We start from the raw sequence: 57,671 nt of genomic DNA, 5'->3' as shown, positions 1-57,671 counted from the left end.
TTACTTCATCTCCATCTTCATCCACAGACCTATTATTTGCTTTTTCTTCTTCAACACTTACATTAAATTTAGTTTTAGATAATAACTCACTAAATTCATAATCTTTCATTTCTTCAATGTTTTTCATATATATCCCTACTTTTTACATACTAAAAATAATCTTGATTCACCATATTCAGAATTTCTTGCAGTATCAAATAATTTAAAACCTTCATTTTTTAAATTTTCTAATACTAAATCAGTATCAAAAATCATTTTATTATGAGTTTCTGAGTACTTTCTATATAAATCATTTTCTTCTTTAACAAATATTGTCATTTCAACTATATGTTTAAATTTTTTTATTTTTTCATGTCTCATAATACATAAATACTTATCTGTCTCATCTATAAATAAATCATTTTCAAACATTTCATCAAATATGCCTTCTTCAACTATATCAAAAATGAAAATACCATCATCTTTCAAACTATTTTTTACAATCTCTAAAAAAGATTGAAGGGATTTTAAATCATGAAAATAATTTACAGTATCAAAATTACACATAATTAGATCAAAATCATTTCCAAAAGATTCTTTTGTAATATCTCCAACTTTAAAATCAATATTTACATTATTAAATTTAGTATTTGCAATTTCTATCATGTCTTCAGATATATCAACAGCAACAACATCATGCCCATCCTTTGCAAAAAAATTAGCCATAGTTCCTGTTCCACATCCTAAATCTAACACTTTCATTTTTTTCTTTTTTGAAAAAGATTTTAAGAATTTAAACCATGAATTATAGTCAACAAAATTCATAAATTCATCATATATTTCTGCAAATTTTTTATGTCTCATTGTAATTCTTCCTTAACTTTCTTAACTATATCATTTAATACTCTTTCCATAGTTTCTTTTGTTTTTGCTTCAACCATTACTCTTATTAAATTCTCTGTACCAGACGGTCTAACCAGTACTCTACCTTCTCCTAATATTTCTTCTTCTTTTTCTATAATAAAGTTTACTAAGTTAGTATTTTTATCCCAATCTTTTTTCTTTTCTTTAGCTACTGGTACATTAATCATATCCTGTGGCCATAAAGTTATTTCTTTTCTTAACTCACTTAATTTTTTACCAGATTCAATAAATGCTTGCATTAATTGTATACTACTTAATACTCCATCCCCTGTAGTATTATGGTCAAGCATTACAACATGTCCAGATTGTTCTCCACCTAAATTAAGAGCTAATTCTCTCATTTTTTCAAGAACATATCTATCTCCAACGTTTGCTCTTATCATTCTAATTCCATGTTCTTCAAGATATTTTTCTACTCCCATATTTGATAATACAGTCATTACTACTTTATTTGAATTTAACATTTCTTTCTTTTGTAAATTTAAGGCTAGTATTGAAACAATAATATCTCCATCTAGTATTTCTCCTTCTTCATCAACAACTATTAGTCTATCTGCATCCCCATCATATGCTATTCCTATATTTGCATTGAATAATTTAACTGCTTCACATAATTTTTCAGGATGTGTTGAACCACATTCAACATTTATATTTTTACCTGTAGGTATATTATTTATAACTTGTACTTCTGCACCTAAATTTTGTAACACTTTTGCCGCAACTCTATATGCTGCACCATTGGCTGTATCTATTACTACTTTATATCCGTTAAAGTTAGTTTTTACAGTTGTTTGTAAGAATTTTCTATACATTCTTAAATAATCTTCAACAAATATAAATCTACCTAATTTTTCTCCATGTACTAAATGTTTCATCAATTCTTCTCTATTATCCATTAATGCTTCAATTTCTAATTCATCTTCATCATTTAATTTAAATCCAGAATTAGAAAATATTTTAATTCCATTATCTTTAATAGGATTATGAGATGCTGAAATCATTATACCAGCATCAGCATTTAATGTTCTAGTTAAAAAACTTACTCCAGGTGTAGGTAATACTCCAACAAAATCTACATTTACTCCCATGGCAGTTAATCCAGCTGATAAAGCTGATCTTATCATATATCCAGAGATTCTAGTATCAGTCCCTAAAATTATTTTTGTTTTTTCATTTGGTTGTTTATCTTTTCTTAAATAATATCCTAAAGCTAATCCTAAATTTGTAACTAAATCTATACTTAAATCTTTATTAGCTTCTCCTCTTATTCCATCTGTTCCAAAGTATTTTCTACTCATAGTCATCCCTCCACGGACTATATTTCCCAATAATAGTCCCGATAATATTTATTCTTTTATTATGTCTTAATATTTTTTTTGATTTTTCTTTATTTAAATAAGTTAACAATATTTTTTCATCTATAATTTCTATTTTACAAAAATCAATTTCTTCATCTATTTCCATTAAACAATATTTATTCAAATAATCTTTATATTCGAAATCAACTTTTTTTATGTATATATATTCATCTTTAGAAAAATATCTTAATTTATTTGTTAATACTTTTACTAAATATGTGTCTTTGTATTTCTCATCAAAATCTTCAAGAACCACTATACCTTCTTCAAGATTAATTTCATATCCAAAATCAGTGTATTGTGCCTGAATTTTGATAGGAATAGAATCTTTTTTTATTACACCCGTTTTTCTAAAAATTTCATACTTCATAATTAAATCAACATCAGTTTTTGAAATCTTTAAAAAACGTATAATCTTATCTAAAATATTTTTCGAAGCTGTTCTTTTATTATTAATTATTCCATTAACATATTGCGGTGTTACATCAATATTTTTAGCTAGAAATAACTGATTTATATTTTTATCTTTTAAATATTTAGTAATTACTTCACCAGTAGTTATCATAATTATCCTCTATTTTCCTTATTGTTTTCTTCTTCTTCCATTTCTAAGATCATATTTATTTCTTCTAATATTATATCTGCATCTAAACCATGTAATTCAATACCCTCACCTATAGTCTCTGCAGTTGAAATTACACACCCTGAACATCCTAATCCATAACGCATTAAAATATGTGCTACTATAGGGTATTTTTCAACTACTTCATCTATATTCATATCTTCATGAACTCTTATTTTCAAACTAATCACCTCATAGCTAAATTATACTATAAAAATGCTTTTTTTTCAATTTAAGATTTAATATAAAATTTGCTTTTAACTAAATCTTGTGTTATACTTTTAAAAAATAATTAAGGGTGATATTTATGAAGAAAATTGCTGCATTTTTTGATGTAGATGGTACTATCTTTAGAAATTCCTTGCTTATTGAACATTTTAAAATGTTAATTAAATTTGAATTCATCGATGAAGCAAGTTTTGTTGGTGATATTAAATATAAATTTAAAATGTGGGAAGAAAGAAAAGGAAGTTATGATGATTATCTTGAAGAACTTGTTGATATTTATGTTGATTGTATTAAAAATATAGATGAAAAAGATATCAACTATGTCGCACAAAGAGTTATAGAAAATAGAGCTGAAAAAATATATACTTATTCAAGAAATAAAATTAAAGAACATTTAGATAATGGACACCTCGTTATTATTATTTCAGGATCTCCATCTTTCTTAGTTGACAAAATGGCAACAAAGCTTAACGCTACTGATTTTATTGCCACTGAATATCTTTTAGATGAAAATAATAGATATAGTGGAAAGAATATTCCAATGTGGGATAGTAAAAGTAAAATTAAAGCAATAAATGACTTTGCTGAAAAATATGATATAGATCTAAGTAAATCATATGCATACGGAGATACAACAGGAGATTATGGAATGTTTGAAATGGTTGGTAATCCAATAGCAATAAACCCAGCCAAAAGATTATTTGAAAAAATATTAAATAATAAAGACATTAGAGAGAAAATAAAAATCATCGTTGAAAGAAAAGATATGGTTTATATTTTTAATCCAGATGTTGACTATTTATAGTTTGAAAGGAGCAATATGAAAAATATTAAAAAAATCTTAGGAATTACAACAGCTTTTGGTGCGCTTTTACCTTTATTAAAGGTTACAGTTAGCCCATCAGGATTTGAAGCTAAAGCTATTACTTTAGGTTTAGTAAACCTGGGGATAAAACCAACTATAGCAGCTTTTGTTATAATAGCATTATCACTGTATGTATTTTACTTATCTGATTTTTTACAAGAGAAATTATCTATTGTTTTTGCAACAGTTAACTTAATTCTAGTTTTAACTGTTTCAATAATATTTAGAATGGAAGTAAAACAAGTATTTAACCAAAATCTTACAGTTAAATTATTAAATGTAAATCATTCTTATTCATGGGGATGGATAGTACTATTCGTTGGTACTTTAGGGTTATTTGTGATTTCATTATTAGAATTCAAAAAATCTAGAATTCCAAAAGAAATTACACCTACACCAGAGAATAAAACTGAAATAAAGGAAGAAACAAAAGTTGAAACACCTGTTGATAATGAAATAGAATTATAAAAAAAATGTTCTCAAATTGAGAACATTTTTTATTATATTTGTGTTGGTGCTACTAAATATATACTCTCCTTATTGTTTTCTACATTTAATAATACCGGTGTTCTTTCATCAAACATCTTAACCTCTACAACAGGACTTTCAGAAATTGTTGATAAATAATCTAAAATATATTTAACATTTAAAGCAATCCTTAAATTCTCACCTTCATAAATACAGTTAATTTTCTCTTTTGAAATTGCTAAATCATTACTTCCTAAAACTTCTAGTTGATTATCTTCAAATTCAAAGATAGCTATATCTTTTTTATCATTGTTATCTTTAACAAAGACTGAAACTCTTTTTAGAATACTTATTAAATCTCTTGTATTTAACAATGCTTTTTTATTATTTCTAACTGAATTTAATAATGTTTTGTAATCAGGGTATTGAATTTCTACTAATTTAGTTAAAATCTCTACATCATTAAATTTAAATAATATTCTTGTACCTTCAGATTTAAAAGTTAAAGTTTCATCTTCAATAATTTTCATTATTTTTGTTAAACTATTTACAGATCTTAAAGGTATACTAATACTTAAAGTTTCTAAATTAGCTTTTTCAGCAAATTCTTTATTTAAGAATATTAATCTATGTGCATCAGAAGAAACAAGTTTAATTCCTGTATTATCTATTTCAAATCTAATGGAGTTTACAGCCAATCTATCTAAATTAACAGAAGCTGCAAATTTAACTCTTTCTAAATCTTCATATAATTCTTCTCTTTTAAATGTGAATTCTAATCCATTATTAATTGTTGGTTCATTTCTCTTTTCATATTCATAAATTGAAAATTCTGAACTACTTTTACCAGAAATTATGGAAATTTTCCCATTTATTTCTTTTATTTCAATAATTTCTTGATCTAGTTGTTTTAAAAATTCTTCCATTAATTTATGTTTAATTATAAATTCACCTTTTTCTATAACTTCACATGGCATTTCTGCTTTGATGTATAATCCTTCTCCCATTGCTTTTAGAAGTAATTTATCATCTTGTGTTTCAATGAAAATACCTGAATTTATCCCATTAGCTTTATCATCAACAATTGCATTATCAACAATTTGTATTTTCTTTAGAAATTCTTTTCTATTAAGTCTAATATTTAACATAAACTACTCTCCCTCTTAATACATATATTTATATTCTTCTAAATTCTTCTTTAATTTAGTTATTGCCTTTTTCTCTATTTGTCTAACTCTCTCTCTCGTGATATTTAATTTTTCACCTATTTCTTTTAGAGTATGAATTTTATTATTTGCTAACCCATATCTTAATTCAAGTATTTCTTTTTCTCTTGAATTAAGTGTCTCTTCAAGTAAATGATACATTTCAGATAATTGATCATTTCTAATTATATCATCTTCCACATTATCATTTTGTCCTATAACATCTTCTAAAAATATATTATCTCCAATTGCATCATTTAAAGATATTATTTCTTGGAATTCATTTTGTAACAGTACAACTTTAGAAGGTTTCATACCTAATACCTCAGCTATATATTCTGCAGAAGGTATATCACCAAATTCATTTTGATAACTTTCTATTACCTTATTTACTTTTGATAATTGTTCATATTTATATGAAGGAATTCTAATATCTCTTCCTAAATTAACTATGGCTTTTTTTATAGTTTGTTTAATCCACCAAACAGCATAAGTACTAAATCTTAATCCCTTTGTATAGTCAAATTTATCAATAGATTTAATTAACCCTAAATTTCCTTCACTTATTAGATCTATTAATGGTAATCCATTACCTAATAATTTCTTTGCTTCAGATACAACTAATCTTAAATTTGATAAGATAAGTAAATGTTTTGCCTGTTCATCATTCTCTTCTCTAACTCTTTTAAATAATTCAACCTCTTCTTCAGCAGTTAGTAATTCGTGACTTTGTAAGTCTGAAATATATAATGAAATTAGGTTAATATTATTTTCATTACTGTTAGTTACTTTATTTTCTTCCATCTCCACCTCATTAAAATTCCGATCTTAATTCTCTTTCCATAAATGTTTGTGTTAGAGTACTTATATCTTTATCTTCATATAATAACTCATATAAAGCTGTAAAAATCGGTGTTCTTATTTCATGTTCTTTTATTATTTCATAAAGTGCTTTAATTGTTGTAGCTCCTTCAGATACCATCTTCATTTCATGAACAATATCTGCCATTTTTCTACCTTTACCAATTTGTTCACCTAAATATCTATTTCTACTATGCTTACTTGTACATGTAACTATCATATCTCCAAGACCTGTTAATCCCATAAATGTAGTTGGATTTGCTCCTAGAGTTGTACCAATTAATACTATCTCATTCATACCTCTAGTTAATAAAGCCGCTTTAGTATTATCTCCATATCCTAATCCATCACAAATTCCAGCACAAATAGCAAGACAATTTTTTATAGCTCCTCCAAGTTCTGACCCTATTACATCAGTTCCTGTATAAACTCTTAAAGTATTCGTATTAAAAACATTTTGAACAACTTTCGCAGCCTCAACATTTTCTGAAACTGAAAGTATTACAGAAGGCATATTATTTACTACTTCTTCTGCATGTGTAGGTCCTGCAAGTAAAACATATTCATATTCTTTATCACTTAAAACTTCTTCACAAATTTTAGATATTGTAAGTCCTGTAGATATTTCTATTCCCTTTGCAACATTTACTAAAATATATTTTTTATTCATACTATGTTTTAATGTTAATAAAGTATTTCTTAAAAATTGCGTTGGTGTTGCAAGTAATATTATATCAATAGATTCCTTTTCTAAAATTTCATCATAGTCATCAATTATTTCTATGCTTTCACTTAATTTAAAACCTTTTAAAAAATTCTCATTTTCTCTTTTTTCTCTCATTTGTTTCCTATATTCTTCATTATATTCCCATAGAAAACATTTATGACCTTTTTTATCTAATAAGTAAGTTAAAGCTGTCCCCCAGCTTCCACCACCAATTATTAATATATTCATCTAACTCCTCACTTTTTATTAGCTTTATCAAAAAATTTTGCCTCTTGTTTATTTATTAAATTAATAATATTAGATTTATGTCTAATAATTACTATCATACCAATAAATATACCAAAAATTGTGTATACATAGTTATTATACAATATATAAGTTAAAATTGGAAGGAAAAATGCACAACTTATTGAACCAATTGAAACATATTGTGTAATAATTACAATAGCAAAGAATAAAATTAATAATAAAGCAATTACTTTAGGTACTAAAACTAAAAATACTCCTAATGATGTAGCAACAGCTTTACCACCTTTAAATCCTAAATATATACTATAACTATGTCCTAAAATTGCTGCCATTCCAATTAAAACTATTGAAATATCATCTAAATTCATTTTTTTAGCAACTAAGACAAATACTGCACCTTTAAAAACATCTAATATTAAAGTTAATACTCCTAATTTCCATCCAAGAACTCTTGCAGCATTTGTTGAACCAACATTACCACTACCATATTCTCTAACATCTATATTTTTAAATAATTTACCTATCCATAAAGCATTAGGTATAGAACCTACTAAATATGCTAAAACAACTAAAATTAATACCTTAAACATATTACTCCTTTTCCATTAAAACTAAAGTCTCAATATGATGTGTTTGTGGAAACATATCAAAACCTTTTATAAATTTTAAATTATATCCATACTCTTTTAAAATTGAAATATCACGCGCAAGTGTTGTTGGATCACATGAAATATATACCAATCTTTTAATTCCACTCTCGTTTACTTTTTCTAATACAAATTTATCTATTCCTTTTCTTGGAGGGTCAAAGACTATGTAGTCTATTTTGTTATTTTCTAATACTTTTGTAATAGTGTCTTCAACTTTTCCTATAATAAATTCTGTATTTTTAATATCATTTTCTAAACTTGTGTGTATAGCAGCTTTTACTGATTCAGGAACTAATTCTAAACCAATAACTTTATTTGCCTTTTGAGCCATAATCATAGCTATAGTACCCGTACCTGAAAAGGCATCTATTACATTTTTTTCTCTATAATCACCTAAAAATTTTAAAGCTTCACTGTATAATTTTTCTGTTTGCTTTTTGTTTATTTGGAAGAATGAGTTAGGAAATATTTTAAAATTAATTCCAAAAATATCTTCAATTATAAATGAAGCACCTATAACTTTTATGAATTCATCTCCAAATATTACATTATCTATTTTATTTTTTATAGATATATATATTGATTTTACTTCTTCATTTTCTTTATAGAAGTCAAATAATGTCTTTTTTAAATGATTTAATGCTGATTTACCATTTACAACAATAACCAACATTACTTCGCCTTTTTCGTTATTTCTTATTACACAAGTTTTTAGAAAACCAGAATTTGTAATATCACTAAAAACTTTAAATTCTTTTTTAGTTCTTTTAAAATAATTCAATTTAATTAATAGTTTATCTAAAACTTCTGTTGCAACTTTAGATCTTAAATTTACTTCTTCACTTGTAAATATTTCATGAGATTTTTTCCTATAAAATCCTGTCTTTATCTCTCCATTAATTTTTACAAATGGTTCAGCAACTTTATTTCTATAATTAAAAATATCTTCAGATTTTTCTACATAAATATCATCTTTAACATCTTCTTTTGCATTTTTTTTCATAATATCTTTTAAAATTTCTGATTTATATTTTATTTGCGCATCATAATTCATCATCGCAAAATCACAACCTGAATAGTCTTCAAAAGATAATTTATCAGTAGATATTCTATCTACCGAAGGTTTATTTATTTTTTCAATTAGACCTCTTGCATAAGTTTTTTTTACTGATATTATTTTTATACTTAATTCATCACCAGGGACAGACATAGGTACAAAGACTACTAGATTATCATATCTTGCCATTCCTTCCCCACCAAAAACTAATTTTTCTATTTTAACATTAATTATATCATTTACTTTCATTTAAATACTCCAACGCATTTTTTAATTGAACCATCATTCCAACTTTTATTGCACTTTCATCTACTTTAAATTTTGGATGATGCAAATCATAAATTGCACCAATCTTTTCATTTCTAATTCCAACTCTAAAATATGAGCCTTCTATTACATCTAAGAAATATCCTACATCTTCTGCATCCATTCTTGATTTTTCAATAATTTCACAATTATTTTCACCTAAAATATCTCTGACATTTTTTTCTAAAAATACAGTTTTTTCATCATTATTTATAACAGGGATATAGCTATCTTTAAAGTTAATATCTATAGTTGCACCCATACTTTCAACAAATTTAGGTAATTGTGTTTTTATTTCATTTACTATCCATTCTTTTAAGTCAAGTGTTAGTGTTCTTATAGTCCCCGTTAGTACTGCTTTATCTGCAACTATATTTTGCGCAGTTCCTGCATTAAATGTTCCAACCGTTATAACAGCACATTCCCTAGCATCTATTCTTCTACTTACAATAGATTGTAAAAATTCTATTACTTTTGATCCTATTACAATTGTATCTATTCCTAGATAAGCTAAAGCAGCATGAGATGATACACCATTGATTGTTATTACAAATGTTGATGAAGTTGCATGCAATTTTCCATATTTAATTCCAACTTTACCTACTTCTATTTCAGGTGCAACATGGAAACCATATATAGCATCTGCTTTAAAATCATCATTAACTCCAGCTTCTAGCATTCTTTTGGCTCCTCCTACAGTTTCCTCTGCAGGTTGAAAAAAGAATTTGACACTTCCTTTCCATTTATCTAAATTATTAGCTAATATTTTTGCTACACCTAATTGAACACTAGTATGCACATCATGTCCACATGCGTGCATTACTCCTTTATTTTTAGAGTGAACTTCAAAATCACTTTCTTCTAATATAGGTAAAGCATCTATATCTGCCCTAAATGCAAGTATTTTACCTTCACCATTTTTAATATATGCATATACTCCTGTATCTGCAACCCTTTTGTATTCTATATTATGTTTTTCTAAAAATTTAATTATATATTCTGATGTATTATACTCAAATTCACTTAATTCAGGATTTTCATGTAAATACCTTCTATGTGATACAATTTCATCATAAATAGACTCTACTGTTGTTTTTATAAAATTATTCATAAATTTTTCACTCCATTTTCTTTATATTTTAACATAAATACAAACGTTTATCAACTAAATACCGATAAATACTTGCTTTTAAGAATTTTATGAGATATAATTAATCTAGAAAGGAGTGTATGAGTAATATCATACAATTTAATATGTCTGTACAATCAATTGATAGAGCAATGAATTTACTAGAAATATTATCTCAAGGGACAAATATTTCTTTATCAGAATTATGTAAAAAAAGTAAGTTAAATAAAACTACTACATTCCGTATTCTACACTCATTAAAAGAAAATGGATATGTTAAGCAAAATAAAAAAGGGCAATACTCTTTAACATACAAAATGTTTAGAGTAGGAAATAGAGTTGTTCAAAATATTGATTTTGCACAACCAGCAAAAAGCTACATCACAAAACTTGCAGTTGAAACTAACCAAACTATACATTTAGTTATTAGAGATGGTAGTCAAATCTTATATATCGATAAGTTTGCTCCAGAAAATACTTCTAATACTATGGAATGGTCTAAAATCGGTAGACGTGCTCCTATGCACTGTACTTCTGCTGGTAAAGCTATACTTGCATATTGCAGTGAAGAAGATATCAAAAATATCTGGAATCAAACTGATATCATAAAATACACTGCAAGAACTATAGTTAATCTTGATACACTAATGGATAATTTAAAATTAGTTAAAAAGAATGGATATGCTGTAGAATATGAAGAATATGAATTAGGCTTATATTGTATTGGATGCCCAATATTTAATGCAAGAGCTGAAGTATGTGGTGCTATAAGTATTTCGATACCACTATCAGAAAAAGAAAATTCCAAAGCATTCTTCGTTGAAAAAATAAAAGAATGTTCTAAAAAAATATCAAAAAAATTAGGTTATGAAGTAATATAAAAAATAGCATTTTTGAAAATGCTATTTTTTTAATACTATATTTGCTATTGCTAATGTCTCTGTATGACTTAATGATAAATCTCCCTCAATTAATTTACCATCTACATATAAAAAAGGTTTGCCTTCTTCATCATTTATTACCTCAATTTTTTTTAAGTTAATATCCGTTATTCCACTTCCCACTGCTTTTAAATACGCTTCTTTTGCAGCATATCTTGCACTATAGGATTCATATTTATTTTTTTTACTCTCACAATATTCAATCTCTTTTTCACTAAAAATTTTTTTCAAAAAAAATTCACTTCTTAAAATAGCATTTTCTATTCTTTTTACCTCAACTATATCTACGCCTATTTTATACATACATTATACACCTTCATTGCATTTTCAGTTGTTTTTATTTTTACTTCCTCCACTTTCATTTCTTTTAATTCAGCAATTTTTTCAGCAACATAAGACACATATGTAGGATTATTTAATTTACCTCTAAATGGTACTGGTGTTAAATATGGAGAATCTGTTTCAAGAACAATTTTATCTATACTTATTTTTTTAACCAATTCATGTGTAATCTTATTATTTTTAAATGTTACTGTTCCACCTATACCAATATAAAATCTATCCAGAAGATGTTCTATCATTTCAAAAGTTCCTGGATAACAATGTAATATTCCTCTAACTTTCGGATATTCATTTATAATTCTTATTGTATCTTCTAAAGCATCTCTTGTATGAACTACAATAGGCTTATCTACTTCAATAGCTTTTTCAATTTGCAATCTAAAATATTTTTCTTGTTCTTCTTTAGGATCATTCATCCAATAATAATCTAAACCAATTTCTCCTATTGCAACTACTTTTGGGTGATTAACTGCAAAATCTAACATTTTATTCATGTCTGCTTCATTATATTTAGAAATATCACATGGATGATAACCTACAGTAGCATACATAAATTCATATTTTTCTGCAAATTCAATAGACTCTAAGGTACTCTCCATATCACAAGAGATATTTACTGCAAAATCTAATTTATCTTTCATATCATCTATTATTATTTGTCTATTTTCTTCATAAAGTTCACTATATAAATGTAAATGAGTATCAACTAAATTTTTCATATAAGCCTTCTTTCTTTTTTTTATTTATTATAACACATTTTATATTGACAATACAAAAAAAATATAGTATACTTATTAAGTCTAAAAGAGATATATCGTGTGGATAAGTGGTAGAGAGGCCGAATACACTTCCCTGCTAAGGAAGCATCCGGGCATAAACCTGGATCGTGGGTTCAAATCCCACCTTGTCCGCCATTTTTTTTATTTGTACCTATAGCTCAATTGGATAGAGCGTTTGACTACGGATCAAAAGGTTGCGGGTTCGACTCCTACTAGGTACGCCATTTAAACTATAAAAGTGTAGCATTTATAAGGGTTTGAGGGTTTTGAAAAAGTAAAAGCGTTCTAAAAGCGTACTAAAAAAATAAAAGGGCTGTTCTGAAATAGCTCAAAAAATAATGGAGAATTCTAGAAATTTTTAGAATCCTCCAATTTTTTTTATAATAATTTATTTTTTTATTAAAATTCATATTTTTATACAACACTAAATTGAGGGTTATACCCCCTTTATATTTCTAACGTTATTTTCATAAATTCCATTTGTTTTTTCCAAGCTATTATAAATACTACTATTGATACAATTCCTTTAAATACCATAGAAAAATGTATAGTCCACCATATTGCTAATAACCCGAAAATTGGTAAGGTTATCATTATTATTGGTATTCTTAAACTTGTACCAACTATACCTATTATATTAGGTTCTTTTGTTTTACCTACACCATTAAATGCTCCTGTAGTTATAATTTCAATTCCTTGAGGTATTTGTGCAAGTCCTATAATTGTAAGATATTTTACACCTTCTTCGATTAATTTTGTATCTGTGAAAAACATTGAATATAAAGGTCTTGCGAAGAATACAAAAATAGCTGTAAGTATTAAACAAAATCCTGAAATACTCATTATTGATACCTTATATATTTTAAGTATTCTATCATATTTCCCAGCTCCATAATTATGCCCAATAAATGTTGCAACTGCAGCAGCAAAACCTCCTGCTATATTCCATGAAAATGATTCAAATTGTATACCTAATCTTTGAACTCCTAAAATACTTTCATCAACATCTGCAATCATCTTAGCTATAATTATCGAAATAAACGTGAATAAGGCCTGACTAATACCACTAGGTAGTCCAAGTCTTATTATCTTCCTATAGTACTTCAAATCGTCTAATTTAAAGAATTTCATATTTCTAAATACCGAATTTCTTCTCTTTAAGTATAAAAATAAAAAGATTACTGATAATAATTGTGAAAATACAGTTGCAATCGCAGCACCTTTTATACCAAAGGGAAAAATTCCTAAAAATATATAATCTAAAAATATATTTAATATTACTCCTGAAGATAAAAATATAAATGGACCTAATGTATCTCCTTCTCCATTAATTATTGCTGATAAATTTTGTGATAAAAATAAAAACGTAAACCCAAATGAAGATATTCTTAAAAAATCTACTGCTGGATATAAATAATTTGGACTTTTTACTCCTACCATTCTAATTAAATACTCTGCAAAAATATATGTAAATAATCCATATATTAATGAAAATACAACCGATATTATTAAAGATACTCTAGCGTATCTTTTAGCTGAATTCTTTCTATTTGCACCTATAGATTGTGCTACATATATTTGTGCACTATTTTTTGTAATAAATAATAATGCATAGCTTAAACTAATATAAAAACTTGCTGCTGTAGCTGAACTTACAGAATCATCACCTAAATATGAGCTAATAAATTTTATATCTGTTAAGTTATACAATATTGACATTAAAGAAGTTAAGATTATTGGTAAAGCCAATCTAAATAGATTTACCCCTATACTTCCTTCTGTTAAACTTAATCCTCTTCTTCTCATTGTTACTCCATTATTTAAATTTAAAAAGGAACTTTACGTTCCTTTTTATTATTTTCTAATTCCTAATCTTTCGATTAATTCTCTATACTCATCTAAGTTTCTATTTTTGATGTAGTTTAATAATCTTCTTCTTTTTCCTACTAATTTTAATAACCCTGCTCTTGAGTGAACATCTTTAAAGTGAACTTTTAAGTGTTCAGTTAAGTGAGCTATTCTTTCTGATAATATTGCTACTTGTACGTTAGCTGATCCTGTGTCTTTTTCATCTTTTCCAAATTCTGCGATAATTTGTGATTTTGGTTTCATTGCCATTTTATTTCCTCCTAAATATATATTATTTAAACCAAGCATATATTTGGCAAAAATATATTCTTAGTATAAATTCAAAGTTATTATATCACACCTTCAAAATTATTGCAAGTATTAATTTATCTTGCATTTATTGCATCTGTTAATGGTGGAACTACTTGTTTCTTTCTTGATACTACTTGTTTTAAAACTATAGTGTTATCATTTACTTTTTCATTAAATGCTTTTTCTACTATTTCAGTATTATTACCAACTACTAATCCTAATGAATCATTAGTTAATATATTTGTAATTACAAATAAAACAAATGTTAAACTTTCTTTTTCTAATAAATTATTCATTTCTACTAATAATTTTTCTTTTCTTTCTAACATTTCTGCTTCATTTACTGTATTAACTTGTGCAATAGCCATTCTTACATCAGAAACTTCAAATATTTTCATATCCATATTTAATAATTCTACTTCTGTTTTAGAACCTAAATTAGTTCCAGCTTTTAACATTTCTAATCCATATTCATCTAAATTTACTTCAGCAAGTTCTGCCAATGCTTTTCCTGCTTCAACATCTTTTGGTGTACATGTTGGTGATTTAAATAATAAAGTGTCAGAAATTATAGCACTTAACATTAATCCAGCCATTTTTTTACATGGTTTAATATTATTTTCTTTATACATATCAAATAATATAGTTGCTGTACAACCAACTGGCTCAAGTCTCATGTATAATGGATCTGAAACGTTAAAATTAGCTACTCTATGGTGATCTATTACTTCTAAAACTTTTGCATCTTCAAATCCATCTGCAGTTTGAGTTCTTTCATTATGATCAACAAGTATTACTGATTTACCAGCAACATTATCAATTAATTCAGGTGCTTCAACACCAAAATAATTTAATACAAATTTTGTTTCTTCATTTAAATCTCCTAATCTTTTAGGTTCTGCATTCACTCCTAAATCCATTTTTAAATGTGAATAAACAATAGCTGAACAGATAGTATCTGTATCAGGATTTTTGTGTCCAAAAATAATCATCTTTCTCTCTCCTCTAATTTATTAATGTTCCAAATTTATATAATAATTCTAAAATTAAAAAACTAATTCCAAAACCTAAAATAGCCCCTACAACAACTTCTTCAACTGTATGTATTTTTGATTTTACTCTACTTTGTGCAACTAAAATTGCCATTAAAAATACCAATGTAATTATTCTAGGATTACTTGTTAAAAATAAGACTATTGCAAACATTGCAAAAGCAATAGAAGAATGTCCGCTTGGCATACCACCTTCAAGTGATGTTCCCTTCTTTAAATATGATTTTATTAAAATTACTGCTAACGAAACTAAAGTTAAAATTATCATAGTTACATTACCAATTCTTCCTACTAATTTAAAGAAATTATCTCCATTAAAGTATAAGGCAATTAGTCTATCATAAAATACTAAATATCCAACACATAAAGAACCAATTGCATTAACTAGTACAGCCCCTGCAGATACATCTTTTACAATTTTAGCTACTTCACTATATTCTGGTGAAACTAAATCTACTATTTTCTCTAAAGCTGTATTAATAAGTTCTGCAAAAATTACCAACGTAATCATTATTATTATAAGCATAATCTCAAATTTACTAATATCTATAATCAAACTTAATATTAATACCATTATTGCAAAGAAAATATGTATTTTCATATGAAATTCATTTTTTATTGCATGAAGTATACCATTAATTGCATTATTAAAACTTTCTATTTGTGATTGTTTTTTATTATTCATATTTCCCTCGTATAATTGAATTCAGATAAATAAAATTCTTCCTTTTCTCTCATAATTTTTTTATCTTCTTCTTCTATATGATCATAACCTAAAATATGTAATAATCCATGAACTAATACATAATAAAATTCACGTACTACACTATGGTTATATTCTTTACATTGTTCTTCCACTCTATCTAAAGAAATAACAATATCTCCTATTACTTCTACACCACCAAAATTTTCTGTTTCATTGTATGCAAATGAAATTACATCAGTTGGTGCATCTTTCTCTCTATATTCTTTATTAATCTCTTGAATATTATCATTGTTAGTTAGTAATAATGATACATATAAGTCTTTTTCAGAAAAATCTTCTCTTTCATGTATGATAACAAATTCAGCAAATTCAATTATTTTTTCTTCATTGATGTATTCCCTTTTTTCAACATCTTGATAACTAATATCTAAATCTAACATATTAATTTCCTTTCTTATACTGTATTCTTTCATGATAAATTCCACGAATTATATTTAAGAATGCTTTTGTAACTTTCTCTATTTCTTCCATAGTCATATCACATTGTGATAATTGTCCATCTTCAAATTTTGATTTAATTAAATATCTAACTACTTTTTCAATATTTTCAGTACTTTTATCTGCATTAGCCCTTACAGCTGCTTCTATTGTATCTGCCATCATTATTATACCTGATTCTTTTGTTGTAGGTTTTGGACCTTCATATCTAAAATCACTTTCTATAACTGCTTCTTTATTCTCTAAAGCCTTATAGTAAAAATATTGTACTAAAGTTGTACCATGATGAGATAAAATAATATCTAATATTTCATTTGGTAAATTGTATTGTTTTCCTAAAATATATCCATCTTTTGTATGAGAAGTAATTATTAAAGCACTAAGCGTAGCTTTTAAATTATTATGTGGATTTTCAATACCATATTGATTTTCAACGAAATATTCAGGTCTCTTCATTTTACCAATATCGTGATAATATGAAGCAACTCTACATAATATTGGATTTGCATTAATTGCTTCAGCCCCTGCTTCCGCTAAAGCTCCTACCATTAAACTATGATGGAAGGTTCCAGGCGCTGTTAATAATAAATTCTTTAATAAAGGATTAGAGAAATTAGATAACTCTAATAATTTAATGTCTGTTAGTATTTTAAATGTATTTTCAAAATACGGTAATAAACCTAATGAGAATATCCCCATTATTAATCCTGATATTAAAGTTATAATTACTGTAGGAATAATTTGAATAAGGTCAATATTTGAAATTAATCCTAAAGCAAATACAACAAAACTTTGTATCATTCCAATATAAATACTATTTTTAACTATTTCATTTCTACTAATTACTGATTTATTGATATAAATTGTTAATAGACTTAAAAATATAACTGCTATTGACCATTTAAGATCTTGTAATACAAATATGTAGTTAAACGTTATTAAAGAAATAGTAAATATCCAATTTTTAACTAGTACACTCCCTATAATTGCTGTTAAAAGGTATGGTACAAAATATTTAAGATTATTATTATTGTATAAGAATAAGTACATTGTATTACTAAAAATTAATGTTAATATCATAGGGTAAAATGACATAGACATAAAGTCATCTTTCAAATACTTTATCGCATAATTAAAGAAAATTCCTGCTAAAATAACAAAAAGTATTATTTCGCCTATTATTCTTGTTAACCCATCACTTTTATTAACATATCCTAAATTTTTAAGATTATCATAAATTGCATCGGTAATTAAATTACCTTCTTTTAGTATTACATCTCCCTTTTCAATAACAACAACGTTATTTCTAAGGTTTTCCATATTTTTCTCAATTTTTGCAAGTGTTTTAAATTTATTTATTTCTAAATTAGGTTCTATAAAGTTCATTAAAAGATTTTTTTCTTCATCTGTTAATACTATTTGTTTTTCTGCTAAAATCTTATTGAAATCCGATTTATGTGCTATACCACTTTGGTAAATTTCATCTAAAACATTAGATAAGAATAAATAGTATTTAACACTTTTACTTATACCAATTGTTCTTACTTCCTGTATACTTAAATTCAAGTTATTGCTTTTTATAAATTCTAAAATTTGTTTATCACTATTTAAATCAATCTGATTAACATTTTGTAAAAATTGATCTAATCTATCTAATTGATTCTTAGCAACATCTTCTATCTCATCATATTCAGGAGCTGTATTTTGTTTTATTTTTTGTTTTAGTTCATCATCAAGTATATCTTTTGTATAACTTATGCTTTTATGTGCAATAACATCGTTTTTAGCTATAGTTCCTATAGCATAGTTAGTTGAATTTTTATTAACTACCATAAAAACAAAGAAAATTGCAACAGTAAGAATATACATAAATACTCTTCTATTTACATTTTGTTTAAAAAGTTTTTTTATAAAATATTCATTATTTTCTTTTTTATTATCTGATATATTTATTTGTAATGTTTTACCTAAAAAGTTAATTTTCATTTCTGTACCTCAACTTCTATAATATTAATATATTATACCATAAAAATGATATAAAATCTATTTACTTAGTATATCTTCTAAATCTAATATTTCAATATTTGCATTAGGTAAAGATTTTAATATAGTCTTACCATATCCTTTTTGATGTATTCTTTTATCAAGAATAATTACATTACCTCTATCTTCTTTTGATCTAATTAGTCTACCAACACCTTGTTTCATTTTAAGTACTGCATATGGCAATTGATATTCTCTAAATGCACTATTTGGATTTATTGCATTTAATCTTTCACAAATACTACTAACTATTGGATCATCAGGAACTTGAAATGGTAGTTTAAATATTATAACATTACTTAGTGCTTCTCCTTGTACATCTACACCTTCCCAAAAACTATCTGTTCCAAGTAATATACTATTTTCATTTTCTTTGAATATTTTTAATAACTCCATCCTTTCAAATTCACCTTGTGTTAAAACATTTAATTTACTACTTTTCTTTTTCAAATATTCACTAACATATTTTAAATCTTTATATGATGTAAATAATACAAATGTTTGACCATTATTTTTTTCAACATACTCATGAATAAATTCAGCAGCCATTTCATTAAACTTAATTTCATTTGGTAATGGTAAATTATTAGGTAAAAAAATATTCATATTATTCTTATAATCAAATTCTGACGGAATATTTCCTTCTATAACTTCTTCTATACCAAGATTATTTTTAATATATTTAAAACTATTGCTTACACTTAATGTAGCTGAGACCATTATTACTTTTCTTATCTTTTCAATAAAATTCTCACCAAATGCTTTTGAAATTGTATATGGTGTTGCATTTAATATTGGAAATACGTTATCATTTTCCAAATTAATCCAATAAATATATTTTTCAAAATCTAAAGTAAATATTTCTTGTAACACATTTAAGTAAAAATCTAAATTTGTATATATATTATTTACTAATAATCTTAAATTATCTTTATCAAAGTCATCTCTTTCTTCTAAGAATTGAGTTAATCTTAAAATTTCTTTTTTTAAAATTAAATTTGAGCTGAAAACATTCTCTAAAATATCAGTAACATTTAAACTTCCAATATCTTTAGTAAGAATTCCACTTTGTGTTAAATTTTTATATTTACTTACTATACGTTTTCTTAATTCAACCAAATCATAATATATTTTATTGATGTTGTTATAGAAAAGGTCTTTAAGTTCATCTGCAACTAAATCACTAGTACCATTAGCAATATTATTTATTATCCTAGGTATTAAACCTGCATTTAAAATATCTTTCACATTATTAGAATATAATTGTCCTATAATTTTAAATACTTCTTTAAAACTAAAAGTTAATGAAAAATATTTTCTAACTATTGCTTCTAAATTATGTGCTTCATCTATTACTACTAAGTCATAATTAGGGATTAGACCTATATTACCTTCTTGTTTAATTATGAAATCTAATAATAAAATGTGGTGATTTACGATAAAAACATTACAGTTCTCATTCTTATTTCTAGACGAATAAAAATAGCATGACTTGTAAAATGGACATTTTGTTGAAAAAGTTGTATCTTTATCTGACTTTATTTCATTCCACAATTCAGCTGCTATCCTATATTTAATATCACTTTTATCTCCTGTTATTGAGTTTTTTATTGTATCTACAAGTTCTATATATTTATCATCTTCTGATTTCATAACTAATTCTTGTAATTTTCTCTTACATACATAATTATTTCTACCTTTAATTAAAGTATATTTTAAGTCTTCACCAAAAATATTCTTCAATAACGGTAATTCTTTATTAAGTATTTGATCTTGTAAATTTAAAGTATTAGTCGAAATAACAATATTTTTACCTTCTGTTAATGCAAAATCTATTGATGGTATTAAATAACCTAGAGTTTTACCAGAACCAGTTTCAGCTTCTAATAATACCGGTATATTATTATCAATACCCTCTTTTATTATTTTAGACATTTTAATTTGATTTTCTCTTTTTTCAAAAGAAAACTCAGAATAAAGTCTAGTATATATATTTTCTATCATATTTTCACCCAATAAAATTATATCAAATAAAAAATAATAAAAAAAGACTTGATTTTAACTGTTAAAAATGTTAAAATAACTTGTTAAATTGTGTATAAAGGAGGAAAACAGAATGGCACATACTAAATCATCTAAAAAAAGAATCGTGATTGGTGAAAGAAATAGATTAAGAAACCAAGCAGTTAAAAGTAGAGTAAAAACTTTTGTTAAAAAAGTATTAGCAGCAGTAGATTCTAAAAATATTGATGATGCTAAGGCAGCATTATCTGTAGCTTATAAAGAGCTTGATAAAGCAGTTTCAAAAGGTGTAATGAAAAAAAATACTGCATCAAGAACTAAATCAAGATTAGCTACTAAAGTTCAAGCTTTAAACGCATAAGCTACTCATTTGTATATTTATACACAAATATAAGTGTTAAAATATATTCATAAATTATATAAGTTTTATGAAAGGAGTCCGTAACATGAAAAAAGGTATACATCCAGAATACAGATTAGTTGTTTTTGAAGATACAAGTAATGGGGAAAGATTCTTAGGAAAATCTACTAAAGCATCTAAAGAAACTGTTGAATTTGAAGGACAAGAATATCCAGTTGTTAAAGTAGCAATAAGTTCTACTTCTCACCCGTTCTATACAGGTAAATCTAAATTTGTTGATGAAACTGGAAGAGTTGATAAGTTTAAGAAAAAATACAATTTATAATATAATACAGAATTACTCTTTCAGTAATTCTGTTTTTTTAAAATCAAAAAAACATATATAGGAGGAAAATTATGGCAATTTTTGAATACAAACACCCACTAATAAGCCACAAATTATCAATTTTAAGAAATGAAGAAACAGACACTAAATTATTTAGAGAAAGTTTAAATGAAATTGCATCATTAATGGTTTATGAAGCAACAAAAGATTTAAAATTAAAAAATATTACAGTAAAAACACCAATACAAGAAACAACTACACAAGTATTAGACGAACCTGTTACTATAGTACCAATTTTAAGAGCAGGATTAGGAATGGTAGATGCAATGTTAGCACATATACCAAATGCAAAAGTTGGACATTTAGGTGTTTATAGAAATGAAGAAACATTTGAACCTGTATATTATTACGCTAAAATGCCTTCTAACGTAACTGAAAGTAAAGTTTTAATTGTTGACCCTATGCTTGCAACAGGAGGATCAATAATATATACTATTGACTATTTAAAATCAATAGGGGTTAAAAACATATCTGTATTATCAATTATCGCAGCCCCTGAAGGAATACTTGCAATAAAAGATAAACATGATGATGTTGATTTATATATCGCTTCTATTGACAAAGGATTAAATGAACACAAATATATTTATCCAGGATTAGGAGATGCTGGAGATAGAATCTTCGGTACTAAATAATGGCATTGATATTTGACCATATTATTGAAGCTAACAAGATTTTGTTTGAATATGGATATAAATTATCACTAAAGGATGCATGTGGCGCTAGCTGCCTACAATTAAAGAATTTAGATGGTACAAGAATAACTACAAGTGTTGATCCTTTAATATATACATTAATAGATGATCATTTTAAAAAGTATAATTTAATTATTGAATATAGTCAAAGTAAAGAATATTTATTTGCAAAAAATATGTAGAGAGTATAAAAACTCTCTATTTTTTTACAAAAAAAAGAAGACATAATGTCTTCAATTTTTATTTAATAACTTTTTTCTTATTTGTTTGAGAATCCAGCAGCTAATAATGGATCAATTTTGATTCCAGGTCCCATAGTTAATGAGATAGCAACTGTTCTTAAATATTGCCCTTTTGAAGTTGCAGGTTTTAATTTAATTATTTGTCCTAATGCAACTTTAAAGTTTTCAACTATTTGTTCTTTTTCGAAATTTACTTTTCCAATTGGTAAGTGAATTGATCCTAATTTATCAACTTTGAATGCAACTTTACCTTTTTTGAATTCTTCAACTGTTTGAGAAATATTAGTAGTAACTGTTCCTGATTTAGGGTTAGGCATTAATCCTTTAGTTCCTAATACTCTTCCTAATTTTCCTAATTTAGGCATCATGTCTGGAGTCGCGATTACTAAATCAAAATCCATCCATCCTGCAGAAATTTTGTTAATGTATTCTTCATCTCCAGCAAAATCTGCTCCTGCAGCTAATGCTTTATCGATGTTTTCTCCTGAAGTTATTGCTAATATTCTAACTGTTTTACCAGTTCCGTGAGGTAAGATTACTGTACCTCTAACTTGTTGATCCGCATGTCTTGGATCTACTCCTAATCTAATTGCTAATTCAACTGTTTCTACAAATTTAGCACTCTTTGTATCAAATACTAATTCTAAAGCTTCTTCTGGTGTGTAGATTTTTAATTTATCTACTTTTTGAGAAATTTCATTATATCTTTTCCCTTTTTTTGACATTATTTTTTTCCTCCTTTGTGGTAATTGAAAATCTTATCTCCCACTTAATTTCTTGTTATTAGTCTTCTATTTTAATTCCCATACTTCTTGCTGTTCCAGCAATAACGTTCATAGCTGCTTCAACTGATGCTGCATTTAAGTCAGGCATTTTAGTTTCTGCAATTTCTTGTAATTGAGCTTTTGTAATTTTTCCAGCTACTTCTTTAACAGAGTTTTGTGCTCCTCTTTCAACTTTAGCTGCTTTTTTTAATAAATCTGATGCAGGTGGTGTTTTTAACACAAAGCTGAAGCTTCTGTCTGCATAGATTGAAATTTCTACTGGAATAATAAATCCAGGTTTATCTTGAGTTTGTGCATTAAATTGTTTACAGAATTCAGGAATGTTTATCCCTTTTGGTCCTAATGCTGACCCTACTGGTGGTGCAGGATTTGCTTTACCAGCGCTTAATTGTAATTTTACTTTATCCACGACTTCTTTATTGTTTTTAGCCATTTTCTATTTTCCTCCTTTGTGGTAACTGAATATTAAATCTCCCACTTTTATTACTATATAATTCTAAAATTTAGTAACTTCATTTAATCCTAAAGTTAATGTTGTAGGTCTACTTCCTACTTGAATTACTATTTTAACTTGTTTAGCGATATAATCTATAAATTCTACAGTACCTTCAACTCCATCTAAAGTTTTAACATAGTCTCCTACTTCATAATCAACTTTTTCTTGGAAGTCTTCATTACTCATTTTACTGAAAATATCCTCAACTTCTTTTTCATCCATTGGTAATGGATCTGATCCAACACCAACGAATCCTGTTACTCCATTTGTATTACGTATTATATACCATGCTCTACTATCTACTCTATAACTTACAGAATCTTCTGTTACATCTCTAAAAGTTAACATTTCAACTAGTACATAGCTTGGAAATATTTTTCTAAATACAGGTACCATTTTACCTTTTTTTTCTTCAAATACTTTTTCTTCAGGTACTAATATTCTAAAAACTTTATCAGTTAAATTTTCTGACATAATTCTTTTTTCTAAATCAGTTTTTACTTTCTTTTCGTATCCTGAATAAGTATGAATTATATACCATTTTTTAACATATTCTTTATTTTCTATTATCATCAGCCTTCAGCCCCCTAACTAAATAGTGATTTTACAATACTTGAAAATCTATCCATCAATGTTGTAAAGCCAAAATCAAATATTAATATCATCAAAGAAATAAATAAAGTTATTAATAATACTACTATAGTAACTTGAAACACTTCAGCCTTAGTTGGCCATTGTACTTGTTTATACTCAGCTATTATTTGATTAAATAAACTCATTTTCTCTTTTTTCATATATTAACTCCATATTCTTAAAATGGCAGGCCAGATAGGACTCGAACCTACAACATTCGGTTTTGGAGACCGACGCTCTACCATTGAACTACTGGCCTATTTTAAATAATTATTTTACTTCTCTGTAAAGAGAATATCTTTTTAACACTGGGTTGTATTTTCTTAACTCAATTCTTTCTGGATGAGTTTTTTTATTTTTAGTTGTAACATAATGTCTTAACTTTGTTTCAGTGCATTCTAAAATAACTTGTACTCTCATTTTTCATTCCTCCCAATATAAAAATTTGTATTGGTAATACAGATACTGATTTCTTATCAGCTTTCTAATTCTATCATAAGATGCTGTATTTGTCAACATTTTTTATTAGTTTTTTATTTAGCAAAGAAATCCTGTAAAGATTTAGGTAAATAAGTCTTATATTTTTCATAATCTCCTCTAACTTTTGTAGAGGAAACATTATATTCAAATCTATTTGGATCTGTTAAATGTATATCTAATTCTTTTGAAAATACACTTTCATCAACAAAATATTTTTCATAATTATTTTTATCTTCTATTTCATTTGTAAACACTGTATTAATTTTTATATTTTTTTCTCTTAATAGTTCTGCTACTCTATCAGTCCAATCTTTCCATCCATTAGGATAATAGGCTATACCTTCTTCTCTTAATACATGTACTTCTACATTAGGTAACATTTCTAATTCCTTTTTTAAATAATATAATCTATCATTTTCTGTCATCATTTTTGGCAATGTAGAATTCATAAGTAAATTAAAATCTCTATCTTTTTCTACACATAATAAAACATGCAACTTATCAACTTCAGTTGATGCATATTTAATAAAATTAACATGTCCAATATGTAATGGTATAAATTTTCCAAAAATAATACCAACTTTTTCTTTTTTTTGTAACTTTTTATTCATCATTAATATTGCCTCATTAAATTCATTGTATGAAACATTCATACAATTCAACATTGATAATAATGATTTAGAATTATAATATCCTATTTTAAGTATATCTCCTATTATTTCTCTTTTTAATTTAGAATCTTTCTCTCCAATTAAACCATGATCTAAAAGTTTATCTATACTATAAATATATTTTTCAGCATCATTATTTTCTTTTACTTTACTTGATAAATAATCATTGAATAGTTTATAAATATTTTCATTATTCATATTTTCAACACCAACATTATCGTTTTTTGTAGCTTCTTCTCTGCTTACAAAAAGATTAATAACATTGCCTTCAACATTTTTATTTATCTTTTCTCTTATTTTCTTCCCAGTAAAGTCTGGGTCAGTAAATAATAAGATATCTTTTTTCTTAGAAAGTTCATTAATATATGAAATCTTATCTTTACTTAAACCCACACTTCCATTTAACTGGATAATTGTTGCATCTATAACATCAGATAATCTCGTTACATCATCTTTACCTTCTACAACAACTATTTCATCTATTTTTAACTTTTTTTTCATGATTAATCAACTAAATCATATTCTTTTAAGATTTGTAATAAATAATCCCAAGTTAATGCAACACTTTCAATTTCTAATCTTTCATCAGGAGTATGTGCTCCAAATATATTTGGTCCAAATGATGTAACATCTAAATCATTTATTTTTTCAGTAAACATACCACATTCTAAACCTGCATGTATTGCTTTAACTTCAATTTCTTTTCCATATTTATTTTTAAATACTTTAGTGCATAATTCTCTTAAAGTAGAATCTTCTTTATACTCCCATGGATAGAATGAAGGAACTTTTTCTCCATAAGTTTCATATTTTTTACCTAATTCTATCAGGAATTCTTGTAATTCATCTAATTCTTTTAAATTAGAACTTCTTAATAAAGAATTTACTTTAAATGTTGTTTTATTTCCTTCAACAGTTGTTTTTAAAACTCCACAATTTAATGATGTTTGTACTAATCCTTCAATATTTTTACTCATAGTTCTAACACCATGTGGGAATTTATTATATAATGCAACAACCTTTCTTGTATCTCTATCAGATATTTTTCTTAGTCCAGTTTCAGTTACATCATTTAATTCATATCTTAAATTAGTTTCTTCTTCTTTAAATTCTTCAACCTTAACAGCAATAAATTTATCCATTAATTCAGATATTTCTTCTTTAGAAGCTTTAATTGCAATATATGCATGTGCTTCTCTAGGTATTGCATTATCTTTATTTCCACCATCAAATAAGATTAATTGATATTCATGTTTTAATTCTAAATGTTTTAATGCTTCCATTAATAATTTAATTGAATTTCCTAATTTTAAGTGAATTTCTGCTCCAGAATGTCCACCTTTTAATCCTAATATTTCTAATGAATATACTTTATCATCTTTATCTAATTCGAAATTTTCAACTTCAGTCATTAATTTAATAGTTGCTCCTCCAGCACTACTTACATAAATAGCTCCTACTTCTTCTGTATCTAAGTTGATCATTTTTTTACCACTTAATTTAGTTACATCAATATTTTCAGCACCAGTCATATTAACTTCTTCATCTGTTGTTAATAATATTTCTAATGCAGGATGCTCTATATCTTTTGCATCAAGTAAAGCAAGAGCCATTGCAACAGCAATACCATTATCTGCTCCTAATGTTGTCCCATCAGCTTTAATAAATCCATCTTCAACTTTTAGTTTAATCCCTTGTGTTTCAAAATCAAAATCTACATTTTTATTTTTTTCCCAAACCATATCGATATGACCTTGAATAATTAAAGTTAGATATTTTTCATACCCTGGAGTTGCTGGTTTTTTAATAATTACATTGAAATACTGATCTTGATATACATCAAAACCTCTTTCTTTCGCAAAATTTACTAACCAATCACTAATTTGTTTTTCTTTTCCAGATGCTCTTGGTATTTCTGATATTTTTTCAAAAAATCCAAAAACTGATTCAGGATAAATTCCTTTAGTAACTTTATTTTCCATAATAAAAACTCCCTTACAAAATATATTTTTACATCAAAATTATACCATAGTTTATGAAGATTTACAAATAAAAAAGAAGTCTATTTTACTAGACTTCCAAACTATTTTGTACTCTCACTAACTTTAATTGTTACATTATCTTTATTCTTATTTGCAATAGATCCAATAAGATTTCTTAAACTTGTAATAATTTTACCGTTTTTACCTATAATTTTACCAATTTCACTTTTATTAGCAAATATATCAATATAATAATTTTTTTCTTTAACTTGTACACTAATTTCGTAGTTTTCTCTTGAACCTGTTAAATTTTCAAGCCAGAAATTAACTAATTCTAAGTAATAATCTTGCACTACAATTCTCCTTCCCATATTCTTTCTTCAAGAACTTTTATTTCTATTCCATTTTTCTTAAATTTTTCAAGCAGCAAGTTAACATCATTTACAAAGAAAGTATTTGTTAGTATTTTTATTAAACCTTCTTTTCTATCTAGCGTTCTTACTATTGCTAGACCTTCATAAGCCTCAACAACTTTATTTATAAAATCAATATTATACTTATCTGTAATAATAATATATTCATAACTTTGCATAATTATTCCTTCTCAAACATTTTTATTATATTTATAAAATCTTCAATAGATAACTCTTCTGCTCTTGCATTTTTACTTTTACCTATAGATTCTAAAGCATTTTCTGTATTTTCTTTTGATATACCAATAACTTTTAAATTATTTGATATGCTCTTTCTTTTTGATACAAAACTTGCCTTAACATACTCTAAATATTTATCAAATGAAAATAATTTAGAATATTTCCCTTCTTTATCTATTTCAATTCTAATAAATGCTGAATCAACTTTAGGAACTGGATCAAAAAATTCTTTTTCTACAGTAAATAAATACTCTACTTTTGAATGGAAACCTACTACATGAGTGAATACCCCTCTATTACTTGTATTTTTTTCAAAATTCAATCTTTCTCCAACTTCCTTTTGTACCATTAAATATATATCTTTAATATTATCTTTAAATTCTAGTAGCCTATTAATAATTGGAGCAGTAATATAATAAGGAATATTTGCTATTACTCTATATTCTTTTCCTTCCTCCATTATTTGACTTAAATCAAATTCTAAAAAATCTACATGTATTAATTCAAAGTTTTCATAACTGCCAAATTTCTTTTTAAGTACAGGTATTAGATCATTATCTATTTCAAAAGATTTTAATTTTGCTCCACTCTCTAATATCATTGATGTTAAAAAACCAATTCCAGGTCCAATTTCAATTATATTATCTGTTACTTTAATTTGAGTAACTTCTCTTATTTTTTCAAGCAAAAAATTATCATCTAAAAAGTTTTGTCCAAACTTTTTTTTGTGTTTATGTTCTTCACTATTTTTTTTCTTTTTCATATTTCTCTAAATCCATTACTCCAATATATGGAATATTTCTATATTCTTGTATAAAGTCTAAACCATAACCTAAAACAAATTCATTTGGAATTTGGAATCCTGTATATTGAATATCTATATCTGCTTCCCTTTTTGTAACTTTATCAAGTAAAGTACATAATAATACATTTTTTGGACCTCTTTTTCCAATTAATTGTAATACTTTCTTTAAAGTTAACCCAGAATCTATAATATCCTCAACTATTAATACATTTTTTCCTCTTACTGAATAATCTAAGTCCTTAATTATCTTAATATCCTTAGTTGTTTCAAATCCATCTCCATAGCTTGAAACTTCCATAAAATCTATTTTTAAAGGTAATTTTATTTCTCTAATTAAATCTGCCATAAATAGTATTGAACCCTTTAATATACCAACAACTATAAATTCTGCATCATCATCTTTAAAATCTTTAGTGATTTGTTCCCCTAATTCTTTAACTCTAGCTTTTAGTTGTTCTTCTGTAACAATTTTTCTAACTATTCCTGCTTCCCAGTCTTTCATTTATCTTACCTCTCTCTTGTTATATTTTTTTTATTCTAACATATCAAAACTAATAAAATCAAGTATTAATTAAATTTATCTCTTAAAAATTCACTAACTATATTCCAATATTTTTCTTTATATAGAAAATGAGCTTGAACATGTTTTGCATCTTCAAAAATAAATATCTTTTTATCACTTTTTAATAAACTATATATCTCTTTTGCATTTTCTGATGGTACAAACCCATCATCACTACCATGTAATATTAATCCTGGTATTGATGTATTTTGTAAATCTGATGTAGCATCTACATCATCAATAGAATATCCAGCTCTTATTTTTACCATACTATTTGCAATATCTAAGATTGGAAATGATGGTAAAGAATAAAGTTTCTTAAGTTGATATGAAAAAATTCCTCTTAACTTTATATAACCACTATCTTCAATAAATCCAACTACATTTTCTTTATTTATTTCTCCAAGTGAATTTATAACTGTGGCAGCACCCATACTTCTTCCAAATAAGACAAATTTATTTTTAGGATACTTTTTCAACAAATATTCTACCCAATTTACTAAATCCTCACTGTCCTTTCCTCCCATTGAAATGAAAGTACCTTCACTTTCACCAAAAGAAATTAGATCGGGTGAAAATACATTGTAACCTAATTTATATATTTCTCTAATATGTGTAGAAAGCTCTCTTGAATTACTATTAAAACCATGAACCATAATAACCCAATTCATACTATTTTCATTAATAAATTCATATCCAACTAAATTAAACCCTGTTACAGATTTCATTTTTACTCTATTTTTATTATTTTCAAACCATTTAATATTATTTTCAAGTTCTAAATCAACTCTTCCATCATGATCTTGATTTGAAACCTTACTTTTATTTGAACTTGCATTGATTGATATATTATAAAAATAATTACCAATGCCAAAATACAATAAAACAAAAAACAATATACTTATTAAACCAATTTTTTTCTTCATAACTCTACCTCCAAAATAAGTATATTAAATTTTTATACAAGTGTCAATTATTAAATATAAAAAAATGCCCTAAGGCATTTTTCTATAAATTTAAATCTTCTGGACCAAATGAATAAGGTATCATTTCATCCATAGTCCATAACATATATTCATCAGATTTTGATGTTGCTAATACTATTAATGTATCTCTCTTAGAAAATTCTCTAATTACTTGTCTACACATTCCGCAAGGGCTTATAGGTTTTTCAGTATCTCCTGTAATAACTATTAAGTCAATATTTTTCATACCTTTAGTAACTGCGGCTGCTATAGTATTTCTTTCAGCACAAACAGTAAGACCATATGATGCATTTTCAACATTTACACCTTCATGTAAATTACCATCAGTATCTATCATTACTGCTGCAACCCTATATTTTGAATAAGGTGCATAAGCTCTATCTAATAAAACATTTGCTCTTGAAATATATTCTCTTATTTCTTTTTCACTATATCTATTCATATAACTCCTTAGAATGTTAATGCAGCATCTAATGCTAATGTAATCATATCATTAAATGTAGTTTGTCTTTCTTCAGCTGATGTTGCTTCTCCTGTTACTAATGAATCACTTATAGTTAATAAAGTTAATGCATTAACATTAAATTTAGCTGCAGTAGTATATAATTGTGCTGTTTCCATTTCAACACATAATACTCCAAATTTAGACCATTTTTTCCAACCTTCAAAATCGTCTCCATAGAATGTATCACTAGTTAATACATTCCCTGCTTTTAAATCCATTCCTTTTGCTTTTGCAGTTTCATAAACTTTAAATAATAGTTCAGCACTTGCAGTAGGTGCATAGTCTGCTCCATTAAATCTTAATTTGTTTATTGCAGAATCAGTTGATGCTGATAAAGCTACAACAACATCTCTTATTTTAATATCTGCATTAGTTGCTCCTGCAGTACCAACTCTTATTAAATTTTTTACTCCGTATTCATTGATTAATTCATGAGTATATATTCCTATTGAAGGAACTCCCATACCTGTTCCTTGCACAGATATTCTTTTTCCTTTATATGTTCCCGTAAATCCTAACATTCCTCTTACATTATTGTATTGCACTACATCTTCTAAGAATGTTTCAGCTATATATTTTGCTCTTAACGGATCTCCAGGTAATAATATAGTTTCTGCTATATCTCCTTTATTTGCTCCTATATGTGGTGTTGCCATAATATCACTCCTTTTATTTATTAATATTTTGTTGGGTCTACTTTAGCACCAGTTAAGATTTCAACTCCTGAACTAGTTCCTAAACGTGTAGCTCCTATTTCTATATATTTCTCTGCAGTTTCAAAGCTCTTAACTCCTCCACTTGCTTTAACTTCTGCTTTATCTCCTACCATTTTTTTCATTAATATTACATCTTCAAATGTTGCTCCAGCTGTACCAAATCCAGTAGATGTTTTAACAAAATCTGCATTTGCATTTAATGATAATTCACAAGCTAACATTTTTTGATCATCATTTAAGTAACAAGTTTCGATTATTACCTTTAAAACATTTGATCCTATTGCTTCTTTAATTGCACGTATTTCATCTTCAACATATTTTGAATCTCCTGCTAATAATTTACCAACATTAATTACCATATCAATTTCATTTGCTCCGTTTGCTATAGCTTCTTTAGCTTCAAAAACCTTAGCTTCTGTAGTCATAGCTCCTAAAGGGAATCCAACTACTGCAGCAACTTTAACGTCACTACCTTCTAAATGTTGTTTAGCTTCTTTTACATAACATCCGTTTACACAAACTGAATAGAATCCATATTCTTTGGCTTCATCACAAAGTTTTTTAATTTCACAAGGTTTAGTTGTAGCTTTTAATACTGTATGGTCAATATATTTTGCAATATTTAACATAATTATTCCTCCTATATTTTTATTCAACTATATCTAAAATTGGTGTTAATGTTTCTAACACTTCATTACCTATTACATAAGATTCAAGTACCATTTCTTTTGAAGTATTTACTTTACTATCATCATTATAATATATTTTTGCAATAACTTCATCTTTTTCAACTTTATCTCCAACTTTTTTAAGTATTTTAATACCAACTGCATGATCAATTATTGAGTCTTTAGTTTCTCTTCCAGCACCTATTACCATAGCTGCTTTTCCAATTTCTTCTGTTTTTATTTTACTTACTATTCCAGAAGATATTGATTTAACTTCTAAAATATTTTTTGCTGTAGGAAGTAAAGTATAATCATTAACAATTTCTGGATTTCCTCCACTTTCTTTAATAAAGTTTGCAAACATTTCTAAAGGTTTTCCTGTTTTAATTATATTATCAATAATTTCTTCTCCTTCAGATAATTCTTTTATTTCCCCTTTTGCTTTTAAAGCTAATGAAACTATTGTATATACTACTTTTCTTAAATCAGAAGAAATATTCCCTTTTAAAGCTTCTATACCTTCAATAATTTCTAATGCGTTTCCTATATTATATCCTAATGGTTCATCCATATTTGATAATACTACTTTTACTTGTCTGTTAGTACCTTTACCTATAGCAACCATTCTTTTAGCAAGTTCTCTAGCTATATCTAAAGTCTTCATGAATGCCCCATCTCCAACTTTAACATCTAAAATAATAACATCATTTTGTATAGCAAGTTTTTTACTCATTATACTACTTGCTATTAATGGAATTGATGGAACTGTTGCTGTTACATCTCTTAATGCATATATTTTTTTATCAAGTGGTACAATTTTATCACTCGAACCCATTAATCCTATACCAGTTTTCATTGCAATTTCTGATAATTCTTCCTTAGTTTTTGAAAATTCAAAACCTTCTATAGATTCAAATTTATCAATAGTTCCTCCAGTATGCCCTAATCCTTTTCCAGATAATTTTGCAGTAGCCATTCCAAGTGAAGCAAGTAATGGTGCTAATACAACCGTAACTTTATCTCCAACTCCTCCAGTACTATGTTTGTCTACTAAAAATTTGTCTAAATTTGGAAATTCAATTACATCACCAGAATCTCTCATTGTCATTGTAAAATCAACTAACTCTCTATCAGTCATTCCTTGAAAATATGTTGCCATTAAAAATGAGGCAATTTGATATTCAGGAACTCTTTCTTGCATGTACTCATCTAAAAGAAATTTAATTTCTTCAGTACTTAATTCAAATCCATCTCTTTTATTTTGAATAATATCAACAACTCTCATAGTTTTTTCCTTTCATATATTAATATTATACTATTAATTTACTTCTTTATCAATTAATCTGACAAAAAAACAGGAAATAAAATTCCTGTTTTTTTTGACTTAGGTTGAATTTATTGCAACTAAGTATATTAATAATATATATTTTTATAGTTTCAATATAATTTTACCTTTATTTTAATGATTTGTCAATATTTTTATTTCACTGTACCATTTGGATCTACAGTAATTTTACCACTCTTAATATCTTCAATTATAAAGTTAATTTTATCTATATTTTCTTGTCCAATCATATCTTTTGTAAATTCATTATCCATTACACCTAATCCATTATCTTTAACACCTAAAGTTTTACTCCACCTTTAAATTCGTTATTTAAAACCGCTTTTATACTTTCATATACCCCAGTATCAACTCTTTTAATCATTGAAGTTAAAATATGACCAGGTACTTCAGCATCTTGATTAGAATCTACACCTATACCGAAAACTTGTTTTTCTTCAACTGCTTTAAATACTCCAAAACCTGACGCTCCTACAACATGCATTACTACATCTGCGCCTTTTGCAATTAATGTTTCTATTAATTGTTTAGCTGCAACAGGATCATTAAATGAATCTGCACCATTAATATATGATATTAAAACATTAACATCTGGATTAATATATTTTGCCCCTTGGAAATATATCTAGTAGCAAATTTATATATTACAGGAGCTTCTACTCCACCTATAAAACCTATAGTGTTAGTTTTAGTCATCATTGCAGCTAATGCACCAGTTAAGAAAGTTCCTTCTTGTTCATCATAAACTATAGACAATACATTGTCTTTACCTTCTATAACATCATCTATCATAACAAATTTTTGATTTGGATATTCATCACCAACAGCAATTAAAGCTTCTGTCATTGAATCCAATACCAATTATTAATTCATACTCACCTGTTTGAGCATATTCATATAATACATTCTTCGCTTCTACTGAAGTATCTTTTGGTTCATATTCTGATACTTCTATACCAAAATCTTTTATAGTTTGTTGTATTCCCATGTATGCAGAATCATTAAAGCTTTTATCTCCTTTTCCACCTGTTGAGTAAACTATAGCAACCTTTTTAGCATTACTTACTTCAAATTTTACTTCTTCTTTCTTCTGCTATTGGCCGACCTATTCATAAATTCTATAACCCTAATGGCCTATTATTTAAACAGGTATTTTTGTATTACTCAAATTTACTTATTAATTTTATTTTTTATAAACTGTTGTTGTGTTTTATATTAATCAATAAAATTATATACATCTTATTAGAATTCTAATTTCCTATAGAAAAAAACAGGACTAAATTAGTCCTGTTTTATATATCCTTATTGTAAAGGACCGTTTTCATCAACTGTAATTTTACCTTCTTTGATTTCTCCATATAAAGCATTTAATTTATCGATGTTTTCTTGTCCAATTATATCTTTAGTGAATTCGAATTCAGTAACTCCAACTCCGTCTTCAGCTATACCGAAGTATTTAACTCCACCTTGGTAGTTTCCTTCTAATACTGCTTTGATAGTTTCAAATACTGCAACGTCAACATTTTTTAACATTGAAGTTAAGATTGATCCTGGAACTTCAGCATCTTGGTTAGAGTCAACTCCTATAGCAAATACACCTTTTTCTTGAGCAGCTTTGAATACTCCTGATCCAGAAGCTCCTGCAGCGTGCATTACTATATCAGCGTTTTGTGCGATAACACTTTCAGTTAATTGTTTAGCAGCAACTGGGTCGCTGAATGGGTTTGAACCATTTACATAAGCTGAAACGATTTTTACATCAGGGTTAACGTGTCTAGCACCTTGAATGAACCCTGTAGCAAATCTGTGGATAACTGGTGCTTCTACTGCTCCAATGAATCCTAATACGTTAGTTTTAGTCATCATAGCTGCTAAAGCTCCTGTTAAGAATGCTCCTTCTTGTTCTCTGAACATTAATGAAACAACATTGTCTTTTCCTTCAACTACATCATCTATTAAAGCGAATTTTTGGTCAGGATATTCTGCCGCAACTGCTTCTAAAGATTCTTTCATAGTGAATCCAACACCGATAATTAATTCATATTCTCCAGTTTGAGCATATTCAGTTAATTGGTTTTTAGCTTCAACTGAAGGATCTTTTGGTTCGTATTCTGAGAATTCAACACCTAATTCTGCTTTAGCTTTTTCCATTCCTCTGAAAGCTGAATCGTTGAATGATTTATCTCCTTTTCCACCTGTTGAATATACAATAGCTACTTTTTTAGCTGGTGCATCAGCAGCTGGTGCTTCTTCTGTTTTAGCTCCACAAGATAGAACAAAAACGAAAGTAAGTAAAATTGTTAAAATTCCAAATAATTTTTTCATTTTAAAATTCCTCCTAAATATTTGTTGTAACTTATTATACAATTTTTTTTTGTAAAAATCAATACTTTAATATTAAAAAAATCTTGTAAACATACAAGATTTTTTTATCATATACTTTATTTTTCGTAAGGTTTTCCACTTGCTTTAGGTGCTCTAGATTTACGTCCGAATGCAACTAATGCAATTAATGTCATTAAGTATGGTATCATCGCTAAGAATTCTTGAGGAATACTTCCACCACTTGTCTTAGTATAATCTGATACTGCTTGTCCAAAAGCAAATAATAAACTTGCAAGAATAGCACCTAATGGATTCCATCTACCAAATATCATTGCAGCTAAGGCCATAAATCCACGCCCAGCTGACATATTACTTGTGAAACTTGATAATATTACTGTAGTCATATATGCTCCTCCAAGACCTGCATATACTCCTGATAATAATACACCTATATATCTATATTTATACACGCTTATACCTACAGTATCTGCAGCTAATGGATGTTCTCCAACTGCTCTTAATCTTAAACCAAATACTGTTTTATATACTAAGAAATATGAAAGTATAGCTAATGTATAAATTGAACCTATAACTAATGCATTGCTTGGATGAGTTGATGCAGAAGGTGTAGATCCTGATGCATCAAATATCACTTTAATTAAGTATGAAGTAACAGCAACAGCAAATAAGTTGATTGCAACCCCACTTATTATTTGTTCACCTTTTAAATGTATACTTATTACAGCATGTATTAAAGACATTAATCCTCCAACTAACATACCACATAAAATTGCTAAATATGGATTACCTGTAAAATAATTTATAACAGCTGCTGTAAAAGCTCCTGTTAACATCATTCCTTCAAGTCCTATATTTGTAACTCCTGATAACTCTGATAAACATGCTCCAACTGCAGTAATTAATACTGGAGGGGCAACGGTAATTGTTTGTTTTAAAATTATTCTAAGTGCTTCCATTTATTTCCCCTTTCTCTTATTTAAGAAATATTTAAATAAGTTTTCTGCAGCAACTAGTATTATGATTAATGCTTGTATTATAAATACAATTTCTTTATCTATATTAAATTGTCTTTGTAAAGTTTGTCCTCCAATTTCTAATGATGCATAGAATATTGCAGCAAAGAATATACCAAAAGGATTATTTTTACCTAATAATGCAATTGCAAGTCCTGTAAATCCATAATCTCCCATAATTAAATCAGTATATCTATATTCAGCAGCCCCTCCAAGAACTCTTTCTGCTCCTCCAAGACCTGCTATAGCTCCTGCAAGTCCCATTGCAATAAATGCAATTAATTTAGGGTTAATTCCTGCATTTTCAGAAGAAGTTGGATTATATCCTACAGCTTTTATTTCATATCCTATTCTTGTTTTTTCAAAGAAGAAATATGATAAGATTATTATTACTATTATTAGTATAAATCCTAAATTTAAATTTTGTTTAGTTTGTTCATAAAAGAATAGAGGTAATCTTGAAGCCTCAAATACTTTTTCAGATATATTATTGTTAGTTGTTGGATCTTTTAACGGTCCATTAACTGGGTTAATTAAATATCTTTGTAAGTTTATCATAATATAATTTAACATAATAGTACTAATTACTTCATGTATATTGTATTTTGATTTTAAGAACCCTGCAAGTGATGCCCATAGGAATCCACATAATGCAGCAACAAATAAACAAATTAATATATTTAATATACCAAAACTATCTAAATAAGTTGTTATAAATGTACCAGCTAGTACTGCTCCAAGTCCTCCTGCAACTAATTGCCCTTGAACCCCTATATTAAATAATCCAGCTTTAAATGCTATCATAACTGCAATAGCTGAGAACATTAATGGAGTTGCATAAACTAGTGTTTTAGCAAGACCATTAAATGGAAATTTAGGTGATGACTGATACAATGCTGTTTTAAACATCGCTCCGTAAGCTTCAATTGGATTTACTCCTCTTGATGCCATTATCACTGCACCTGCAAGTAATGCAATAAATACTGCTAATAATGACGGTAAAATATTATAAAATGTTTTCTTAAATTTATTCATCTAATTTACCTCCTGCCATTAATATTCCAAGTTTTTCCATAGTTGCATCTTCTCTATTTAATAAACCAACTATTTTACCAGAATACATAACTGCTATTCTATCACTTAATGTCATAATTTCTGTTAATTCTGCTGATACAACAAGTATTGCTTTACCTTTAATTCTTTCATGTAAAATAGTATTGTGTATCATTTCTATCGCACCTATATCTACCCCTCTTGTAGGTTGAGATGCAATAATAAATTTATTTTCTTTTTCTAACTCTCTAGCTATAACAACTTTTTGTTGGTTACCTCCAGAAAGTCCACCATATATAACAGTACCATCTACTGGTCTGATATCATATTTTTCTATCATTTCTTTAGTATTTTTTTGAACTGTAGAGAAATTTATTATTCCTTTATTTACATATTTATCCATATCTCCTAAGATAAGGTTTTCATTTACTGTAAATTCATCTATAGTTGCTCTCTTATGTCTATCTTCAGGCACATGTGATAATCCTGAAAGTCTAATATTTCTAGGAGTACTATTTAAAAGTTCTACTCCATCTATACTATATGATCCTTTTTCTGCTTTTCTAAGTCCAGCTAATACTTCTATTAATTCAGTTTGTCCATTTCCTTCAACCCCAGCTATTCCTAGTATTTCTCCTTCTCTAATTTCAAAACTAATTCCTTTAACTTTTTCAGCACCTAAATCATTTAACGCAACAACATCTTCAACTTTTACTAAAGTTTTTCCAATCTCAGCTTTTTCTTTCTTAATATCAAATAATACTTCTCTTCCTACCATCATATTTGCAATTACTTCTTTAGTAGCTTCTGTTGTTTTTAAATTTCCAACATCTTTACCACGACGAATTACTGTAATATTGTCTGATAAGTCAAGAACCTCTTGCAATTTATGTGTAATGAAGATAATTGTTTTACCTTCTTTAATTAAGTTACGCATTATTCCATATAACTCTATTACTTCTTGTGGAGTAAGCACGGCACTTGGTTCATCAAAGATTAATAATTCTGCACCTTTAAATAAGATTTTTAAAATTTCTATTCTTTGTTGTATACCAACTGATAAATCTCCAACTTTAGCATCTGGATCTATATTTAACCCATATTTTTCAGAAACTTCCCTTACTTTTTGTCTTGCTGTTTCTAAATCAAAAAGTACTTTATTTTTAACAGGTTCAAATCCTAAAACCATGTTTTCAGCAACAGTTAATGTTTCAATTAACATGAAATGTTGATATACCATTCCAATTCCAAGTTTTGCAGCATCTGTTGGTGTATCTATTGTAACCTCTTTTCCTTTATAGAAAATTTTTCCAGATGTTGGATCATATAATCCATTTAAGATTTTCATTAACGTTGATTTTCCAGCTCCATTTTCACCGACGATAGCATGAATTTCTCCAGTTTTAATTTTTAAAGTAATATCATCATTAGCGACAATTTTACCACCGAAGAATTCTTTTCTTATATTATGCATTTCCAAAATATAGTTACTCATTGCTTCCTCCTATTTCTTTTTTCACTTGTCTGTTAATATTATACAACATAATATTTTAAAATGCAAAACAAGTTATGTATTTTTTATTTCTTTTACTACTGATAATGGTAGTATCTCTAAGAGCTCATTTTCACTAGCTTCAAATATATTTTTAACACTACCAAATTTCAATATAAGTTCTTTTTTTCTTTTTGGTCCTATACCTCTAATTTCATCTAAGCTCGATTTAATGTTTCTTTTTGATCTAAGTTTTCTATGATAAGTAATCGCAAATCTATGCACTTCATCTCTTGTTCTAATCAATATTTTTAAAGCTTCGTCATTTTTATCAAAAATATATGGCTCACTTTCTCCAGCCTTAAATATTTCTTCATTTCTCTCTGCTATACTTATTAAATCTACATATTCAAATTTTCCTAATTCTTTTAATACACTGACAGCCACTCCTAGTTGCCCTTTACCACCATCTATTAAAATCAAATCAGGTAATTCATCTATTTCTAGTTTAGAGTATCTTCTAGTTAATGTTTCTCTCATCATTAAAAAGTCATCAGGTGTATCTTTTACTGTAATTTTAAAGTGTCTATATTTTTTATTGTCAGCTCTTCCATTTACTGATACACTCATTGCAGAAACAGCATCCTTACCTTGAATATTAGAAATATCAAAACATTCAATAAGTTTAGGCAGTTTTTTTAGATTTAAAACATTTTTTAAATCTATTAGTCCTTTAGTTATAGCTTTCTCTGTTCTCATATATTCATCTACATTAAAGTTTAGATTTTTAATTCCTAATTCCAGTAAACTTAACCTTCTGCTTTTAATTATAGGACTATGTATCTTAACACTTTTATTCTTTTCAGTACTAAAGTATTTTTCTAACATTTCAATTTTATTTTTATATTCTTTTTCTATTATTATATTTTTTGGTATTTTCTTATTATCATAATATGAAATAAATAATGTTTCAAATACCTCATCTTCTTCATATTTATTTTCTAATTTAATATTATTTTTACCAATAATCTTACCATCTCTAATATTTAAAACACAAATAAATATTTTGTTACCTATATTAGTTAAAACAAAAACATCTTCATCTGTTTCTAAACTATGTTCAATTAATTGTGTCTTTATCAATGTATTTAATTTTTCAATTCTATTTCTAATTGTTAATGCTTTTTCATATTCTAAATTATCTGAATATTCTATCATTTGAGTATGTAATTTATCAATAATACTTAAATCTTTATTTTTCAAGAAATTAATCATTGCCTTTGAATTTTCAACATATTTATTCTCGTCTTCAATATTTTCAAAATATAGATCTCTATTTAAATTATTATGTCTTAAATTATTACCAACTATTTTTTTATTGTACATATCTATATTAAAATATTGCATATCAAAAGCAGATAATAGTAATTTTATCATTTCCTTCATATTAAATGGATATGGGCCAAAATAATATGCATCTCTATTTTCTTCTAAATACTTTCTACTTCTAACTACTGAAATTTGTGGAATTTTTTCATTAGTTATCTTTAAATATGGATATGTTTTATTATCTTTTAAAAGAATATTATACTTAGGCATATATTTTTTTATCAAATTATTTTCAAGTATTAAAGCTTCAAGTTCACTATTGCATAAAAAAAACTCTATATCATTAATATGCTTTACTAATTCAAAAGTCTTCATTGAAGATTTTGGATTATTAAAGTAAGAACTAACCCTATTTTTTAAGTTCTTTGCCTTACCTACATATATTACTTTATCATTAATATCTTTCATTAAATATACACCAGGATTTTGTGGTATATTTTTCAAATCTACCTTCATTTTATCTCCCTATGTAATTTATATACTTCATATTTATCTTTTAAATCTTCATATAACTTGTTAACTAGAGTAACAGATCTATGTCTACCTCCAGTACATCCAATAGCAATATGTATATTATTTTTTGTATTTTTAAAGTAAATAGGTAATACAAACTCAAAAAAATTATATATATTTTCATACATTTTTTTGCTCTCTTCAAAAGACATTACATAATCATATACTTCTTTATCGTCACCTGTTTTATCTCTTAACTTTTCTAAATAATATGGATTATCTAAAAACCTCACATCAAAAACATAATTCGAATCTTGTGGTAATCCATGTCTATATCCAAACGAAGAAATTAACACCCTTTTTTTCAAAATATATGTATTTTCTAAAATATCACATAACATTTTTGGTGTTAATCTAGTCGTATCAATATTGTTTATATCAAGTAATTTTAGACTTGATAAAAACTCTCTTTCTGCATTAATTGAATTATTCAAATTATCATCTTTCAAAAATGGATGAGTTTTTCTAAGTAATTCATATCTTTGAATTAATTCTTCATTACTTGCCTCTAAAAATACTACATTAAACTTATCTGTCTTAATTACCTCTTTTAAAATAGATAATTCATCTTTATTTTTAACATAAATTCCTATTGCAGTTTTAGTATTTTCTTTAACTTCTAATAAATGATTTATTGGATAATTTAAACTTACATTATATCCATTATCTTCTAAAAATTTTAAAGCTGTTGTTTTCCCTGATCCACTTAGTCCAAGTATTAATATATTTTTATCCATATATTCTCCTTAATATGCTCCAAAAGTAATAACTCTAAGTATTTTTTCAAACCAATTTAGTTTTCTATTAGCATTTTTAGCAAATATTGGTCTACTTGTTATAACTTCCCCATCAAGCATTATTTCTAATACTCCTATTTCATCATCTACATTTATATTATTACTAATTTCATTTAGTTTAATATTATGAACAAAATCTTGACCTAAGTTAATTAGCAACACATCATCTTTTATATATCCCTCAATTGTTTTCTCTTTATATCCTTTAATATCAAATAAATAATATGTATTTTCTTTATCTACTACTTTTTCTAATTTCTCGCTTAACTTTGTAAGAATCGCCTTATGTAGTCTATATCTTTGTTTTTCTGTTTCAGAATTTAATGAAATTGAAACTACTGTAGAATCTCCCATTTTTGATACTAGAATGATATTAAACCCTGATTCTTCGTGAAAACCTGTTTTCATACCAACTACACCAAAATCTCCTAACATATGGTTTCTATTATGATAAACTCTTGCAGGATCTTTACTGTTAGGGAAACTTATACTCTTTCTTCCACTATAATCTAAAATGTCTGTGTTTTCAACAACATATTTTGTTAAAATAAATAAATCTTTTGCTGTTGACATATCCATTCCAAAACCTTTATTTAATCTTGGCGGTAAACCTGCTGGAGAAGAAAAATATGTATTATTTAATCCAATCTCTCTTGCTTTTTCATTCATCATTTGAATAAATTTATTTATATCTCCCTTACCAATATGTTTTGCAGTTGCATAAGCAGCATTATTTGAAGAAAATATCATTTGTATCTTTAATAGATCTTCAAGTGAATAACTGTCATCTCCAGGCCATACAGAAATAGCCCCTCCATTAACAAAGGCAGTATATCTATCAAACATTACTTTATCTTTTAAATTAAAATTACCTTTTGCAATTTCATCTTTAGCAACCAATACATTCATAACTTTAGTTAATGAAGCAATAGGGAATAAAATATCAGAATTAACATTTACTACTTCAGTACCATCTGTTAATGCAGTATAAACTATAGGAATCCTTTCCTTTTTTTCTTCTTCTATACCATAAACATTAAAAGTAAATACACACATTATAAATATTATTATTTTTTTCATATCTATACCTTTTTTCTATTTTTTTCATTATATTTGCATAAATCTCTTATTTCACATTCCTGACATTTAGGACGTCTTGCAATGCATTTATCTCTACCATGTAAAATTAAAAAATGTGAATACTCATACCATGATTTTTTAGGAACTATCTTCATTAATTCTCTTTCAATAATCTCTACATTATCATTATCTACAAATCCAATTAGATTTGATAATCTTCTTACATGGGTATCTACTACTATTCCTCCTCTAATGCCCCATAAATCACCTAATAAGACATTAGCAGTTTTTCTCCCAACTCCTGGAAGTTCTGTTAATTCTTCCATTGTTCTTGGTAATACCCCATTGTATTTTTCCATTAACATTTTTGCATTAGCTTTTAAGTTTAATGCCTTATTTTTATAGAATCCTGTAGATTTTATATATTCTTCAACTTCCTCTAATGATAATTTTTCCATATCCTCTGGAGTTTTTAATACTTTAAAAAATTCTTTAGTAACTATATTCACTCTCTTATCTGTACATTGTGCAGATAAAATCACTGCAACCATTAATTGATATTCATTAGAATAGTCTAACGCTATCTTGGGTTCTTTAAATTTATTTCTTAATACGTTTAGTACTTCTCTTACTCTCTCTTTTTTAGTCATATATCACCTTTAAAAAAAAGCCTTTTACTTAAAAAAGGCTTTTCTTATCTATTATTTAACTATTTTTTCTGGGTAAACACTTACTCTTTTTTTACCTTTGAATGTTTCAAATTTAACGTAACCTTCAATTAAAGCAAATAAAGTGTAATCTTTTCCAAGTCCCATGTTGTTTCCTGGGTGGAATTTAGTTCCTCTTTGTCTAACAATTATGTTTCCAGCTTTTACAGCTTCACCATCATATCTTTTTACTCCTAAATATTTAGGGTTTGAGTCTCTACCATTTTTAGTTGACCCTTGTCCCTTTTTTGAGGCGAATAATTGTAAATTCAACTTTAATATCATTTTCCATACCTCCTAGCTCTAAATTGTACATTTTTTGGATAATCTTTTGAAATTTGTTTTAGCATTATTGCTAAAGATTTTAGCAGACTTTGAGACTTATTTAAATCTTCCGCGTCAACATTTCTCAGGTCACAAAAAATATATCCATCTTTCATTTCATAATTCAATTTCTTTACTTTCAACACTTCTATTAGGCCATTTAATGTCATTATAGATGTGGCAGAAATTGATGCACATACTATGTCTTCTCCATAGTTATATGCTTCTGTATGTCCCTTTATTAAAAAGGATACAATTTTATCTTCTTTTTCAGAAAATTCAACGTTTGTCATGACTATCCTTTAATATCTTTAACTTCAATTAAAGTATATTGTTGTCTATGACCTTGTTTTCTGTAGTATGTTTTTTTATTGTATTTAAAGTTGATAACTTTTTTACCTTTACCGTGTTCTTTAACTTCAGCTACTACTTTAGCTCCTTCTACTAATGGTGATCCTACTTTATCTCCTACCATTAATACTTCTTCAAATGAAACTTCAGTTCCTACTTCTACGGCTAATTTTTCAACTTTTAATAATGAACCTACTTCAACTTTGTATTGTTTTCCTCCAGTTTTAATTACTGCAAACATCTGTTCACCTCCGAAATTATCAAAATCGCTGCTTTAGGTATTAGCCACCTAACACATGCGTACATAGTATAATAACACATTTAGTGTACTCTGTCAATCAATTATTTGTATATATTTACATATATTTGATAAATATTTACATAAATATAATATAGTTGATTTTTTCCTATATATATTGTATCATAAAAAAATAACAAATTGGAGGTTTTTATGAAATATATTTTAGATTTAGATATGATACAAACTGTCGGACTAGCAGTTATTTTCTTAGTTATTGGTATTAGACTAAAGAAAAGATCTAAAGTCTTACAGAAATATTGCATGCCAAATGCAGTAATAGGAGGTTTCCTATTTTCAATATTAGCATTAATTCTTAAATATCTGAATATTATAGAATTTAATTTTGATACTACTTTACAAGATTTCTTTATGATAATGTTTTTTACTAGCGTTGGATTTAATGCAAGTTTTTCACTACTTAAAAAGGGTGGAATAAAATTAGTATTATTCTTATTTGTAGCTGTATTATTAATTTTCTTCCAAAACGCCGTAGCAATAGTAATTGGAAAATTACTTAATGTAAATCCTTTAATTTCTTTAATGACTGGATCTACTCCTATGACTGGAGGACATGGAACATCAAGTGCAATAGCTGAAAATATTAACATGGATGGTTTAAAAACAATTGCAATCGCAGCAGCTACATTTGGTACTATAGTTGGTTCTTTATTTGGTCCACCATTAGGGAAAAAACTAATTGAAAAATATAACTTAAAATCTCAAGATACTATTGAAGAATCAATAGAAGAAGATAATGAAATTCATGAATTAGATGAAGAAAGATTTGCAACTGCATTCTTTATACTTTTATTCACAATGAGTGTAGGTACAATTTTAAACATTTGGTTTAAACAAGCTGGTTTAAAATTACCAGTATATATAGGCCCAATGTTTGTCGCAGCAATAATTAGAAATATCTCAGATATTTTCTATAAAGAAATGCCTATGAAAGAAATACAAGTATTAGAAAGTATATCACTTAACTTATTCCTTTCAATAGCATTAATATCATTAAAATTATGGCAATTATTCGGACTTGCAGGTCCATTAACAATACTATTATTAGCTCAAGTAATTACAACTTACTTATTCATAAGATTTATTACATTTAATGTTATGGGAAGAAACTTTGATGCTGCTGTTATTGCTGCTGGACATATGGGATTTGGAATGGGAGCAACACCAAATGCCCTTGCTAATATGAAATCTATAAACGATGAATTTGGGTATTCAAAAGTTGCATTCCTTGTAGTTCCTATAGTTGGTGCATTATTTATAGACTTCTTCAATATTAGTATAATAACAATATTTATACAGTATTTTAGTTAAAATAAAAATCTGATAAGATCCTTAATTGGAAATTATCAGATTTTTTTATTCATCTAATGGAAGTATTTGAGTAAATATCTCAAATTCTTCTAATTCTTTAGATAAAATTCTTTTATAGTTTTCTAATTGTTTAATATATTTAGGATTGTTAATTACATTATGTCCCGTTTTAAAATCATATATATATGCCTTTTTATTTTCATTATCTAATAGTAATAAATCTATAATATACATTTTATCATTATCTTCTCTATCAAAAATTTTAAATTCAGAATATTTTTTCAAATTAGTATTCAATATATGTGTATATTTCGTAATATTTTTATCAATTAAATCTAATACTCTACTAAAACTTTCATCAGATAATAAATTACCATATTTCTTTTTAACTATATCTATAGCAACTTCAACATCACCGTTATATACTTCAAAGAAATAATGTATTGCACTTCCTTCTTTTTGTTTATTAATTCTATCAATATCATATTCTTCATTTTCTGCCTCTAAATAATTAGTTTGTGTTAAATAATTAGAATATTTTGAATAATCTACAAAAGAAGTTTCTTTTTCTTTTATCTCTTTTGATTTTCTTTCACCAACTTTTTCTACAACTTTAATTAATGGCCCTGTTTTTTCAAAGAATACATAACAATTTTCTCTAGCTCTTGTATATCCTACATAATTAACATTTAAATATGCGTCTTTAAAGCTTTTATTAATAACAGTATATTCATCATAAACATTATCATAATTTTTTAAATATTCTAAAAATATGCCTTTTTCTATATCATCAAAATTCTTACTTTCCATTATATTTTTAAACATTTTATACAAGATATCATATTGTGTTAATTTAAAATTAGATACATTATATTCATTATCATAAAACACATACTTTTTATATCCTAACTTATTTTTATCAAAACTATCATCATAAGTATAGACATTTTTATACTCAAGTCCCTTAGAAGCATGTATAGTTGTAAGAATAATACCATCTTTTTCTATAATAGATTTTCTTGTTTCTTTATTTTTTTCTATGCTCTCATAGAAATCAAATAAATTATTAAATTCTTTCATTTTAGAAAAATATACATTTAAATTAAGTATATCATTAGCATCTTCATTTACAGTATATCCAAATCTAGATAAATATTCCTTAGCAAAATCAAAATCATTTGAATTGTATGAATTATGTCTATCAAAATTATTTTTGAAAAATTCTACATCCTCATCTACTTTACCATTAATAACCTCATCAATATCATCTAAACTATAATTTTTTATACTGCTTCTTAAAAATTCAAATTTATATAATTCGTTTTTAGTAACCAAATATTTTACTAATCTATGAGCGTTTTTAACAACTTCTACATCTAAAATATTTGATTTAGTTATTAATGAATAACTAATATTATTTTCATCTAAGTATTTAGCTACTTTTTCGAGAGCCTTATTCTCTCTCAATAATACAGCTGTATCCGTATAGTCTTTATTTTCAATTATTTTATTTACAATTGCTTTAATTATAAAATCTTCATTTTCTATTTTATCTGCATTTCCATTACCAGTTTCTACTTTTTTTACTAATATAGTTTCAACATATCCGGCATTTTTATCTTCTTTACTTGAATTGACAGTCTCATATCCATAATCTTCAAGTTTAGAGAACTTATCATTTACAAAATCAATAATATTCTTTTCAGATCTATAACATGTCCCTAAATTTTTAACTACCGTATCTTCTCCTAAAGTTTTTTCTAGATCTTCAAATAATTTTTTATATCCTCCACGCCATTCATAAATACTTTGTTTCTCATCTCCTACACATGTAACAATTTTAGCTCCATCCATTATTAGTTTCATAAATTTAAATTGAGGAACACTTGTATCTTGAAACTCATCTACCATTAAGGCTTCTATCTTACCATCCATTAACTCATAAAACGCTTCTGTAACTTTTCCATCTTTAACTAATCCTAACTTTTCATCAAAAATATACTTAAGAGTATAGTATGTAATATCATTAAACTCTAATAATTTATTTTCCTTCTTTAACTTAAAGTCTTCTTCAAATACAATTTTCGAATTTTCATAAACTTCTTTAGTTTTTTTATCACTTTCATAAATATATCTAATAATTTGAAATTCCTGTATTTTTTTTGATATTTCCATCTTATTTTCTATTATATCTTTTACTACTTCAGATGATTTTTTTGCTCTTAAATCAAATATATCAAATACAGTAAAAATTTCTTTAAAATATTTATTTAATTTCGAATAATAGAATTCAGTATTTACATCATTAACTTGAATTAATATATCTTTTACTTTTTCTATATCTTTTTTTACCTTTGGTAACTCACCATTAAATTCTATATTTAATTCATTGAAAAATAGATTTTTAGCCTTGTTTATTACATCACTTAAACTATATTTTTCATCTATTTTTTTTATACTAAGTAATTCTTCTTTATTATATAGAAAATTCTTTTTTATCTCTCTTATTATCTCTTTGATTTCTGTTTTTTCATACTTATATTTAAATCTTGGATTATTAATTAGTTTAATAACAAAGTCTGTATACAAAGTTCTTTCTGTTTCTGTATCTTCTGTTAATACATCATAATCATAAATATCAAGTATAGGTTCAGCAATACATGTATTAAATACTTTTGCTGTAAATCCATCTATAGTATCTATTCTAACTCTATTTTTATTTATCAACATATCTTTATATATATGAGTTAATTTATCTATATCACCAGGTTTAAATTTATATTCAAAATTACTTTCTATATTTTTAATTAATTCATGTGATTTTTCATCTTTAGATATTATAGTTAAAATAAATTCAAATATTCTATTTTTTATTTCTGCCGTTGCTTTTTTAGTAAAAGTCATAACCAATATATTTCTGAAATCAATATCTAAAAGTAAAAAATAAATATATTCTAGTGATAATCTATATGTTTTACCTGTACCAGCACTTGCTTTTACAACAGTTTTTTTATTTTCCATTGTTAATTACCTCCTTAAAACTAGAATATTTATCTACTTTACCTAAATCAAATACTTCATCTTTAATATATGAAGTTAATTTTTCAATTATTACTTCTTTATTTACTTCTACTTTATTCATATCTACTTGAACAAAGGTATCAAATGTTTGTATGAATGAAATATACCCTAAAATTTCCTTATCTTTTACCTCATCCATATATGAATATATTTCTACTTGATTCGCATATTTTTTCATTTTATCTATCTTATATTTTCCTGTTTTAAAATCAATAATATAGTATTTTGTTTCTGTCTCTATTATTAAATCTGATTTTCCTTTAATCTTAATTTCTCTATCTTCTATATTTAAATTAAATCCTACTTCTTTTTCAGTATATATTTCAACTATATTTTCATGTATTAATTCTTTCTTTAGCTTATTAAAGAAATCTATTATCGTTTCAGGTAAGTCTTTTAAATATGTCATTTCAAAGTATTTTTTATACTCATCAAGTACAGTATTTTCCTTTTCATTCATAACTAATTCTATAGACTCATTAATATAGTTTAATAACTCTACATCTTTTAAATGAATAATCTTTTTACCTATTTTATTTATAATATTTTCCATAATCCTATGTGTAATATTTCCTACTTCAACTACTTTAATATCTTCATTAAATATATCACTTTCATCTATATTAGTAGATAAGTAGAAATCTAATTCCGAATTAATAAGTCTCAATAATTTAGTAACTGATATATTACTAAAATCAGATAATTTATCATTTTTATGCATCAAATCATTTTCAACTTTATCTTTAATCTTAATATTGCTTTTATCTAGTAATTGATCTAAAATAACTGTCTTTTCTCCCATAGTTATTTCCTTTTTATCAGCTTTTAATTTATTTGTAAAAACTAAATCAGTTAAAAATGGCATTTCTGATATATTCTCATCTTCATTTTTTATATAGCTTATATATATATTATTTGAAACTGCAATATTTCTATAAACATTAAATAGGTTTTCATATACTAAATCATCTGATACAGGTAAACCAAGTAATGTACTTTGTGATTTAGAAAAGATATTTCTATCTTTTATTACAATATTTCCTTGTACATTTATTAAAGCAAAATTTTCTTTTATTTCCGTACCTAATTTTTTTATATCTAATATTCTATTTTTCTTTTCAATTAAATCAGCATGTAATGTTTTTTTATCTAAATATTTCATAAATAACATTAAATAATCTACAACAAAATTTGATAGAAAATCTAAATCTAGAACATTAACTTCACTTAATGCCTCAAAAAAAGTAAAATTAGTATTAAACATATATTCTTTTTTAGATTTAATATTACCAATTCTTGTAAATAACTCTAAAAATTCTTCCTTACTTCTATATTTTTTTATTTCATTTAGCAACCTTAAACTCTCAAGTTTTTCACTTTCTATATATATGTTATTATATCTTGATTCTCTAAATAAAATAGATAAATCGCTATTTTCTATTTCAAATTCATTTCTAAATTCTTTTATTGAGTAAAGTCTATATATATCTGAAATTAAGTATCTACCATTTATGGAATTTTTTATGGCTAAATATATTTTAGATAGTATATTATATGCAACAGTATGATTAAATGAAAAATCTAATGTATTTATCAACTCATTTTGATTAACAAAAATATTTTCATCTTTTATTTTTGCTTTCTTTTTCTCTGCCATATCATAAAAAGTATTAAATTTTTCCAAATTGTCTAAAATATTTATAGTCTGTGTAAATTTATCACTACACTCTACTACTTTAATATTTTTCTCTTTTAAGCTTGGCATAGTAATATTTTTTAAAATATTTTTTTCTTCATCATAATCATTTTTATTTACATATAGGAATATAGAAAGATTATCAATATCTTCTAAAATTTTCTTCTCAAATACAGTAAATGAAAATTTATTAACAAACACTATCTTCTTAAAATTATTAAGAAAATCTTGATTAATATATGAAAATACTGGTAATAAATATCTAGGTATTTTCACTTCTTTATGTGCTCTTTCTAACATTTTATCATTTATATTAAGATATAGATTAATTATATTTTTTTGCCACTCATGTACTTCTATTTCATTTAAATCAACACCATATTCTATATATTCTTTCATAAATGAATAATATCTATATGCTATATCTATACAATCAAAATATTCATTTATTTGAAGTTTTTTCTTAATTTCATTATTTAGCGTATTATAAAAGAACACTACCTCTTTTTCCTCTTTAAGTAATATTTTTTTACTTAATATTACTTTTTCCCAGAATTCATTTTCAGTTATATATTTTTTTGTAGTAAAAATATCTTTATCTTTACTTTCTATTTCAAATTTATCATTAAAATTTGAAAAAACATATAAAGTATTATCTTCTATATTATTATTTAAATCAAAATCTATACCTTTATATTCAAATTTTAGAGCCATAAAACACCACCTTTATATACTTTTGATATATTATACCATTTTTTAGAGATAAAAAAAACTACATCATGTGATGTAGTTTTATATATTATAATGCTTTTACTTTGTCTACTAAAGCTTTGAATTCTGCAGAGTTGTTTAAAGCTAATTCTGCTAAAACTTTTCTGTCTAATTCGATGTTTAATTTCTTTAATCCATTCATGAATTTAGAATATGATAATCCTTCAGCACGAGTTGCTGCATTAATTCTGATTATCCATAATTCTCTCATTGTTCTTTTCTTTAATTTTCTATGTTCTGTTGCATAAGCCATAGCTTTTTTAACAGCTTCATTAGCCTTTTTATAATTAGTTTTTGTAGATCCTCTATATCCTTTTGCTTCATTTAATACTTTTTTATGTTTTTTTCTTCTTACTATTCCAGTTTTTACTCTTGGCATTTTCTTTCCTCCTTATAAGTTATTATCTTCCTTCTTGTCCTGCTAATAATCTAGATGCTTTTCTAGCTGCTCCACCAGTTAATACTTGGTCTTGTCCTAATCTTTTCTTTCTTTTATGTGTTTTCTTAGTTAAGATGTGGCTTTTTCCTGAATGTTTAACTACGAATTTACCTGTTCCTGTAACTTTAATTCTTTTTTTTGCTCCTTTGTGTGTTTTCATCTTTGGCATAATTTTTCCTCCTCTTGTCTATTTCTTAGGTGAAAGCATTACAAATTTTTGTAATTGCTCTTTTCCATATTTTTTTTCAACTATAGCTTTATCTTCGAAGACTTCAGCAAATTCATCTAACACTTTAACTGCTGATTCTGAATGTAGCTTTTCTCTTCCTGATAATCTTAAACTGATTTTTACTTTGTTTTCTTTCTCTAAGAATTTTTCAATTTGATTAATTTTAGTTTCCATATCATGTGTATCGATATGAGGTTTAACTCTTAATTCTTTAATTACAGTATTTTTTTGTTTTTTCTTATTCTCTTTATCTTTTTTTAATTTCTCATAACGATATTTACCGTAATCCATTATTTTACATACTGATACACCATTATTTGAAGACATTTCTACTAAATCAAGATTTTTTTCTTGTGCTATATCATAAGCTTCATGGAAAGTCATTACTCCTAATTGTTCACCTTCTTCTGAAATTAATCTTATTTCTTTAGCCCTAATCTCATCATTGATTCTAGTTCCATCAGTTTTACTCGTTCCTTTAATAAAGAACACCTCCTATATTTTTGTAATAAAAAAACAAGATAAAATCTTGTTCTCAAAATATCAATAAAAAACTATTAGACTGTGTCTAATATATATTTAATATTAATAACCCAACTCATATTAAGCCTATGCATACTAAACGCTATGGAAAGGTGAGAATCAAAATTCTACTTTTACAATACTAGAACTTGCTAGTATTTTCATTTACTATGAAATAATATCATATTTTTAAATATTTGTCAAATATTTTTTTACATGCTATAATAAATAAAAAAAGAGGCTAAAATGAATAATTTTTTTAATATTATTGTTGCAATAATATATGTAATTTTTGGTATATTCATTTGGATGAATCCATTTGAAACATTAAAGACTTATGCTTTAATTATAGGAGGATTACATCTAATAAGTTCTATCAGTACTATTTTATACTTTTTTCATTAAGCAATATTTTTATGTCATTAATTATGGGAATAATAATATTTGTATTGCCATATTTATCTCTATATTTAATAATATGGGTATTTATCTTTGCATTTTTATTTACAACACTTTATTTCCTATACTTTTCATATTATAGCATAAATGGGATTAATATCATACAATTAATTATTTTTTTATTTGCTGTTTCTTATGGATTTGCAATGTTATTTTCTCCATCACTTGCAGCAAATACATTAGGTAAGATAATTGCAACATTAGTTATATTTAATACCAAGAAAATCAAAATAAACACAGATTTCTCTGTGTTTATTTTATTATAATCTCAACTCTTCTGTTTTCTTCATCTATTTCACTAATTGGATTACCTTCTCCATCACCTAAAATCATTATTCTATTTTCAGATATATTATGATTATTTAAAATATATTTTTTTACTTCCATTGCTCTTAATAGTGAAAGTTTTTTATTATATTCTTCACTTCCAATAATATCAGTATGTCCAATTACAATTAACTCTTCATCTTTAATCTTTTTTAAAAGACTATCAATTTTCTCTTTATTAGTTTTACTTAATTCAAAACTATCAAACTCAAATTTGTCCACTACTATATTCTCTATTTTTTTACTTTTTAATTCTTCTCTTAAAGCATTTAGTTCATTTTTTAGTTTTTCTATTTCTTCTTTATCATCATCAAATCTACATTCAGTTTGATTAAATATTATTTCTTTATTATTCATATCGCCAAAAGTATATGAAATCCCAAATCCTGCACTAACTTCTAATCCACTGTTAAATCCTAAACTACCTTTAACCCCTACATTTTTAAACATACCTGAATAGCCTAAACTTACCCCTACTTCTTTATTATAGTAACCTAGAGAAGCTCCAATAGAATGAGTTTTTTTTAAATTATTAAAAGGTATGCTACCATGTGCTATTGCACTTGCTACACCTGAGTTAGCTTTTTTAATTCCAACAGTATTATTTACATTAACATTAGAGTTAAGCAACTCATCAACATACTTTTTGTTTACTGCATCATTATCATGTATAGGTTTAGAAACATTTTTTATATTTACAGTAATATTATTACTTCCTAGGCTTATACTATTTTTCTTATCATCATCATATTTAACACTACCTTTTATATCCTTTAATATATTTTTATCCAAATGTTTTTCTTTTATTGAATTTTCAGCTATTTCTATACTTAAATCACTTTTCCCTACTATTCTATTTTCTCCATTTAATATATTTAAGCTTTCACTTATTATATTTCCTGTTTCTGTTTTAGAAATATAGTTTTCAGTAAGGAAAGATTTAACTAAAGTATCGGTTACCAATTTATTTTTAGGATTACTAATACTTGAATTTTTACTTAAAACTTCTATATATTTAACTTCATTAATGTTGCTAGCATCTATATTTGCTTTATTATTTATTTCTCCACTAGTAATATACCCTTTAGATTCTATATATTCATTAACTTGTTTATCTGTTACTAAAACATCTTTTGGTGCAGTAATATTTGCTCCTTCATTTAATGCTTTTGTAAACTTATCTTTTACTATATTACTCCCATCAATATTAGCTTTATTATTTAGCTTTCCTTCAGTTATATATCCTTTCCCCTCTATATATTCTTTTACATCTTTGTCAGTTACCAATTTATTTTTAGGTTCATTAATATTTGAATCTCTATTTAAATTTTCAATATATTTATCCACATTTATATTACTAGCATCAATATTTGCTTTATCATTTAAATCTGCATTGGTAATATAACCCTTAGCTTCTATGTATTCATTAACTTGTTTATCTGTTACTAAAACATCTTTTGGTATACTAATATTTGCACCCTCATTTAAAGACTTCGTAAATTTATCTTTAACTATATTACTTCCATCAATATTTGCTTTATTATTTAAGTCTCCTTCAGTTATATATCCTTTTCCTTCTATATATTCTTTTACATCTTTATCAGTTACCAACTTATTATTAGGTTCGTTGATATTAGCATTAATATTTAAAGCCTTAATCCAAGCTTCTTTATTTATTATTCCTTCTTTAGCATTTATAATTTCAAATAATTGAGATCCATTTATAGCTTCATTTGATTCTTGGGATACATCACCTTTTTGTAAAAATACCAATTTTCTTAAATTATTTTCATTTCCTATAGAAAGAGTATTTGATATAGCTGTAGAATTATCCCCTAAAACTATTGCGTCACTAACACCTCTACCTACATTAATGTTATTACCTATTGCAACAATATTATCACCTAATATAGTATTTGAACTACCTATAGCCATTGAATCTCTTCCTGCAACTATATTTTCTACACCAATTGCAATACTATTTTCTCCAATATTTTTTAAATCATTTAAAACTAAATTATCCTTCAATTCTTTTAATCTCTTTATAGCTTCTGCCAAATCAATTTCTTCTTTTTCTAGCAATTCTATTACTTTATTATATTCTGACATTAAAGCCAAATCTTTAGGATCAGGATTTATATTATCATATATATTCTTTAATCTCATGACCTCTTTTTTAACATTTGCTATTAAAGTTTCTCTTTCAATTATAGCATTTTTATTTATTCCTAATGCTTTTTCCAATTCTTCATTTAATTTCTGAATAGTTATTTTATTCTTTTCAATAATATCTATAATATTTGTTTTTTTCCATTCTTTTATATTATTATATATTTTAACTATTATTGAATTTGTTTCATTAGAATATTGTATACTTTCATTTTCAGCCTTAATAGTAGATAACTCTTTTATTGCAGCACTTTTCTTGTCTAGCCACGTTTTATCTCCATCTTTCTCGTACATGTACTGATAATATGTAATTTCATTAGTTTTAACATAATAATCAACCTTTAAATCCAACTTTCTATACAGTATCTGTTTGTCTTCCTCAAAAAGCATTTTATTGTTATTTTTATCAAAATATTCCCTAAATGCCTTTTTAAATTTTAGCGAAGCTATTTTAGCGTTTTCAAATTCCTCTAATGTAGTTAAACCTGTTTTTATAGATTTTAAAGTAATATCGTGTTCTGGTATTTCTGAAACATTTCTAAATGCATCTTTATGTAATGTAACATCATTATTTGATGTACTTACTATAGAACCATTTTGATATTTAACTCCATTAAACACACTATCAAAACCTACTTTTCCATCTACTTCTTTTCCATCAATATATACAGAAAAAGCATTTATTTCATAAGGATTAATAACAGTTTCACTTGTACTACTTAATCTTGAATTATATACCTCAGCAGACATTTTAGTAAAACTTACTTCATTTTTTCTTAAATCCCCTAATGCTTTATAGTAATTTTGTATATATTCTTTATAGAATTCTAGTTCTAATCTTAGTTCAGTCCCCTCTTCGACTATTGATTTAAATCTTGTCGCTGCAGAATTTAAACCATCCTTAGTTGTAATGTCTATATCATTTATCTTTGCAAGTCCATTTAATTTACTATTTAATTCTTCTATTTTATTTCTATGTACCCTAAAAAATTCTTCATTATTTTTTACTAAATCATTATACTCATTTTCTTTATTATTCCATTTACTTTTTGCATTTTCTTTTGCTAAATTTACAGTTTCAACTCTTTTACCTGCTTCAATTATTTCCTTATACTTTTTATTTATTTCTTCTATTTTAATAT

The 57,671-nt window shown here is 26.0% G+C and carries 64 protein-coding genes, 3 tRNA genes and 1 pseudogene (2 of these 68 cut by a window edge); 12 read left to right on the top strand and 56 right to left on the bottom strand.

Annotated elements, in window-relative coordinates; genetic code table 11:
• The 5 genes in view from GM111_RS00630 to GM111_RS00610 are tightly spaced (at most 8 nt apart) and all read right to left on the bottom strand, a layout consistent with a single transcriptional unit that may run on beyond the window.
• Window positions 1-127, bottom strand: partial view of a hypothetical protein gene (locus tag GM111_RS00630; RefSeq protein WP_156298960.1) — the 5' end (the start) only. It extends 287 nt beyond the left edge of the window; only the first 127 of its 414 coding nucleotides appear in the window; its start codon is at window positions 125-127; its stop codon lies off the left edge, out of view.
• Window positions 128-135: 8 nt separating this feature from the next.
• A complete protein-coding gene (locus GM111_RS00625) occupies window positions 136-843 on the bottom strand; it encodes a class I SAM-dependent DNA methyltransferase (protein ID WP_156298959.1) in 708 nt (235 codons plus the stop codon).
• Window positions 840-2,201, bottom strand: a complete 1,362-nt coding sequence (glmM, locus tag GM111_RS00620; RefSeq protein WP_156298958.1) for a phosphoglucosamine mutase — start codon at window positions 2,199-2,201, stop codon at window positions 840-842. The genes GM111_RS00625 and glmM overlap by 4 nt, the downstream gene beginning before the upstream one ends.
• Complete coding sequence (locus GM111_RS00615) at window positions 2,194-2,826, bottom strand: helix-turn-helix domain-containing protein (RefSeq protein ID WP_156298957.1); 633 nt, start codon at window positions 2,824-2,826, stop codon at window positions 2,194-2,196. Before GM111_RS00615 ends, glmM begins: the two co-directional genes overlap by 8 nt.
• Before the next feature lie 2 nt (window positions 2,827-2,828).
• A complete protein-coding gene (locus GM111_RS00610; protein ID WP_231479740.1) occupies window positions 2,829-3,065 on the bottom strand; it encodes a DUF1858 domain-containing protein in 237 nt (78 codons plus the stop codon).
• Window positions 3,066-3,190: 125 nt separating this feature from the next.
• Here GM111_RS00610 and GM111_RS00605 point away from each other — a divergent pair, with 125 nt between their 5' ends.
• Window positions 3,191-3,916 carry an HAD family hydrolase gene (locus GM111_RS00605; RefSeq protein ID WP_156298956.1) on the top strand — a complete coding sequence of 242 codons (726 nt, stop codon included), beginning with the start codon at window positions 3,191-3,193 and terminating at the stop codon, window positions 3,914-3,916.
• A 15-nt stretch (window positions 3,917-3,931) separates the two neighbouring features.
• Window positions 3,932-4,444: a hypothetical protein gene (locus GM111_RS00600; protein ID WP_156298955.1), complete on the top strand. Its 513-nt coding sequence runs from the start codon at window positions 3,932-3,934 to the stop codon at window positions 4,442-4,444.
• A gap of 32 nt (window positions 4,445-4,476) precedes the next feature.
• On the opposite strand, the gene dnaN is transcribed toward GM111_RS00600, so the two are convergent.
• From dnaN to GM111_RS00570, 6 genes are read right to left on the bottom strand one after another with little or no spacing between them, the layout of a single operon-like run.
• On the bottom strand, window positions 4,477-5,592 hold the full coding sequence (dnaN, locus tag GM111_RS00595) for a DNA polymerase III subunit beta (protein WP_156298954.1): 1,116 nt from the start codon (window positions 5,590-5,592) through the stop codon (window positions 4,477-4,479).
• A gap of 15 nt (window positions 5,593-5,607) precedes the next feature.
• The gene (locus tag GM111_RS00590; RefSeq protein ID WP_156298953.1) at window positions 5,608-6,453 is read right to left on the bottom strand and encodes a sigma-70 family RNA polymerase sigma factor; all 846 of its coding nucleotides are present in this window, start codon (window positions 6,451-6,453) and stop codon (window positions 5,608-5,610) included.
• A 10-nt stretch (window positions 6,454-6,463) separates the two neighbouring features.
• On the bottom strand, window positions 6,464-7,465 hold the full coding sequence (locus tag GM111_RS00585; protein WP_156298952.1) for an NAD(P)H-dependent glycerol-3-phosphate dehydrogenase: 1,002 nt from the start codon (window positions 7,463-7,465) through the stop codon (window positions 6,464-6,466).
• Window positions 7,466-7,473: 8 nt separating this feature from the next.
• Entirely contained in the window at window positions 7,474-8,076 is a 603-nt protein-coding gene (gene plsY / locus GM111_RS00580; RefSeq protein ID WP_156298951.1) for a glycerol-3-phosphate 1-O-acyltransferase PlsY, read from the bottom strand.
• A gap of 1 nt (window position 8,077) precedes the next feature.
• Window positions 8,078-9,442, bottom strand: coding sequence for a 23S rRNA (uracil(1939)-C(5))-methyltransferase RlmD (gene rlmD, locus GM111_RS00575; protein ID WP_156298950.1), 1,365 nt, complete (start codon window positions 9,440-9,442; stop codon window positions 8,078-8,080).
• The gene (locus tag GM111_RS00570) at window positions 9,429-10,610 is read right to left on the bottom strand and encodes a M20 metallopeptidase family protein (protein ID WP_156298949.1); all 1,182 of its coding nucleotides are present in this window, start codon (window positions 10,608-10,610) and stop codon (window positions 9,429-9,431) included. The genes rlmD and GM111_RS00570 overlap by 14 nt, the downstream gene beginning before the upstream one ends.
• Window positions 10,611-10,729: 119 nt before the next feature.
• On the opposite strand from GM111_RS00570, the gene GM111_RS00565 reads away from it, so the two are divergent.
• Window positions 10,730-11,509 (top strand): IclR family transcriptional regulator, encoded by a 780-nt coding sequence (locus GM111_RS00565; protein ID WP_156298948.1) that lies wholly within the window; start codon window positions 10,730-10,732, stop codon window positions 11,507-11,509.
• Window positions 11,510-11,530: 21 nt separating this feature from the next.
• Here GM111_RS00565 and acpS read toward each other — a convergent pair whose 3' ends face one another.
• Entirely contained in the window at window positions 11,531-11,872 is a 342-nt protein-coding gene (gene acpS, locus GM111_RS00560) for a holo-ACP synthase (protein ID WP_156298947.1), read from the bottom strand.
• Window positions 11,860-12,630: a TatD family hydrolase gene (locus tag GM111_RS00555; protein WP_156298946.1), complete on the bottom strand. Its 771-nt coding sequence runs from the start codon at window positions 12,628-12,630 to the stop codon at window positions 11,860-11,862. Before GM111_RS00555 ends, acpS begins: the two co-directional genes overlap by 13 nt.
• 101 nt (window positions 12,631-12,731) lie before the next feature.
• On the opposite strand from GM111_RS00555, the gene GM111_RS00550 reads away from it, so the two are divergent.
• Window positions 12,732-12,825 (top strand) — tRNA-Ser (locus tag GM111_RS00550).
• A 12-nt stretch (window positions 12,826-12,837) separates the two neighbouring features.
• Window positions 12,838-12,914 (top strand) — tRNA-Arg (locus GM111_RS00545).
• Between the two features lie 223 nt (window positions 12,915-13,137).
• Here GM111_RS00545 and GM111_RS00540 read toward each other — a convergent pair.
• The 7 genes from GM111_RS00540 to GM111_RS00510 form a co-directional block, all read right to left on the bottom strand.
• On the bottom strand, window positions 13,138-14,496 hold the full coding sequence (locus GM111_RS00540) for an MATE family efflux transporter (RefSeq protein WP_156298945.1): 1,359 nt from the start codon (window positions 14,494-14,496) through the stop codon (window positions 13,138-13,140).
• Window positions 14,497-14,544: 48 nt separating this feature from the next.
• Window positions 14,545-14,808 (bottom strand): 30S ribosomal protein S15, encoded by a 264-nt coding sequence (gene rpsO / locus GM111_RS00535; protein WP_156298944.1) that lies wholly within the window; start codon window positions 14,806-14,808, stop codon window positions 14,545-14,547.
• Between the two features lie 116 nt (window positions 14,809-14,924).
• On the bottom strand, window positions 14,925-15,842 hold the full coding sequence (locus tag GM111_RS00530; RefSeq protein WP_156298943.1) for a manganese-dependent inorganic pyrophosphatase: 918 nt from the start codon (window positions 15,840-15,842) through the stop codon (window positions 14,925-14,927).
• A 13-nt stretch (window positions 15,843-15,855) separates the two neighbouring features.
• The gene (locus GM111_RS00525; RefSeq protein ID WP_156298942.1) at window positions 15,856-16,587 is read right to left on the bottom strand and encodes a diacylglycerol kinase; all 732 of its coding nucleotides are present in this window, start codon (window positions 16,585-16,587) and stop codon (window positions 15,856-15,858) included.
• On the bottom strand, window positions 16,584-17,048 hold the full coding sequence (ybeY, locus tag GM111_RS00520) for an rRNA maturation RNase YbeY (RefSeq protein ID WP_156298941.1): 465 nt from the start codon (window positions 17,046-17,048) through the stop codon (window positions 16,584-16,586). The genes GM111_RS00525 and ybeY overlap by 4 nt, the downstream gene beginning before the upstream one ends.
• Window position 17,049: 1 nt before the next feature.
• On the bottom strand, window positions 17,050-19,092 hold the full coding sequence (locus GM111_RS00515; RefSeq protein WP_156298940.1) for an HD family phosphohydrolase: 2,043 nt from the start codon (window positions 19,090-19,092) through the stop codon (window positions 17,050-17,052).
• A 57-nt stretch (window positions 19,093-19,149) separates the two neighbouring features.
• Window positions 19,150-21,153 (bottom strand): ATP-dependent DNA helicase, encoded by a 2,004-nt coding sequence (locus GM111_RS00510; RefSeq protein ID WP_156298939.1) that lies wholly within the window; start codon window positions 21,151-21,153, stop codon window positions 19,150-19,152.
• A gap of 112 nt (window positions 21,154-21,265) precedes the next feature.
• Here GM111_RS00510 and rpsT point away from each other — a divergent pair, with 112 nt between their 5' ends.
• From rpsT to GM111_RS00490, 4 genes are all read left to right on the top strand, one after another.
• Window positions 21,266-21,532, top strand: coding sequence for a 30S ribosomal protein S20 (gene rpsT, locus GM111_RS00505; RefSeq protein ID WP_156298938.1), 267 nt, complete (start codon window positions 21,266-21,268; stop codon window positions 21,530-21,532).
• Between the two features lie 85 nt (window positions 21,533-21,617).
• Entirely contained in the window at window positions 21,618-21,857 is a 240-nt protein-coding gene (locus GM111_RS00500; protein WP_156298937.1) for a type B 50S ribosomal protein L31, read from the top strand.
• Window positions 21,858-21,928: 71 nt separating this feature from the next.
• Complete coding sequence (gene upp / locus GM111_RS00495; protein ID WP_156298936.1) at window positions 21,929-22,552, top strand: uracil phosphoribosyltransferase; 624 nt, start codon at window positions 21,929-21,931, stop codon at window positions 22,550-22,552.
• A complete protein-coding gene (locus GM111_RS00490; protein ID WP_156298935.1) occupies window positions 22,552-22,794 on the top strand; it encodes an RDAC family protein in 243 nt (80 codons plus the stop codon). The genes upp and GM111_RS00490 overlap by 1 nt, the downstream gene beginning before the upstream one ends.
• 77 nt (window positions 22,795-22,871) lie before the next feature.
• Here GM111_RS00490 and rplA read toward each other — a convergent pair whose 3' ends face one another.
• From rplA to rplU, 30 genes and pseudogenes are all read right to left on the bottom strand, one after another.
• Complete coding sequence (gene rplA, locus GM111_RS00485) at window positions 22,872-23,579, bottom strand: 50S ribosomal protein L1 (RefSeq protein ID WP_156298934.1); 708 nt, start codon at window positions 23,577-23,579, stop codon at window positions 22,872-22,874.
• A gap of 58 nt (window positions 23,580-23,637) precedes the next feature.
• Window positions 23,638-24,072, bottom strand: a complete 435-nt coding sequence (rplK, locus tag GM111_RS00480) for a 50S ribosomal protein L11 (protein WP_156298933.1) — start codon at window positions 24,070-24,072, stop codon at window positions 23,638-23,640.
• A 63-nt stretch (window positions 24,073-24,135) separates the two neighbouring features.
• Window positions 24,136-24,708: a transcription termination/antitermination NusG family protein gene (locus tag GM111_RS00475; protein ID WP_156298932.1), complete on the bottom strand. Its 573-nt coding sequence runs from the start codon at window positions 24,706-24,708 to the stop codon at window positions 24,136-24,138.
• Window positions 24,709-24,722: 14 nt separating this feature from the next.
• The gene (secE, locus tag GM111_RS00470) at window positions 24,723-24,929 is read right to left on the bottom strand and encodes a preprotein translocase subunit SecE (RefSeq protein WP_156298931.1); all 207 of its coding nucleotides are present in this window, start codon (window positions 24,927-24,929) and stop codon (window positions 24,723-24,725) included.
• A gap of 23 nt (window positions 24,930-24,952) precedes the next feature.
• Window positions 24,953-25,027: transfer RNA gene (locus GM111_RS00465), tRNA-Trp, on the bottom strand.
• Between the two features lie 11 nt (window positions 25,028-25,038).
• Entirely contained in the window at window positions 25,039-25,188 is a 150-nt protein-coding gene (rpmG, locus tag GM111_RS00460) for a 50S ribosomal protein L33 (RefSeq protein ID WP_012858555.1), read from the bottom strand.
• A 113-nt stretch (window positions 25,189-25,301) separates the two neighbouring features.
• Window positions 25,302-26,420 (bottom strand): ribonuclease M5, encoded by a 1,119-nt coding sequence (rnmV, locus tag GM111_RS00455; protein WP_156298930.1) that lies wholly within the window; start codon window positions 26,418-26,420, stop codon window positions 25,302-25,304.
• A gap of 2 nt (window positions 26,421-26,422) precedes the next feature.
• Entirely contained in the window at window positions 26,423-27,901 is a 1,479-nt protein-coding gene (locus GM111_RS00450; RefSeq protein ID WP_156298929.1) for an aminoacyl-histidine dipeptidase, read from the bottom strand.
• Window positions 27,902-28,002: 101 nt separating this feature from the next.
• Window positions 28,003-28,254, bottom strand: coding sequence for a KH domain-containing protein (locus GM111_RS00445; RefSeq protein WP_231479739.1), 252 nt, complete (start codon window positions 28,252-28,254; stop codon window positions 28,003-28,005).
• On the bottom strand, window positions 28,254-28,493 hold the full coding sequence (locus tag GM111_RS00440; protein WP_156298927.1) for a DUF4911 domain-containing protein: 240 nt from the start codon (window positions 28,491-28,493) through the stop codon (window positions 28,254-28,256). The genes GM111_RS00445 and GM111_RS00440 overlap by 1 nt, the downstream gene beginning before the upstream one ends.
• A gap of 2 nt (window positions 28,494-28,495) precedes the next feature.
• A complete protein-coding gene (gene rsmA / locus GM111_RS00435) occupies window positions 28,496-29,317 on the bottom strand; it encodes a 16S rRNA (adenine(1518)-N(6)/adenine(1519)-N(6))-dimethyltransferase RsmA (RefSeq protein ID WP_156298926.1) in 822 nt (273 codons plus the stop codon).
• Window positions 29,298-29,861, bottom strand: a complete 564-nt coding sequence (gene hpt, locus GM111_RS00430) for a hypoxanthine phosphoribosyltransferase (protein ID WP_156298925.1) — start codon at window positions 29,859-29,861, stop codon at window positions 29,298-29,300. Before hpt ends, rsmA begins: the two co-directional genes overlap by 20 nt.
• 65 nt (window positions 29,862-29,926) lie before the next feature.
• A complete protein-coding gene (locus GM111_RS00425; RefSeq protein WP_156298924.1) occupies window positions 29,927-30,847 on the bottom strand; it encodes an alpha/beta hydrolase in 921 nt (306 codons plus the stop codon).
• Between the two features lie 82 nt (window positions 30,848-30,929).
• Window positions 30,930-31,349: a cytidine deaminase gene (gene cdd / locus GM111_RS00420; RefSeq protein WP_156298923.1), complete on the bottom strand. Its 420-nt coding sequence runs from the start codon at window positions 31,347-31,349 to the stop codon at window positions 30,930-30,932.
• Between the two features lie 8 nt (window positions 31,350-31,357).
• On the bottom strand, window positions 31,358-32,068 hold the full coding sequence (deoD, locus tag GM111_RS00415) for a purine-nucleoside phosphorylase (protein WP_156298922.1): 711 nt from the start codon (window positions 32,066-32,068) through the stop codon (window positions 31,358-31,360).
• A 20-nt stretch (window positions 32,069-32,088) separates the two neighbouring features.
• Window positions 32,089-32,757, bottom strand: a complete 669-nt coding sequence (gene deoC / locus GM111_RS00410; RefSeq protein WP_156298921.1) for a deoxyribose-phosphate aldolase — start codon at window positions 32,755-32,757, stop codon at window positions 32,089-32,091.
• A 19-nt stretch (window positions 32,758-32,776) separates the two neighbouring features.
• Window positions 32,777-34,081, bottom strand: a complete 1,305-nt coding sequence (locus tag GM111_RS00405; RefSeq protein WP_156298920.1) for a thymidine phosphorylase — start codon at window positions 34,079-34,081, stop codon at window positions 32,777-32,779.
• A gap of 340 nt (window positions 34,082-34,421) precedes the next feature.
• Window positions 34,422-34,709, bottom strand: a complete 288-nt coding sequence (locus GM111_RS08465) for a BMP family ABC transporter substrate-binding protein (RefSeq protein WP_269320125.1) — start codon at window positions 34,707-34,709, stop codon at window positions 34,422-34,424.
• A gap of 8 nt (window positions 34,710-34,717) precedes the next feature.
• A pseudogene (locus GM111_RS08460) lies at window positions 34,718-35,183 on the bottom strand (BMP family lipoprotein).
• 260 nt (window positions 35,184-35,443) lie between these two features.
• Complete coding sequence (locus GM111_RS00385; RefSeq protein ID WP_156298916.1) at window positions 35,444-36,466, bottom strand: BMP family lipoprotein; 1,023 nt, start codon at window positions 36,464-36,466, stop codon at window positions 35,444-35,446.
• A 116-nt stretch (window positions 36,467-36,582) separates the two neighbouring features.
• Window positions 36,583-37,443 carry an ABC transporter permease gene (locus GM111_RS00380; protein WP_156298915.1) on the bottom strand — a complete coding sequence of 287 codons (861 nt, stop codon included), beginning with the start codon at window positions 37,441-37,443 and terminating at the stop codon, window positions 36,583-36,585.
• Window positions 37,444-38,535 (bottom strand): ABC transporter permease, encoded by a 1,092-nt coding sequence (locus GM111_RS00375; protein WP_156298914.1) that lies wholly within the window; start codon window positions 38,533-38,535, stop codon window positions 37,444-37,446.
• Window positions 38,528-40,048 (bottom strand): ABC transporter ATP-binding protein, encoded by a 1,521-nt coding sequence (locus GM111_RS00370; RefSeq protein WP_156298913.1) that lies wholly within the window; start codon window positions 40,046-40,048, stop codon window positions 38,528-38,530. Before GM111_RS00370 ends, GM111_RS00375 begins: the two co-directional genes overlap by 8 nt.
• A 72-nt stretch (window positions 40,049-40,120) precedes the next feature.
• Window positions 40,121-41,890: an excinuclease ABC subunit UvrC gene (uvrC, locus tag GM111_RS00365; protein ID WP_156298912.1), complete on the bottom strand. Its 1,770-nt coding sequence runs from the start codon at window positions 41,888-41,890 to the stop codon at window positions 40,121-40,123.
• Window positions 41,887-42,684 (bottom strand): RNase adapter RapZ, encoded by a 798-nt coding sequence (rapZ, locus tag GM111_RS00360; RefSeq protein ID WP_156298911.1) that lies wholly within the window; start codon window positions 42,682-42,684, stop codon window positions 41,887-41,889. Before rapZ ends, uvrC begins: the two co-directional genes overlap by 4 nt.
• A gap of 9 nt (window positions 42,685-42,693) precedes the next feature.
• Window positions 42,694-43,824: a D-alanyl-D-alanine carboxypeptidase family protein gene (locus GM111_RS00355; protein ID WP_156298910.1), complete on the bottom strand. Its 1,131-nt coding sequence runs from the start codon at window positions 43,822-43,824 to the stop codon at window positions 42,694-42,696.
• Window positions 43,825-43,826: 2 nt separating this feature from the next.
• Window positions 43,827-44,474, bottom strand: a complete 648-nt coding sequence (gene nth / locus GM111_RS00350) for an endonuclease III (protein WP_156298909.1) — start codon at window positions 44,472-44,474, stop codon at window positions 43,827-43,829.
• Between the two features lie 51 nt (window positions 44,475-44,525).
• Window positions 44,526-44,816, bottom strand: a complete 291-nt coding sequence (rpmA, locus tag GM111_RS00345) for a 50S ribosomal protein L27 (RefSeq protein WP_067323080.1) — start codon at window positions 44,814-44,816, stop codon at window positions 44,526-44,528.
• Window positions 44,813-45,148 (bottom strand): ribosomal-processing cysteine protease Prp, encoded by a 336-nt coding sequence (locus tag GM111_RS00340; protein ID WP_156298908.1) that lies wholly within the window; start codon window positions 45,146-45,148, stop codon window positions 44,813-44,815. Before GM111_RS00340 ends, rpmA begins: the two co-directional genes overlap by 4 nt.
• Before the next feature lie 2 nt (window positions 45,149-45,150).
• Window positions 45,151-45,447 carry a 50S ribosomal protein L21 gene (gene rplU, locus GM111_RS00335; RefSeq protein WP_067323075.1) on the bottom strand — a complete coding sequence of 99 codons (297 nt, stop codon included), beginning with the start codon at window positions 45,445-45,447 and terminating at the stop codon, window positions 45,151-45,153.
• A 210-nt stretch (window positions 45,448-45,657) separates the two neighbouring features.
• Between rplU and gltS the strand changes: the two genes are divergently transcribed.
• Window positions 45,658-46,836 (top strand): sodium/glutamate symporter, encoded by a 1,179-nt coding sequence (gene gltS / locus GM111_RS00330; RefSeq protein ID WP_156298907.1) that lies wholly within the window; start codon window positions 45,658-45,660, stop codon window positions 46,834-46,836.
• 45 nt (window positions 46,837-46,881) lie between these two features.
• Here gltS and GM111_RS00325 read toward each other — a convergent pair whose 3' ends face one another.
• The 5 genes from GM111_RS00325 to infC all read right to left on the bottom strand — a co-directional run bounded on the left by GM111_RS00325 (window position 46,882) and on the right by infC (window position 53,544).
• Entirely contained in the window at window positions 46,882-49,857 is a 2,976-nt protein-coding gene (locus GM111_RS00325) for a UvrD-helicase domain-containing protein (protein ID WP_156298906.1), read from the bottom strand.
• Window positions 49,847-52,327 carry a PD-(D/E)XK nuclease family protein gene (locus GM111_RS00320; RefSeq protein ID WP_156298905.1) on the bottom strand — a complete coding sequence of 827 codons (2,481 nt, stop codon included), beginning with the start codon at window positions 52,325-52,327 and terminating at the stop codon, window positions 49,847-49,849. Before GM111_RS00320 ends, GM111_RS00325 begins: the two co-directional genes overlap by 11 nt.
• 85 nt (window positions 52,328-52,412) lie before the next feature.
• Window positions 52,413-52,763 carry a 50S ribosomal protein L20 gene (gene rplT, locus GM111_RS00315; RefSeq protein WP_156298904.1) on the bottom strand — a complete coding sequence of 117 codons (351 nt, stop codon included), beginning with the start codon at window positions 52,761-52,763 and terminating at the stop codon, window positions 52,413-52,415.
• Window positions 52,764-52,785: 22 nt separating this feature from the next.
• On the bottom strand, window positions 52,786-52,992 hold the full coding sequence (rpmI, locus tag GM111_RS00310; RefSeq protein ID WP_156298903.1) for a 50S ribosomal protein L35: 207 nt from the start codon (window positions 52,990-52,992) through the stop codon (window positions 52,786-52,788).
• An 18-nt stretch (window positions 52,993-53,010) separates the two neighbouring features.
• Window positions 53,011-53,544 (bottom strand): translation initiation factor IF-3, encoded by a 534-nt coding sequence (gene infC / locus GM111_RS00305; RefSeq protein WP_197034418.1) that lies wholly within the window; start codon window positions 53,542-53,544, stop codon window positions 53,011-53,013.
• Between the two features lie 276 nt (window positions 53,545-53,820).
• Between infC and GM111_RS00300 the strand changes: the two genes are divergently transcribed.
• Both GM111_RS00300 and GM111_RS08125 read left to right on the top strand, forming a co-directional pair.
• The gene (locus GM111_RS00300; protein ID WP_156298902.1) at window positions 53,821-53,979 is read left to right on the top strand and encodes a DUF308 domain-containing protein; all 159 of its coding nucleotides are present in this window, start codon (window positions 53,821-53,823) and stop codon (window positions 53,977-53,979) included.
• Window positions 53,980-53,990: 11 nt separating this feature from the next.
• Window positions 53,991-54,299 carry a hypothetical protein gene (locus GM111_RS08125; RefSeq protein WP_197034417.1) on the top strand — a complete coding sequence of 103 codons (309 nt, stop codon included), beginning with the start codon at window positions 53,991-53,993 and terminating at the stop codon, window positions 54,297-54,299.
• On the opposite strand, the gene GM111_RS00295 is transcribed toward GM111_RS08125, so the two are convergent.
• Window positions 54,286-57,671, bottom strand: the 3' portion of a protein-coding gene (locus GM111_RS00295) for an OmpA family protein (RefSeq protein ID WP_156298901.1). Its footprint extends 250 nt past the window's final position; the window shows 3,386 of its 3,636 coding nt (coding positions 251-3,636); the start codon falls outside the window, past its right edge; it ends in the stop codon at window positions 54,286-54,288. The two genes, GM111_RS08125 and GM111_RS00295, sit on opposite strands and share 14 nt — an antisense overlap.

The organism is Streptobacillus canis (assembly GCF_009733925.1).
GTDB lineage: Bacteria > Fusobacteriota > Fusobacteriia > Fusobacteriales > Leptotrichiaceae > Streptobacillus > Streptobacillus canis.
The sequence above is the reverse complement of the archived record's forward strand: the minus strand, read 5'-3'. Positions and strand labels throughout refer to the sequence as shown.

Coding starts and splice junctions, on each gene's coding strand:
- GM111_RS00625 (WP_156298959.1), bottom strand. CDS start 843: ATGAGACATAAAAAATTTGCAGAAATATATGATGAATTTATGAATTTT.
- glmM (WP_156298958.1), bottom strand. CDS start 2,201: ATGAGTAGAAAATACTTTGGAACAGATGGAATAAGAGGAGAAGCTAAT.
- GM111_RS00615 (WP_156298957.1), bottom strand. CDS start 2,826: ATGATAACTACTGGTGAAGTAATTACTAAATATTTAAAAGATAAAAAT.
- GM111_RS00605 (WP_156298956.1), top strand. CDS start 3,191: ATGAAGAAAATTGCTGCATTTTTTGATGTAGATGGTACTATCTTTAGA.
- GM111_RS00600 (WP_156298955.1), top strand. CDS start 3,932: ATGAAAAATATTAAAAAAATCTTAGGAATTACAACAGCTTTTGGTGCG.
- dnaN (WP_156298954.1), bottom strand. CDS start 5,592: ATGTTAAATATTAGACTTAATAGAAAAGAATTTCTAAAGAAAATACAA.
- GM111_RS00590 (WP_156298953.1), bottom strand. CDS start 6,453: ATGGAAGAAAATAAAGTAACTAACAGTAATGAAAATAATATTAACCTA.
- GM111_RS00585 (WP_156298952.1), bottom strand. CDS start 7,465: ATGAATATATTAATAATTGGTGGTGGAAGCTGGGGGACAGCTTTAACT.
- plsY (WP_156298951.1), bottom strand. CDS start 8,076: ATGTTTAAGGTATTAATTTTAGTTGTTTTAGCATATTTAGTAGGTTCT.
- rlmD (WP_156298950.1), bottom strand. CDS start 9,442: ATGAAAGTAAATGATATAATTAATGTTAAAATAGAAAAATTAGTTTTT.
- GM111_RS00570 (WP_156298949.1), bottom strand. CDS start 10,610: ATGAATAATTTTATAAAAACAACAGTAGAGTCTATTTATGATGAAATT.
- GM111_RS00565 (WP_156298948.1), top strand. CDS start 10,730: ATGAGTAATATCATACAATTTAATATGTCTGTACAATCAATTGATAGA.
- acpS (WP_156298947.1), bottom strand. CDS start 11,872: ATGTATAAAATAGGCGTAGATATAGTTGAGGTAAAAAGAATAGAAAAT.
- GM111_RS00555 (WP_156298946.1), bottom strand. CDS start 12,630: ATGAAAAATTTAGTTGATACTCATTTACATTTATATAGTGAACTTTAT.
- GM111_RS00540 (WP_156298945.1), bottom strand. CDS start 14,496: ATGAGAAGAAGAGGATTAAGTTTAACAGAAGGAAGTATAGGGGTAAAT.
- rpsO (WP_156298944.1), bottom strand. CDS start 14,808: ATGGCAATGAAACCAAAATCACAAATTATCGCAGAATTTGGAAAAGAT.
- GM111_RS00530 (WP_156298943.1), bottom strand. CDS start 15,842: ATGATTATTTTTGGACACAAAAATCCTGATACAGATACTATCTGTTCA.
- GM111_RS00525 (WP_156298942.1), bottom strand. CDS start 16,587: ATGAATAATAAAAAACAATCACAAATAGAAAGTTTTAATAATGCAATT.
- ybeY (WP_156298941.1), bottom strand. CDS start 17,048: ATGTTAGATTTAGATATTAGTTATCAAGATGTTGAAAAAAGGGAATAC.
- GM111_RS00515 (WP_156298940.1), bottom strand. CDS start 19,092: ATGAAAATTAACTTTTTAGGTAAAACATTACAAATAAATATATCAGAT.
- GM111_RS00510 (WP_156298939.1), bottom strand. CDS start 21,153: ATGATAGAAAATATATATACTAGACTTTATTCTGAGTTTTCTTTTGAA.
- rpsT (WP_156298938.1), top strand. CDS start 21,266: ATGGCACATACTAAATCATCTAAAAAAAGAATCGTGATTGGTGAAAGA.
- GM111_RS00500 (WP_156298937.1), top strand. CDS start 21,618: ATGAAAAAAGGTATACATCCAGAATACAGATTAGTTGTTTTTGAAGAT.
- upp (WP_156298936.1), top strand. CDS start 21,929: ATGGCAATTTTTGAATACAAACACCCACTAATAAGCCACAAATTATCA.
- GM111_RS00490 (WP_156298935.1), top strand. CDS start 22,552: ATGGCATTGATATTTGACCATATTATTGAAGCTAACAAGATTTTGTTT.
- rplA (WP_156298934.1), bottom strand. CDS start 23,579: ATGTCAAAAAAAGGGAAAAGATATAATGAAATTTCTCAAAAAGTAGAT.
- rplK (WP_156298933.1), bottom strand. CDS start 24,072: ATGGCTAAAAACAATAAAGAAGTCGTGGATAAAGTAAAATTACAATTA.
- GM111_RS00475 (WP_156298932.1), bottom strand. CDS start 24,708: ATGATAATAGAAAATAAAGAATATGTTAAAAAATGGTATATAATTCAT.
- secE (WP_156298931.1), bottom strand. CDS start 24,929: ATGAAAAAAGAGAAAATGAGTTTATTTAATCAAATAATAGCTGAGTAT.
- rpmG (WP_012858555.1), bottom strand. CDS start 25,188: ATGAGAGTACAAGTTATTTTAGAATGCACTGAAACAAAGTTAAGACAT.
- rnmV (WP_156298930.1), bottom strand. CDS start 26,420: ATGAAAAAAAAGTTAAAAATAGATGAAATAGTTGTTGTAGAAGGTAAA.
- GM111_RS00450 (WP_156298929.1), bottom strand. CDS start 27,901: ATGGAAAATAAAGTTACTAAAGGAATTTATCCTGAATCAGTTTTTGGA.
- GM111_RS00440 (WP_156298927.1), bottom strand. CDS start 28,493: ATGCAAAGTTATGAATATATTATTATTACAGATAAGTATAATATTGAT.
- rsmA (WP_156298926.1), bottom strand. CDS start 29,317: ATGAAAAAGAAAAAAAATAGTGAAGAACATAAACACAAAAAAAAGTTT.
- hpt (WP_156298925.1), bottom strand. CDS start 29,861: ATGAAAGACTGGGAAGCAGGAATAGTTAGAAAAATTGTTACAGAAGAA.
- GM111_RS00425 (WP_156298924.1), bottom strand. CDS start 30,847: ATGAAGAAAAAAATTGGTTTAATAAGTATATTGTTTTTTGTTTTATTG.
- cdd (WP_156298923.1), bottom strand. CDS start 31,349: ATGAATAGATATAGTGAAAAAGAAATAAGAGAATATATTTCAAGAGCA.
- deoD (WP_156298922.1), bottom strand. CDS start 32,068: ATGGCAACACCACATATAGGAGCAAATAAAGGAGATATAGCAGAAACT.
- deoC (WP_156298921.1), bottom strand. CDS start 32,757: ATGTTAAATATTGCAAAATATATTGACCATACAGTATTAAAAGCTACA.
- GM111_RS00405 (WP_156298920.1), bottom strand. CDS start 34,081: ATGAGAGTTGTTGATATTATTCAAAATAAAAGAGATGGATTTGAATTA.
- GM111_RS00385 (WP_156298916.1), bottom strand. CDS start 36,466: ATGAAAAAATTATTTGGAATTTTAACAATTTTACTTACTTTCGTTTTT.
- GM111_RS00380 (WP_156298915.1), bottom strand. CDS start 37,443: ATGGAAGCACTTAGAATAATTTTAAAACAAACAATTACCGTTGCCCCT.
- GM111_RS00375 (WP_156298914.1), bottom strand. CDS start 38,535: ATGAATAAATTTAAGAAAACATTTTATAATATTTTACCGTCATTATTA.
- GM111_RS00370 (WP_156298913.1), bottom strand. CDS start 40,048: ATGAGTAACTATATTTTGGAAATGCATAATATAAGAAAAGAATTCTTC.
- uvrC (WP_156298912.1), bottom strand. CDS start 41,890: ATGAAGGTAGATTTGAAAAATATACCACAAAATCCTGGTGTATATTTA.
- rapZ (WP_156298911.1), bottom strand. CDS start 42,684: ATGGATAAAAATATATTAATACTTGGACTAAGTGGATCAGGGAAAACA.
- GM111_RS00355 (WP_156298910.1), bottom strand. CDS start 43,824: ATGAAAAAAATAATAATATTTATAATGTGTGTATTTACTTTTAATGTT.
- nth (WP_156298909.1), bottom strand. CDS start 44,474: ATGACTAAAAAAGAGAGAGTAAGAGAAGTACTAAACGTATTAAGAAAT.
- rpmA (WP_067323080.1), bottom strand. CDS start 44,816: ATGATATTAAAGTTGAATTTACAATTATTCGCCTCAAAAAAGGGACAA.
- GM111_RS00340 (WP_156298908.1), bottom strand. CDS start 45,148: ATGACAAACGTTGAATTTTCTGAAAAAGAAGATAAAATTGTATCCTTT.
- rplU (WP_067323075.1), bottom strand. CDS start 45,447: ATGTTTGCAGTAATTAAAACTGGAGGAAAACAATACAAAGTTGAAGTA.
- gltS (WP_156298907.1), top strand. CDS start 45,658: ATGAAATATATTTTAGATTTAGATATGATACAAACTGTCGGACTAGCA.
- GM111_RS00325 (WP_156298906.1), bottom strand. CDS start 49,857: ATGGAAAATAAAAAAACTGTTGTAAAAGCAAGTGCTGGTACAGGTAAA.
- GM111_RS00320 (WP_156298905.1), bottom strand. CDS start 52,327: ATGGCTCTAAAATTTGAATATAAAGGTATAGATTTTGATTTAAATAAT.
- rplT (WP_156298904.1), bottom strand. CDS start 52,763: ATGCCAAGAGTAAAAACTGGAATAGTAAGAAGAAAAAAACATAAAAAA.
- rpmI (WP_156298903.1), bottom strand. CDS start 52,992: ATGCCAAAGATGAAAACACACAAAGGAGCAAAAAAAAGAATTAAAGTT.
- GM111_RS00300 (WP_156298902.1), top strand. CDS start 53,821: ATGAATAATTTTTTTAATATTATTGTTGCAATAATATATGTAATTTTT.
- GM111_RS08125 (WP_197034417.1), top strand. CDS start 53,991: ATGTCATTAATTATGGGAATAATAATATTTGTATTGCCATATTTATCT.